At 69.1% G+C, this 57,671-nt stretch carries 40 protein-coding genes and 5 pseudogenes (1 of these 45 running past the window's edge); 16 read left to right on the top strand and 29 right to left on the bottom strand.

Features of this window, described 5'->3' with window-relative positions; translation table 11 throughout:
• From ACWCXC_RS13215 to ACWCXC_RS13190, 6 genes are all read left to right on the top strand, one after another.
• A protein-coding gene (locus ACWCXC_RS13215) for an Eco57I restriction-modification methylase domain-containing protein (RefSeq protein WP_450888683.1) crosses the window boundary here: on the top strand, positions 1-384 show its end. The gene continues 3,636 nt to the left of window position 1, outside the view; 384 of the gene's 4,020 nt are visible here — the last part of the coding sequence; the start codon falls outside the window, past its left edge; its stop codon occupies positions 382-384.
• Positions 385-482: 98 nt separating this feature from the next.
• Entirely contained in the window at positions 483-4,136 is a 3,654-nt protein-coding gene (gene drmA, locus ACWCXC_RS13210) for a DISARM system helicase DrmA (protein ID WP_450888681.1), read from the top strand.
• Entirely contained in the window at positions 4,133-6,160 is a 2,028-nt protein-coding gene (gene drmB / locus ACWCXC_RS13205) for a DrmB family protein (RefSeq protein ID WP_450888679.1), read from the top strand. The genes drmA and drmB overlap by 4 nt, the downstream gene beginning before the upstream one ends.
• Complete coding sequence (drmC, locus tag ACWCXC_RS13200) at positions 6,153-6,893, top strand: DISARM system phospholipase D-like protein DrmC (RefSeq protein ID WP_381244504.1); 741 nt, start codon at positions 6,153-6,155, stop codon at positions 6,891-6,893. The genes drmB and drmC overlap by 8 nt, the downstream gene beginning before the upstream one ends.
• Positions 6,894-7,004: 111 nt before the next feature.
• Positions 7,005-8,111 (top strand): helix-turn-helix domain-containing protein, encoded by a 1,107-nt coding sequence (locus ACWCXC_RS13195; RefSeq protein WP_358308028.1) that lies wholly within the window; start codon positions 7,005-7,007, stop codon positions 8,109-8,111.
• Positions 8,108-8,713, top strand: coding sequence for a hypothetical protein (locus ACWCXC_RS13190; RefSeq protein ID WP_358308031.1), 606 nt, complete (start codon positions 8,108-8,110; stop codon positions 8,711-8,713). Before ACWCXC_RS13195 ends, ACWCXC_RS13190 begins: the two co-directional genes overlap by 4 nt.
• A gap of 61 nt (positions 8,714-8,774) precedes the next feature.
• On the opposite strand, the gene ACWCXC_RS13185 is transcribed toward ACWCXC_RS13190, so the two are convergent.
• The 4 genes from ACWCXC_RS13185 to ACWCXC_RS13170 are packed head-to-tail and all read right to left on the bottom strand — an operon-like array spanning position 8,775 to position 16,687.
• Positions 8,775-9,839 (bottom strand): Wadjet anti-phage system protein JetD domain-containing protein, encoded by a 1,065-nt coding sequence (locus tag ACWCXC_RS13185; RefSeq protein WP_450888676.1) that lies wholly within the window; start codon positions 9,837-9,839, stop codon positions 8,775-8,777.
• On the bottom strand, positions 9,836-14,293 hold the full coding sequence (locus ACWCXC_RS13180; protein WP_381244509.1) for a coiled-coil domain-containing protein: 4,458 nt from the start codon (positions 14,291-14,293) through the stop codon (positions 9,836-9,838). The genes ACWCXC_RS13185 and ACWCXC_RS13180 overlap by 4 nt, the downstream gene beginning before the upstream one ends.
• Positions 14,294-14,321: 28 nt before the next feature.
• Complete coding sequence (locus tag ACWCXC_RS13175) at positions 14,322-15,137, bottom strand: hypothetical protein (protein ID WP_285430709.1); 816 nt, start codon at positions 15,135-15,137, stop codon at positions 14,322-14,324.
• The gene (locus ACWCXC_RS13170; protein ID WP_450888673.1) at positions 15,134-16,687 is read right to left on the bottom strand and encodes a hypothetical protein; all 1,554 of its coding nucleotides are present in this window, start codon (positions 16,685-16,687) and stop codon (positions 15,134-15,136) included. The genes ACWCXC_RS13175 and ACWCXC_RS13170 overlap by 4 nt, the downstream gene beginning before the upstream one ends.
• Before the next feature lie 593 nt (positions 16,688-17,280).
• Between ACWCXC_RS13170 and ACWCXC_RS13165 the strand changes: the two genes are divergently transcribed.
• On the top strand, positions 17,281-18,177 hold the full coding sequence (locus ACWCXC_RS13165; protein ID WP_381244513.1) for a DUF5655 domain-containing protein: 897 nt from the start codon (positions 17,281-17,283) through the stop codon (positions 18,175-18,177).
• A gap of 178 nt (positions 18,178-18,355) precedes the next feature.
• Here the strand turns inward: ACWCXC_RS13165 and ACWCXC_RS13160 are convergent, their stop codons facing one another.
• From ACWCXC_RS13160 to ACWCXC_RS13150, 3 genes and pseudogenes are all read right to left on the bottom strand, one after another.
• Positions 18,356-19,720 carry a DUF317 domain-containing protein gene (locus ACWCXC_RS13160; RefSeq protein ID WP_450888671.1) on the bottom strand — a complete coding sequence of 455 codons (1,365 nt, stop codon included), beginning with the start codon at positions 19,718-19,720 and terminating at the stop codon, positions 18,356-18,358.
• 65 nt (positions 19,721-19,785) lie between these two features.
• Entirely contained in the window at positions 19,786-20,901 is a 1,116-nt protein-coding gene (locus ACWCXC_RS13155; RefSeq protein ID WP_450888669.1) for a DnaB-like helicase N-terminal domain-containing protein, read from the bottom strand.
• Positions 20,901-21,686 (bottom strand): annotated as a pseudogene (locus ACWCXC_RS13150) (DNA cytosine methyltransferase); the annotation flags it as partial. The gene ACWCXC_RS13155 and the pseudogene ACWCXC_RS13150, both read right to left, overlap by 1 nt.
• Here ACWCXC_RS13150 and ACWCXC_RS13145 point away from each other — a divergent pair.
• From ACWCXC_RS13145 to ACWCXC_RS13135, 3 genes and pseudogenes are all read left to right on the top strand, one after another.
• Entirely contained in the window at positions 21,592-22,050 is a 459-nt protein-coding gene (locus tag ACWCXC_RS13145) for a DUF4839 domain-containing protein (protein WP_450888667.1), read from the top strand. The pseudogene ACWCXC_RS13150 and the gene ACWCXC_RS13145 sit on opposite strands and share 95 nt — an antisense overlap.
• Positions 22,043-22,706, top strand: a pseudogene (locus ACWCXC_RS13140) (ABC transporter ATP-binding protein); the annotation flags it as partial. The gene ACWCXC_RS13145 and the pseudogene ACWCXC_RS13140, both read left to right, overlap by 8 nt.
• Positions 22,687-23,009: pseudogene (locus tag ACWCXC_RS13135) on the top strand ((2Fe-2S) ferredoxin domain-containing protein); the annotation flags it as partial. The pseudogenes ACWCXC_RS13140 and ACWCXC_RS13135, both read left to right, overlap by 20 nt.
• A gap of 164 nt (positions 23,010-23,173) precedes the next feature.
• On the opposite strand, the gene ACWCXC_RS13130 reads toward ACWCXC_RS13135, so the two are convergent.
• From ACWCXC_RS13130 to ACWCXC_RS13110, 5 genes and pseudogenes are all read right to left on the bottom strand, one after another.
• Positions 23,174-24,625, bottom strand: a complete 1,452-nt coding sequence (locus ACWCXC_RS13130; RefSeq protein ID WP_450888665.1) for an argonaute/piwi family protein — start codon at positions 24,623-24,625, stop codon at positions 23,174-23,176.
• Positions 24,622-25,935: a DUF4365 domain-containing protein gene (locus tag ACWCXC_RS13125; RefSeq protein WP_381244679.1), complete on the bottom strand. Its 1,314-nt coding sequence runs from the start codon at positions 25,933-25,935 to the stop codon at positions 24,622-24,624. The genes ACWCXC_RS13130 and ACWCXC_RS13125 overlap by 4 nt, the downstream gene beginning before the upstream one ends.
• 269 nt (positions 25,936-26,204) lie before the next feature.
• A pseudogene (locus ACWCXC_RS13120) lies at positions 26,205-26,703 on the bottom strand (nucleotidyl transferase AbiEii/AbiGii toxin family protein); the annotation flags it as partial.
• 1,125 nt (positions 26,704-27,828) lie between these two features.
• The gene (locus tag ACWCXC_RS13115; RefSeq protein ID WP_380803263.1) at positions 27,829-27,999 is read right to left on the bottom strand and encodes a hypothetical protein; all 171 of its coding nucleotides are present in this window, start codon (positions 27,997-27,999) and stop codon (positions 27,829-27,831) included.
• Positions 28,000-28,033: 34 nt separating this feature from the next.
• Complete coding sequence (locus tag ACWCXC_RS13110) at positions 28,034-28,390, bottom strand: PRC-barrel domain-containing protein (protein ID WP_367447729.1); 357 nt, start codon at positions 28,388-28,390, stop codon at positions 28,034-28,036.
• A gap of 250 nt (positions 28,391-28,640) precedes the next feature.
• On the opposite strand from ACWCXC_RS13110, the gene ACWCXC_RS13105 reads away from it, so the two are divergent.
• Positions 28,641-29,474, top strand: coding sequence for a YhjD/YihY/BrkB family envelope integrity protein (locus ACWCXC_RS13105; protein ID WP_450888662.1), 834 nt, complete (start codon positions 28,641-28,643; stop codon positions 29,472-29,474).
• Positions 29,475-29,570: 96 nt separating this feature from the next.
• Here ACWCXC_RS13105 and ACWCXC_RS13100 read toward each other — a convergent pair whose 3' ends face one another.
• A complete protein-coding gene (locus tag ACWCXC_RS13100) occupies positions 29,571-29,831 on the bottom strand; it encodes a hypothetical protein (protein WP_384605153.1) in 261 nt (86 codons plus the stop codon).
• A 292-nt stretch (positions 29,832-30,123) separates the two neighbouring features.
• Here ACWCXC_RS13100 and ACWCXC_RS13095 point away from each other — a divergent pair, with 292 nt between their 5' ends.
• Together ACWCXC_RS13095 and ACWCXC_RS13090 are read left to right on the top strand one after the other, a co-directional pair.
• Complete coding sequence (locus ACWCXC_RS13095) at positions 30,124-30,708, top strand: DUF5994 family protein (RefSeq protein ID WP_450888659.1); 585 nt, start codon at positions 30,124-30,126, stop codon at positions 30,706-30,708.
• A gap of 61 nt (positions 30,709-30,769) precedes the next feature.
• A complete protein-coding gene (locus ACWCXC_RS13090) occupies positions 30,770-31,144 on the top strand; it encodes an STAS domain-containing protein (protein ID WP_450888657.1) in 375 nt (124 codons plus the stop codon).
• 132 nt (positions 31,145-31,276) lie between these two features.
• Here the strand turns inward: ACWCXC_RS13090 and ACWCXC_RS13085 are convergent, their stop codons facing one another.
• The 7 genes from ACWCXC_RS13085 to ACWCXC_RS13055 form a co-directional block, all read right to left on the bottom strand.
• Positions 31,277-32,317 (bottom strand): fatty acid desaturase family protein, encoded by a 1,041-nt coding sequence (locus ACWCXC_RS13085; RefSeq protein ID WP_450888655.1) that lies wholly within the window; start codon positions 32,315-32,317, stop codon positions 31,277-31,279.
• A gap of 690 nt (positions 32,318-33,007) precedes the next feature.
• Complete coding sequence (locus tag ACWCXC_RS13080) at positions 33,008-33,394, bottom strand: GMC oxidoreductase (RefSeq protein WP_386628551.1); 387 nt, start codon at positions 33,392-33,394, stop codon at positions 33,008-33,010.
• 325 nt (positions 33,395-33,719) lie between these two features.
• Complete coding sequence (locus ACWCXC_RS13075) at positions 33,720-38,702, bottom strand: hypothetical protein (protein WP_450888653.1); 4,983 nt, start codon at positions 38,700-38,702, stop codon at positions 33,720-33,722.
• A 33-nt stretch (positions 38,703-38,735) separates the two neighbouring features.
• Entirely contained in the window at positions 38,736-41,840 is a 3,105-nt protein-coding gene (locus ACWCXC_RS13070) for a caspase family protein (RefSeq protein ID WP_450888651.1), read from the bottom strand.
• Positions 41,837-42,703, bottom strand: a complete 867-nt coding sequence (locus ACWCXC_RS13065) for a hypothetical protein (RefSeq protein ID WP_450888649.1) — start codon at positions 42,701-42,703, stop codon at positions 41,837-41,839. Before ACWCXC_RS13065 ends, ACWCXC_RS13070 begins: the two co-directional genes overlap by 4 nt.
• A gap of 587 nt (positions 42,704-43,290) precedes the next feature.
• Positions 43,291-43,974 (bottom strand): nucleotidyl transferase AbiEii/AbiGii toxin family protein, encoded by a 684-nt coding sequence (locus ACWCXC_RS13060; protein WP_386628809.1) that lies wholly within the window; start codon positions 43,972-43,974, stop codon positions 43,291-43,293.
• Positions 43,975-43,979: 5 nt separating this feature from the next.
• Positions 43,980-44,372 (bottom strand): hypothetical protein, encoded by a 393-nt coding sequence (locus ACWCXC_RS13055; RefSeq protein WP_386628566.1) that lies wholly within the window; start codon positions 44,370-44,372, stop codon positions 43,980-43,982.
• Between the two features lie 884 nt (positions 44,373-45,256).
• On the opposite strand from ACWCXC_RS13055, the gene ACWCXC_RS13050 reads away from it, so the two are divergent.
• The gene (locus tag ACWCXC_RS13050; RefSeq protein WP_450888646.1) at positions 45,257-46,081 is read left to right on the top strand and encodes an MBL fold metallo-hydrolase; all 825 of its coding nucleotides are present in this window, start codon (positions 45,257-45,259) and stop codon (positions 46,079-46,081) included.
• Between the two features lie 160 nt (positions 46,082-46,241).
• On the opposite strand, the gene ACWCXC_RS13045 is transcribed toward ACWCXC_RS13050, so the two are convergent.
• Entirely contained in the window at positions 46,242-46,613 is a 372-nt protein-coding gene (locus ACWCXC_RS13045; RefSeq protein WP_450685624.1) for an ArsR/SmtB family transcription factor, read from the bottom strand.
• 95 nt (positions 46,614-46,708) lie between these two features.
• Between ACWCXC_RS13045 and ACWCXC_RS13040 the strand changes: the two genes are divergently transcribed.
• Entirely contained in the window at positions 46,709-48,484 is a 1,776-nt protein-coding gene (locus ACWCXC_RS13040; RefSeq protein WP_450888644.1) for an MFS transporter, read from the top strand.
• A 646-nt stretch (positions 48,485-49,130) separates the two neighbouring features.
• Here ACWCXC_RS13040 and ACWCXC_RS13035 read toward each other — a convergent pair.
• Together ACWCXC_RS13035 and ACWCXC_RS13030 are read right to left on the bottom strand one after the other, a co-directional pair.
• On the bottom strand, positions 49,131-50,177 hold the full coding sequence (locus ACWCXC_RS13035) for an LLM class flavin-dependent oxidoreductase (RefSeq protein ID WP_450888642.1): 1,047 nt from the start codon (positions 50,175-50,177) through the stop codon (positions 49,131-49,133).
• Positions 50,178-50,265: 88 nt separating this feature from the next.
• On the bottom strand, positions 50,266-51,723 hold the full coding sequence (locus ACWCXC_RS13030; protein ID WP_450888640.1) for an MFS transporter: 1,458 nt from the start codon (positions 51,721-51,723) through the stop codon (positions 50,266-50,268).
• A 135-nt stretch (positions 51,724-51,858) separates the two neighbouring features.
• On the opposite strand from ACWCXC_RS13030, the gene ACWCXC_RS13025 reads away from it, so the two are divergent.
• On the top strand, positions 51,859-52,350 hold the full coding sequence (locus ACWCXC_RS13025; RefSeq protein WP_450888638.1) for a MarR family winged helix-turn-helix transcriptional regulator: 492 nt from the start codon (positions 51,859-51,861) through the stop codon (positions 52,348-52,350).
• A 236-nt stretch (positions 52,351-52,586) separates the two neighbouring features.
• On the opposite strand, the gene ACWCXC_RS13020 is transcribed toward ACWCXC_RS13025, so the two are convergent.
• The 6 genes and pseudogenes from ACWCXC_RS13020 to ACWCXC_RS12995 all read right to left on the bottom strand — a co-directional run.
• Positions 52,587-52,829, bottom strand: coding sequence for a hypothetical protein (locus tag ACWCXC_RS13020; protein WP_450685629.1), 243 nt, complete (start codon positions 52,827-52,829; stop codon positions 52,587-52,589).
• Positions 52,830-53,081: 252 nt separating this feature from the next.
• Positions 53,082-53,822 (bottom strand): SDR family NAD(P)-dependent oxidoreductase, encoded by a 741-nt coding sequence (locus tag ACWCXC_RS13015; protein WP_450685630.1) that lies wholly within the window; start codon positions 53,820-53,822, stop codon positions 53,082-53,084.
• Complete coding sequence (locus ACWCXC_RS13010; protein WP_450888635.1) at positions 53,819-54,790, bottom strand: fumarylacetoacetate hydrolase family protein; 972 nt, start codon at positions 54,788-54,790, stop codon at positions 53,819-53,821. The genes ACWCXC_RS13015 and ACWCXC_RS13010 overlap by 4 nt, the downstream gene beginning before the upstream one ends.
• A gap of 76 nt (positions 54,791-54,866) precedes the next feature.
• Complete coding sequence (locus ACWCXC_RS13005; RefSeq protein WP_450685632.1) at positions 54,867-55,799, bottom strand: VOC family protein; 933 nt, start codon at positions 55,797-55,799, stop codon at positions 54,867-54,869.
• 7 nt (positions 55,800-55,806) lie between these two features.
• Positions 55,807-56,805: an amidohydrolase family protein gene (locus tag ACWCXC_RS13000; protein ID WP_450685633.1), complete on the bottom strand. Its 999-nt coding sequence runs from the start codon at positions 56,803-56,805 to the stop codon at positions 55,807-55,809.
• Positions 56,802-57,560, bottom strand: a pseudogene (locus tag ACWCXC_RS12995) (FAD-dependent monooxygenase); the annotation flags it as partial. The gene ACWCXC_RS13000 and the pseudogene ACWCXC_RS12995, both read right to left, overlap by 4 nt.
• Positions 57,561-57,671 lie beyond the last annotated feature (111 nt).

The following is a 57,671-nucleotide window of genomic DNA, read 5'->3' as shown; positions in this document are numbered from 1 at the left end:
AAGTCGATCGCGAGGCTGGCCGAGATCGGCCAAGTGCTCCACGCTGAGCGCCTTGAGATCATGCTGCGCCGCAATCTTGGTCTCACAAAGCTTTACAACTTGATCAACGACCCTCAGATTGGCGATGCTGCAGATCGTGATATTGCGCGGATTCGCCAGATCCATGTAGAGCTGGACCATGCAGTCATGGCCGCCTATGGCTGGGACGTGTCGCTCGATCACGGCTTCCACACCTACCGACAGGTGCAGCGCTGGACGGTGAGCCCTACGGCCCGTGTGGAGATCCTGGATTTGCTGCTGGAAGAGAATCACCGTCGCGCCGGCGCCCAAGGGGATGTTGTACTACCGGACGGCGATAGCGTCGAGGAAGAAGGCAACGAGTGACCAGTGGGTCCGCACCCCAGCCGCATCCGCAGCGTCCCTCTGTCCGCTCGGACCAGGGGTACAGTCTCGCCCTTGACCCGGACGAACGTTCGTGGACGGTGCGTGAGAATCTCGTCGACATCCTGGAGCGTGAACTCCTTGGTCCGGCAGGCGGTCCCGAGGAGATCCTCGATGGTGCTCCGGACTCCGCGTATCTGGTTGGCCGTATCGCCCCGGTCCGGCTGACCGCCGGCCAGGATGACCCCACCCAAGCAGATTCTGCGGAGGCCGCGACCGACGTCGGTGACGCCGTGGACGCGGCCGAGAGCCGGGGCGTGCCCCTGACCGCGGTGGACGAGAGCAGTGCCGGCTCGGAAGAGGACGACGTCGAGGACCAGCCGCAAAAGCGCGGGCTGATGATCCCGGCCTCGATGGGGTTGCGTTGTCAGATCCCCGACGACCTGGACGCGTTCACCGTGGTGACCGAGTTCGGCACGTACGAGCCGGTGAAGGAGAAACAGGGCGAGGGCGGGGAGCCGACCTCGCGCCTTCGCCGGTACCAGCGCACTCCGCATAGGTTCGAGACCACGGTCAAGGTCAGCGAGCTCATGCCGTCCCGTACGACGACGTTCGTGCTGAAGGACAAGGTCGTGCTGCGGGCGGACCGCCACGACGACGCCGAGCGTGGCTGCCGCCTCATCGAGATCGCGCTGTGCAACGATCAGGAGACGCCCCGCAAGATTCCCGTGGAGGCGTGGCTCTACCAGACTCGGCTCTGCGTCGAGACCGCTGAGGGCACGGCCGTGTTCCTGCCGGTCAACGATGTTCTGGAGGACACGCGCTACGAGCCGGACGACGAGGTGCGTCGTCTGCAGTTGCAGTACCGCAACCGGCTGGAGTTCGCCGTCGGGCGGACCTGCTCGGTGGACTGGGAGGCGGACAAGGACGCGCGCCGCGCCAGCAGGGTGTGGACGACGTGGCTGCCGACCAGCGAGACACCACAGATCGCCGCCGAGGAGATCGAGGCGGCGATGCTGGACATGCGTCAGCTGGAGGAGGCCACCCCGGAACAGCTGCGCGCGGGGCTGGAGCCGATCGTGTCCGCTTATGCGGCCTGGCTCGACGCCGAGGAACAGCGGGCCGAGGCGCTGCCGGAGCATCTTCGCCCCGAGGGCCGGGAAGCAGTCGGCGACGCACGCAAGGTACAGAGTCAGCTCGATGAGGGACTGAAGTTCCTGCTGGATGATGCCGAGGCGCTGCGGTGCTTCAGATTCATGAACCGAGTGATGGCCGACCAGCGTGTCCAGTCCCAGGTGGCGCAGCGGCGTGCGAACCAGAACGAGGACGACCGCGAAAGCATCGAGCAGGCGCGCGAAGCCATCCTGGAGGAAGGGCGGCAGGGGGAGCGGGGCAACCGCGCGCACTCGTGGCGTACCTTCCAGCTCGCCTTCGTCTTGATGCAGTTGCCGTTGCTGTCGGATCCTGCAGCCGAGAAGCGGTCCGGTGATCTTGCTAAAGCCCAGCTGCTGTTCTTTCCGACCGGCGGCGGCAAGACGGAGGCGTACTTGGGGCTGGCCGCCTACACCTTCGCTATCCGGCGCCGTCAGGGCGTCATCGACGCGTTCGACGGTCCGCTGGACGGCCGGTCGGGCGTGGCGGTGCTGATGCGCTACACGTTGCGGCTGCTGACCGCCCAGCAATTCCAGCGGGCCACGGCTCTGGTGTGTGCTGCGGAGCGGGCCCGGTTGAAGGACCCGGCGACGTGGGGCCAGGAGCCGTTCCGCATCGGGCTGTGGGTCGGTACCGATGTGAGCCCGAAGTGGTACGACGAGGCCGAAGGCCAGCTGGAGAAGGCCAACCAGGGCCGCGGCTACCGGCTGACCGTGCTACAGATCCAGCGCTGCCCCTGGTGCGGTACCCGCATCGAGGCGCGGGACGTGCGGGCGGACAAGGCGCATCGCCGCGTGTACGTCTACTGCGGCGACGAGATGGCCGAGTGCCCCTTCGCCGATGGCGGCGAGGTCGATGAAGGACTTCCGGTCCTGACCGTCGATGAAGAGATCTACCGGCTCGCCCCCGCCTTCGTGATCGCCACGGTGGATAAGTTCGCCCGGCTCGCACGCGAGGGCGAGGCAGCATCGCTGTTCGGGCACGTCTCGCGGCGCTGTGAACGGCACGGCTTCGTCCACCCCGACTATTCGCACTGCGCGATCAAGGACGGCAGCAAGCACCCGAAGAAGGACGGCCTGGAGGCCGCCGCGGTGCACCCTGCGACCCGGCTGCGACCGCCGGACCTGATCATCCAGGACGAGCTGCACCTGATCACCGGTTCTCTCGGCACCACGGTCGGACTGTTCGAGGTCGCCGTCGACGTGATGACGAGCTGGCGCACCCACGACGGACAGCCCGTGCGCCCCCTGGTGGTGGCCTCCACGGCCACCGCCCGCAATGCGGCCGACCAGGTGCGGGCTCTGTACGGGCGGTACGTGACCATCTTCCCGCCGCAGGTGCTGGACGCCGGCAACACCTTCTTCTCCAAGGAGATCGAGATCTCCGAGAAGGCTCCGGGACGCCGGTACGTCGGGATCAGCACCACGGGGGTGCGTCTGACCACGGCGGAGATCCGCGTGGCCGAGGTGCTCATGGCCGGCGGGCAGCTGCTTCTTGACCGTTCGGGCAAGGCGGCCGATCCGTATATGACGCTGGTCGGTTACTTCAGCGCGACGCGTGAGCTGGCCGGTATGGCCCGGTACATGGGGGATGACATTCAGACGGCGTTGGCCAAGCGTCGTCCTTGGTCCAGGCTGCCGAGCCGGACTGGCACCAACTTCGGGGCACTTCATGTGGCCGAGCTGACCTCGCGTGTGGCCAGCGCGGACATCACCTCCACTCTGGACCAGATGTCGGTCGCATTCGACCCCGGTTTCGACTCCACCGCGGGCAAGCGGAACCTGCGTACCCTGCGGGAGGCGAAGACGCGCGTGCCCGAGCGGGAAGTGAACCCGTACGACGTGGTGCTGGCCACGTCGATGCTCCAAGTCGGTGTAGACGTGACCCGGCTCGGGCTGATGTTGGTGGTCGGTCAGCCGAAGAACACCGCCGAATACATCCAGGCGTCCTCGCGCGTCGGCCGTGACGCCGACCGCCCTGGCCTGGTCGTGTCGTTGGGTAACTGGGCACGACCGCGCGACCTGGCCCACTTCGAGCAGTTCCGGCATTACCACGAGACGTTCTACGCACAGGTCGAGGCGTTGTCGGTGACGCCGTTCTCGGTCACTTCGCTGGAGCGTGGTCTGGACGGCGTCCTGGTCAGCGCGGCCCGGGTCCTGCAAGCCGTACGCGCCCAGGGCCTGTCCCCGGAAGACGGCGCCGACCGCATCGAGACCGAACGGCACTTCGCCACCGAACTCATCGAGGCGCTCGTGCGCCGCATCGAGCTGACCGGCAACGAGGACGCCGCCGAGCGGGCCCGGCACCGGCTGGAGAACCGACTCGACCAGTGGGGCAAGCGCCGCAAGCACCTGGTGGAACTGCGCAAGTCACTGGTCTACGAAAGGGTCACCGACGACAGTCGGCACGACGCCCTGATGATGAGCGCCGAGGACGCCAAGTCCGGTATCGACACTCGGGACGCGCCACCATTCATCGTGGCCAACTCGATGCGTGAGGTGCAGCCGGAAATCAACCTCCTGGTCAGCCCGATCAAGGAACGACTGGTGTACATCGAACCCATGACTGCGCCCCAGTGGGTGATGCCGGAGGAGAACTCGTGAGCGACCAGGAGCGCTTCGTCTACGACGCAGCCAGGGCCGTCGACCCGCTCGGTGACCTGGAAGAGGAGGCCGAGAAGCAGGCGAAGCACAACCGCGCCAAGGTCGGCTCGGCCCGCCCCTCCTCCCTGCTCTACACCTACGGCCCCGGCTCGATCATGGACCTGCCGCAGTTCACGATCATGCCCACTGGCCTGGACGACTGGGAGCGCATCTGGCGCCGCCGTGGTACACCTCCGTCCATCCACGCACCGCGGCTGAAGCAGGTGGTGCGGTTCATGCTCGGTTCCAACGATGTCGAACTGCGCCCTCACCCGTGGCAGCCGAAGAAACACAGCCGCTCCATGGAAGGCAACGACCTGGGGGTGCCGGCCCGCGTGTTCCCGCAGTGGCTGCGATGCACCGGCTGCGACCTGCTCGGCAAGCTCTCTCAGTTCGACTACAAGAACACCCACCCCTACCGCACCGATCTGGCCATCTTTGAGCACACCAAGTGTCCCGGGCGGGCCGGGAATCGCAGCCGCAAGGCGATGCGCCGCCCGGCGGTGCCCGCCCGGTACCTGCTGGCGTGCGTCGACGGGCACCTGGACGAATTCCCCTACGACCTCTGGGTGCACCACGGCCAGCCGTGCTCCAACGCCGAACTCCCCGTACTGAAGATGGTCGACCGCACCGCCGGCAAGGGTGCATCTGCGGTGATCCGCTGCGAATCGTGCCAGGTACAGCGACCGATGAACGAGGCGCAGGGCGAGGCCGGCAAGGCCAAGCTTCCGGACTGCCGGGGCCGCCATCCGCACCTGGACGCCTTCGACCACCGCGGCTGTGGCCAAAAGACCCGTCTGATGCTGGTCGGTGCCTCCAACCTGTGGTTCCCCGCCACCCAGTCGATCATCGTCATGCCCGACTCCCCGCAGGAGAAGGCACACGACCTCGCCGACCGGATCCGCACCACACTGGGCGACAAGCTCGACAAATACCGCGCCCACCTCGACATCCTCCGGGACCTGCTGGAGACCTCGCAGGTGGACGTCTCCGATCTGACCGACTCTCAACTGGCCGCGGCTGTTGAGACTGCCTGTGCTCCACAGGACACCCCGGAGGAACAGGCAGAGAAACGACAGAACTGGGATCCGGTCGACTTGCTGGTCCCCGAATGGCAGCATCTGCTGCTGCCCATGCTCGGCAAGCGCAACGAAGATCCCAAGAGTGGACTCACCCTGGCCACCCGCGAGCGCGGCCCTCTGCTCCGACCAGAGATCACCCGTGTCCTGGCCGTCGAAAAGCTTCGCAAGGTCAACGCCCTGGTCGGCTTCACCAGGATCGACGACATGGACCGTGTCGGCGACCTCTCGCGCCGTCTGGCGCCGCTGACCCGGACGGCCCGGCCGACATGGACCGGGGCGACCGAAGACCGCGGCGAGGGCATCTTCCTCCAGCTCGACGAAACCTCCGTCGCCGGCTGGGAAAAGCGCATCCTGGACACCGACGTGTGGCAGGCCCACCGAGAAGCGCACCAGCGGAACTTCGAGCGGCGCTTCTCCGAGACAGCCGGCCAAGTCGACCCCGACAGCCGCCTCAAGCCCCCGCGATACTGGCTCCTGCACACCTTTGCCCACGTCCTGATCCGTGAACTCGCCCTCACCTGCGGCTACTCGGCCGCCAGCCTGAGCGAACGCCTCTATGCCTGGCCCGAAGCCGAGAACCGGGAGCCTGCAGCCGGACTCCTGATCTGCACCACTGCCTCGGACAGCGACGGGACCCTCGGCGGACTCGTCCAGCTCAGCGAGCCCACCCGGTTCCAAAGCGTCGTCACGGGCGCTCTGCGCAAGGCACGACGTTGTTCCTCCGACCCGGTCTGCTCCATGCGCACCCCGCAGACCCCAGAGGACTTCCTCCACGGCGCCGCCTGCCACTGCTGCGTCATGGCTTCGGAAACCTCCTGCGAGCGTGCCAACCGGTTCCTCGACCGCCGCTTCCTGCTCGACCTGCCCGGCAGCAGCTTGGGCTATTTCTCATCCGATGAGTGACGCCCCGGCCGGCCTGCGCCTGGGCCAACTCCTCACCCGCAGTGAGGCCAAGGGTGTCGCCGACCGGCTTGCCGACGGCGACACCCTCACCTCCGCGCTCAAGGCCGTCGCCTTCGGCCACCGAGCAGAGGCCAGGAACCTACTGGAGAACGTAGCCGCAGGACCCGGGGCAGCAGCCCACCACATTGCCCTCCTGCGCGCGATCGAGGGCGCACGGATGCTGCCCGCCACGGTCACTCCGCTGTGGACCATGCCCGGCCATCTGGCCCAGAGCGGACCGCTCACGACATCCGTGCCCTACCTCGTCGACAACGCGCGTCACACGGTGACCTGCTCAACCTTCAATTTCCAGCGCTCCTCCGGCCTGTGGACGGCCCTGCACAAGGCCGCACAGCGCCCCGAAGTCGCCGTACGCGTCTACCTGGACGCCAAAGCCGCAGACGACAGCGTGGTGTTTCGGGCACCCACTACCAACGAGGTCGCCGCGCATCTGAGACCCGCTGCGGTATGGCGGACCAAGACCTTCGACGGCACCTACGTCCGAAATCACGCCAAGTTCCTCGCCATCGACCACCATCTTCTCCTCGTGACCAGCGCCAACTTCTCGTGGAGCGCGGAGAACAACAACGTCGAGTTCGGTGTCCTTATCGACAACCCGACCCTTACCGAGACCGTCGAACGCGAAATGAGCGAAGCCGAAGGCACCCTGTATGAGCAGGTCAAGGTCAGATAGCACTAGACCGTCGCACTCTTGAGGTGAGCCGTGGCCAGCGTCCGCGCGGACCTGGGACGTCGCGCACGCCGCGCCTTGTGAACTGCACAGACGGCGGACTACTGTCCACGGGTGTCCAGCATCTCCGATCGCGTGAGAAGCCTGATCGACCAGTCGGGCCTTAGCCTTCGCGACTTCGCCGACCAGGCCGACCTCGACGCCGAGCAACTCACCGAGTGCCTCAGCGGCACGAACCCCTTCTCATCCGTCGACCTCGCGGTCATTGCCGATGAATTCCACGTCTCGATGGACTGGCTGCTCACCGGGGTCGAGCAGCCACTGGCCGTAGCAGCGAGAACGACCACCGGAAAGGCAGCCGAAGCACTGGCAGTCGCCCGGGATTACGTTGCCCGGCGCGCCGACCTGGACAAGCTGGGCTATCCCCAGCCCTGGCGGCCCGTCTCCCCGACAGCGCGCTCCGGCAATGGCTACGCAGCTCAGGGAGAGGCGCTGGCGAGAGCAGCTCTGAAGGCGGTGCAGCGCCACGGACGGTCCGTACCCCAGGACAGCCTGCCAGAAATGATCGAGGCGGTCTTCGGTGCTGATGTGGCCGTCGAGTCGCTGGGCGACGGCTTTGACGGCCTCGCCGCGATGGGCCAGGGTGCCAAGCTCATCGTCCTGAGCACGACGTCAAACCCGGCGCGTCAGCGCTTCACCCTCGCCCACGAGCTCGGGCACCTCCTCGCCGACGACGACCAGGACGTCCACCTCGATCGCGACATTTTCGACCAGGCCCAGAAGAAGGATCCGAGCGAGCAGCGAGCCAACGCGTTTGCCTCCGTCTTCCTGCTGCCCGAGCAAAGCCTGCGCGATGCGGTCAGCGCAGCGAAGCTGACGCGGGAAACCTTTAGCGCGCTGTGCTGCGACTTCATGGTCAGCCCCGAGACCATGGCCTACAGACTGCTCAAATTGCGCGTGATCGACGCTGGCGCTTGCGACTACTACAAGCGCATGACCGTCCGCGAGGCCGCAGTCGTCGCCAGCCGCGCAGATGAACTCGACCGGCGAATCGCGACCTCAGAGAAGAAGAGGCTCCCTGGACTTCTGGCACGCGACACGCGCGCCGCCTATGAGGTCGGCAGGGCAACCCTGCGCCCGTACGCATCGCTGCTCGGCGTTGACGTCGACAAGCTCAGGGAGCAACTCGCGGCCGAACAGGACGACGGCGGTGCCGCATGAGCGACATTCTGTTCCCGGACAACACCGTCCTGTGCAACTTCGCCGTCATCGAGCGCCTCGACCTGCTTCGTGCGGTCTTGGACGGCCGCGGCAAGTGGACCGCGGCGGTGGCACGGGAGGCCCGCAAATCGGCCGAGAAGCTGCCTGCCCTTCACGAACTGAGGCAGCAAGGCTGGCTCGGCGAAGCCATCCGAGTAACCGCTTCGAACGACCGCGAGAGCGTCGGGCATCTCCGCACAGCCGTGTTCGGCGGCCAAGCCGACCGGAACCTTCAGCACCTCGGAGAGGCTGAGACTTGCCACATCATCCAGCACTGGCCCCAGTTCGCTGGCGCGTGGTGGATATCAGACGATAGGTCTGCCCTTGAGTATGCGATCAGGCAGGGCATCATGACGGCGGAGACGCTCGGCATCATGCAGCTGGCCGTGAAAGCGGGATTAGTCACGGCGGAGGACGGCTACGCCCTGATGCAGAAAATGCACCAGCTGGAACGCTATCCGCGGCTTCCTGGCTCTATTGCCGACCTCGCAGTCCTCCCATGGTCCCTTGTAGAGCTCCTGCCTGGACAGAGCGACGACGAAGCCACCGCACACGCCACGTAGCAACTCGTGACGTGGCGGTCATGCCGTCGGGCCTGAAGGCGCCCACGATCTCCCGACGAGCTCAAGGGCACCAGGTGGCGTCGCCGGACAACTGGTTACGGTTGGTGGCCTCCTGCGCAACACGTCGGCCTGACAGCAGGACCTCGTGGGTCCTCTGTCGCAGTTTGGGCGGCAGCCATGCCGTAAGCGTGTGAGCGCGCTCAGCGGAAACCATCTGACCCGGGGTGGAGGCGTGACTCAGGAGGAGGTCGTACAACGCGGAGGCGGGTTCGACTGGGGGCAGCCCGCACTGAGTGGCCGTTACTGAGGCGCGGGCGGGAATGGACAACCCCTCGGCGTCGAGGTCGCCGTAGTAGACGATCCGTTGGATTCCATGGATCTCTTTGACCGTTTCGACGGAGGCTTCGAAGGCTCTTCCGGAGCCGAAAGCCACGCCTCTGGTGCACCCGGGATTCGAGGTGAGCAGGTCTCGGAGTGTGGCGTAGGTGTCGCTGTTCTCGGCGACCAGGAGAGTGTCTCCGTCACCGAGCAATCGGTAGGCGAGGGGCGGTGGTTCGCGAAAGGTGCCGAGCTGTTCCAGGGTAAGGCGGCCGGGGGCGAACAGCGCACCGGAGAGGAGACCATCGAGACGCTTTTCGTCCCGGAAGATCTCGTAGGAGCGTTCGCGCAGGGGGATCGGTACGCGAACTTCGGGGCGATTGCTGGTGTCGCGGAACCATCGGTTGATGAGGGCCAGGTCCTCGTGATGGGCGGAGGTGAGGTATGCGGTGTGGGCCCAGTCGAGTTCTGGGCGGTAGGAGCGCCGTGTGCTGACAGCAGGAGGCTTGCGCGGGGTGACTGCGGGCAACCGGATCTGTTCGGGCAGGGCGGGACGGCCTGCGTCCCATTTGTGTCTCTGGCCGTGGGGGAGTCGCAGGGTGCCGGCGTCGGAGAGTTCTTCGAGCAGGGTGGCCAGTGCGGTGCGGGAGTCCTCACCGCGGGCGGTGCCGGGTAGGGCCGCGGTGAAGGCTTCCATCACGGTGGCGCGCGGCACGGTGGCCCTCTCGGCGCGAGCGTGCAGTGCGGCACTGAGGCGGACGGCGCCTGGTGAGAGGCGAGGAAGCTGCTCGGGGGTGGGCGCGGTCATCGGTTCGTATCCCCCTTGGTGTACAGGCGTGCGGAGCTGAGGTAGCCGTTCGCTTCGGGCTCGTGGGTTTCCGGGGCGGTCCGAGGCGTGGGGATGAGGGCGTTGCGGACGTGGTCGTCGAGGCGGATGCGGGAGAGGCCGGTGCGGGCTTCGGCGTCGTTGCGCAGCTGGATGGTGGCGGGGAATCGGGCTGTTACGGCTTCGTCGCTCAGGCCGGTGGTGTAGATGAGCTGGATGCCGAGGGCTGCCGCCATCTGCGTCTGGATGTCGACGAGGTAGGGGGCATTGGCGCGGCCGATGGGGTTGTCGAGGAGGAGCAGTCCGCCGTGGCGGGTGCGGCTGCGGGGGCCGGGGGAGGTGCGCAATGCGGCGAGAGCGCAGTAGAGCAGGATGGCGCCGGTCAGTTCCTGGCCACCGGAGAAGATCTTGCCCATCTTTTCGACTGGCACGCGTTCGATCCGTTGGGTGGCGTTGGGTTTCATGACCTCGGCGGTGAAGCGGGGAACGGCTGCGTGCAGGCAGCGCATGACCACCTCGGTGCCTTTGAGTTTGCGGGTGCGCGGGTTGGCGGCGAGGTTGTCGATGGTTTCGCGCATGTGGGCGGTGAGCACGGAGGGCTCGGGCTTCCTGTAGCGGATGGTGAGGAAGCGCTGCCCTGCCCAGGGCGTGGGACCGTCGGGGAAGAGGGAGAACCGGCTTGCCTGGTCCACTTGTTGGAGAAGTTCGGTGACGAAGCCGCTCAGCTGAGACACGAGGGCCTCACGCGCCTTGCTCATGCCTTCGAGCTGGGTCGTCAGGGCTGCGGCAGCGCGGTGCAACGCCGTAGTCCACTCTCGGGCGGCGGCGGGGATATGGCGCCGGTCAAGAGCCGAGATCTGGTTACGCAAGGGGATGTCGAGTTGCTCGAAGCGGACGTCGCCGGCCTGGTCCTTGAGCAAGGACACGCTGTCTTCGACGCGGCGCTCGGTGCTGGTGAGCGTGCGCCGGGCGTCTTCGTATCGGGCTGTGGCTTGCCGTACGGCGGGTTCGGCCCCATCAGCGGTGCCTTCGTAGGGGTCCGCCACGGGGTGAATGCCGAGCTGCTCGATCGTGGCATCCAAGCGGGCCAGGACACGACCGAAGGCGTCGAGTTCGCGAGTGTGCTGGCTCTGCTGCCTACGGGCCGCGTTGTACTCCTCACCGGCACCGCGTTCGGCCTGCTGCGCCTCCGCGTGGGCGTGCTCGGCACGCGCGGTGAGGTCGTAAGCCTCTTCGAGGGAGTGTGGGGTCCACTGCGCGACGTCTTGAGTGCTGATGGCTTGTGCCTCGGAGGCGAGCGTGTGGTGTCGTTCCTTGAGACGGCTCGCCTTGTCCCGAAGGCGCCGTAACTGGTCGTGGAGATCGTCGATCTGTTGGCCCAGATCGCGCTGTACGGCGTCGCGCTGGACGTCATCCGCCGCGGCGGGAGAACGGCTGTACTCCAGGGCGAAGGGCTTGACCCGGTCAGGGACCTGCGCCCACTCGTCCTGGCAGGCGCGCAAGGCATCTTCTGCTTCCTTGGCCCGCTGACGCTGGTCCTCTCCGATGTCTACACTCCGCAGGTCCTCGAGTGCCTGCTCATAGCGGTGCTGGAGGACGGTGAGCGCTTCGCCGGGCGCTCCCTTGGAGTACTGAGCCTGCTCGGCCTCGGGCGTAGCGGTGACCTTCTTCCGCGCCTGGGCATGGCTCTGGGCCTGCTGGACGGCGGCTTCCACCGCCTGGGTCATGCGTGCGATGTTGCCGTGTGCCGTCTCCTCCTTCTCGCCCAGCTCTTCGAGTTCGCGCTGACGCTGCTGAGCTGATTCCTCGAGCGCGGTGATCCGGTCGCGTGCCTGGCTGGCTTTCGCCTCGGCTTCTGCGAGGCGACGCATCGCGTGCGCGGCCTCGGTGGCCTCGCGGTGAGCCGTCTCTTGTTGTGCGTAGACCTCCTCGGCAGCGGTGACGGCGTCGTCATTCCGTTCGGCACTGGCGCGCGCTACCTCAAGGCTGGCCTGGGATGCCTGCGCTGCTGTCCGGAGCTCCTGGAGCTGTTCGAGCCGTGCCCCTACGCTTACGGAGCCGATCTCGTCCAGCCAGTACGTGATCTTGTTGCCCAGGTCGCGGGTGACGCTGATCCGTTCCTCGAGCTCACCCAGTGCCTGCGCGGAGGCTGCCAGGCGTGCCTCGACCTCGGCTCGTTCGAGTGTCGCGGCCTGTTCGTCATGCAGGGCCGGGGTCGGCTCGGGCACCATCCGGCCGCTCGTGTCGGGCACCGGCGTCAACATCCGCTCCCCGGTTCCTACCGCGACGGCCGCCGTGGGCAGGGGACGGGTGCGCTCCAGATGACGCTGCGCCTGATCCAGCGCTGCAGGGCCGCCGCCTACGATGATGCCGCCGACCAGGTCCGGGTGGTCGTTGATGAGGCGCTGGTGATCGTCCGCCGGGACGTTGTCGCGCAGCCACTGCCAGCCGGAGACGGCGTCGATACCCTGGGCGCAGAGGTCGGCACACAGGGAGCGGACCTCCTTGGTGGCGGGCAGGAGGCCGTCGCTGGTATCCAGGGCAACGAGGAGTTCTTCATCTGCGCTGTGCTGGAGCTGTGTTTGCCTGAGCGCACCGTCCAGAGCGGTGATCTTCCGGCCGATCAAGTTGTGCAGGGCAGCGTAGTGGTCGGCGAGCCAGGTCAGGGCATCGCTGTCCTGCAGGTCTTCGAGGCCGAGTTCAAGCAGTTCCGCAGTCACGGGGTGGCGGCGCACGGAGTCGGCGCGGACGCGGACCCGGTCGGTCTCCGCTTCGGCCGCTTCTGCTGCGCGGCGGTCTTCGAGAGCCCGTTCCTGCAGCGCCGGCAGTTGCTGATATGCCTGCGTCCGGCGGCTGCGGGCCTCATCCTGTGCCTTCTTGGCCTCTACACAGAGCTGACCGTGGTGATCAGCTTCGTCGCCCATCCGGGAGGCGGCGTCGGCAGCACTTTCGCCGGGCTGTACCTGTCCCTCTTCCCGTGCGGTGTGCAGCTGCTCTTCGAAGTCCTGCACTTGACGGCGCAACTGGCGCTGCTCTCCCTCAGCCGTACCGGCATCCCTATGGAGCGAGTTGCTTCGCTCGCGCCACTGCTGGATCTTGCTGCGAGACTGGGAGATCTCCTTCTCCAGATTGCCGGCCTCGGCGCGTGCCTGCGTTTCCGCCGCCGCGTAGCCCGCCCGCAGCGCTGCCGCGGCGGTATCACACACCTGCACATAGGGGGCGGCGGTTTCCTCGGCCTCGGAGAGGGACCGCTGCATGCGGCCGTGGCGCTCCTGGGCAGCCGCGTGACGCACAGCGACCGGGACACTGCGCCAGCCAGCAAGGTGGTCTTCCAACCGTTGCGTCGTCGCGGCGACTCGCTTCTGTTCCTCGACTGATTCGCCCAGCTCGATACCGCAGGTAGCCCAACGCACATGCGCCACACGTGCAATGGCGACGTCCAGTTCCTGCTTGGCCGCTTCATGTGCCCGGTATGCGGTATTGACCGTGCCTGTGGTGGCCTGTGCCGCGGCGGCGAGGATCTGATGCCGACGCATCAGCCCTGCGGCCAGGGCGGTGAGGTCGCCCTTGGCCTGGCCAGCCTCGCGCTGCTGGTCGGTGTGCTCCTGGTGCCGCTCGGCCACCCGGGCGCAGATCTCCTCCATGGCCAGCGCGAACTCTCGCTCCTTGACCAGTTTCTCCCGCTGGTCGTGGGCGCCGGCGTACGTCTCGAAGGCACTACCGAGGCTGGCGTACTTGTCGTCGTCGTTGGCCTTCTCCAGAAGCCACTGGACGAACGCTCCCGCACTTGAAGTCGTGAACGCCTCGGCTGCCCCGCTCTCGGTGGCGTTCATCTTGCGCTGGACATCGAAGAGGCCAGGTTCAAGACCCAGACCGGCCTGGTGTTTCTCCCACTTCTCCTGCCCGTCCACGATCTGCAGTTCCAACGCCTCCACCATGGCCTGCAGTTCGCACAGCTCGGTGTAGTAGCGGTCGAACGGCAACCAGTGACCGTCGCGGTGGAAAGGTAGATCGTCCGCGGATAAGGCGGCACCCGGGTGGAAGCTGTAGAAGCGGCGCCTGAGCTTGCCATCGCCCTCGGGCGCGAGGATCTGTGCGGTGACCAAGAGCCTGCCAGTTCGGGCATCAGCCCACTCCAGGACGATGTGGGAGGGCTGAGCCGGAGAAACGACGAAGCTCCGCAGCTCCTCAGGGTCATGGTGACGCAACGGGATCGTGGTGCACGTGATGCCGGTCAGCAGCACACCCTTGCCGCCGCCGTTCTGAAGCATGACCAGACTGGCCGGCGAGGGCCGCTGCGTGACGTGTCCGGGCGTCGGCATCAGGGATGCTGTCTCAACCAGGGGGCCCACGCCAGAGAAGTCCAGGTTCACGTCTTCGTAGCGGGCATCGCGCGGCCCGAAGTTGCGCAGCAGGATGCGGTTCAACTCGTACATGGAGAGGGGTCCTTACATCGCGATGGCGTCAGGTGGCTGGGGCGGAGTCCGGGAGCATGCCGTGGTCCATAGCGTCGGGCTGCTTCGGATCCTTGGATGGGAGCGGCGCATCGTGCTGCGGCAAGGCCGCCACGCCTAGGGCGGCCAGCTCCTGGAGCATCTCCCGGGCTGCCTGGTCACGGATGTGCAGCCTGTACAGGACGTTGGTGGCGTACGTGCCGCCCTCTTCCTCACTGGTCGCGCGGACGAACCCGCGCTGCTCGAGATGGTTGAACGCCTTCTTCACCAGCGCGTAAGTCGCCGACCGCGGAGTCCTGTCCTTGTCCGTACGACCGGTGGGGTTGCGACGCAGGTAGGCCCGCCACAATCCCTCCAGCCCGGGGCTGCCGGCCGGCGGGTCGGTGTCCACGTCGGCGGCTGCAGCGCGGCGCTCAAGGACGGTCGCATAGGCCCTAACGTCTCCGTCGACCTTCTGTACCGAGACCCGGCCGACGTGCTCGTCGTCGTCCAAGTTCTCCGGACGAGGGAAGGCCCGCGATGCGATGGCCAGGTGGGCGAGCAGGTACAGCGGCCGGTTCTCCGCATTCGGTACGAGGTCGGTGACCGAGACGGCAAAGTCCGTCTCGTTCGTGGTCGCCAGGACCAGCCCCGCCTGCGGGTGTACCTCCTGAACCGTGAGGTCGAAGCCCTGCGCGACCTTCCGTACCAGCTGTGCGAATTCCGGTTCCGTATCGAACCGCCGCACGAGGCGGGCGTAGTCTCCAGAGCGCCCTGGGGACTTGCCGCGTGTCATAGCCAGAGCCACCATCCGGGCGGCTGCGGCAACATCGTCGTACTGCGTCATGCACTCGGCTCCAGATCGTCGCTCGTGGTGAGGGGTGCAAACTCTGACGAATGGGGCGGTTGTATGTCCGGGGTCGCATCAACGTTGTCGGAGACCGGTTCACCCGTGGCCGGCAACAACAGGAAGTCGCTGCCACCGAAAACCGTGTCGTCCAACTCAGTCCCGTCATCCACGACAACGACCGCTTCCTCACCGCGCGCCAGCTCGGCGACCGGAACATGCCGAAACCGATGCGCGGTCTCCATAGCCAGCAGATGGTCAGTGTCGTCACCAGGCCCTCTGCCCTCGCCCCACTGGCGGGCGCGCTCGAGCAACCGAGACAGTCGCACGCCCTCCCCGGGGACAGCTGAAAGCAGCCTGTCCACCCATGCATGCTGCGCGTCGTCGAACTTCGGTGGATCGAACGTGTCTTCGCAGTCCTCCGGTGCGCCCACCGCCACCAGCTCAACCTCGGCCTGTTCCGGCATCCGTGTGAGGGCCTCGAAGTAGTCCGGCAGGTACATCACTCGCGGACGTACCGGACCCAGCACCCCGCGTACGAACGCCTCCAGGGGCCGCTCGCTGTCGTCGATACTCAGCTCAAGCGCCGGCTCCAGGAGCTGGCTGCGCAGATGCACCCGTGCATGGATCACGGGAGGTACGAAGATCTGCCGGTCCTGCTGGCGCCGGAACTCCGGAACCACCCTGAGCAGCATGTCGATGAGCATCAAGTGCCGCTGCAGGCAGTCCTCGATCAGCGCATCCAGTGCCTCCAGCCGCTGCCGCTTGTCTTCCTCCTCCGTAACCGCGAGCAGTTGCGCCACCTGCGCCTTCAGCTGAGTCTCCGCCTGAGACCTCTCCTCAACGTGCTCCTGCGCCTCCTTCAGCGGGCCCTCAAGATCCGCCTCCCAGTCGATGGCCCGTACGTTGCGTTTCATCTCCTCCATGCGGTCGAGTAGCTCCTTCGCGTACCGGATGCTCTGCACGTGGGCAGTGCGGGCGGCCTGCCACGCCTCACCGATCCGCGCGCGCTTGAGCAGCGCGGCCAGCTTGGCCTCCGCCGCGATCTGCTCGGACGCGATGTCCACATCGACCGCATGGACGAGCACCGTGATGGCCGCATCAGTAACTGTCAGCGCAGCCTGCCCGGCTTCGTCCGGCACGTCTTTGAGGATCTGAAACGGAAACTCCCTGACGACGAAGCCGTCGCTTGTCACGCTGCCAATCTCGTGCCGAAAGCACCGGTCGTGTCTCTCGGTGTTGATCATCCGCTCCACCAGCCAGCGCGCGACCTCCCGATACTCGGTACCCGCCCGTCCGGGAACCTGGAGCGCCGCAGACTCAGCCACGTGTTCTACGACGGCCTCCTGCCGAACTGCCGTCCGCGCCCCTATCCGCAGCGTCACGAAGTCGATGGCCGCCAAAGCGAGTTCGGCCAGCCGGTACCCCTCCCAGCCCCGCTCCCGCTTCGCCGAACTCTCGTCAAGCGCCAATAGTGGCCGAACCACGGCCAGCGCCCTCATCCGCGACGTGATGCTCTCGTACGCCGCCGATGACTCGCCAAAGAACACAGAGAGCCCCCCAACATCATCCGCTCGACCGGCAATTCACGCTAGGACACGGCACTGACAATGCTTCGAGGTCGAACGCGCAAGCGATTATTTTCGGCTACCCTGCCACTAGCTGCAGGCGCGGGAAATCTACGTCGAACTTCCATTCTGTAATGCTGCCGCTTGTTGCCGTCGCTGGTTTGAACGAGTCATTCGCCATTGGTTCGATGTCTGCGGCGTGTTGAATGGAATATTCGACTCAAGGAGGGCAGTCAGGCGGCGAGGGGGGAAAGGATTTCTCGGTAATGGTTTGCTGCGGAGCGGGTGCAGTAGTCACTCGGTGGAGCTACTTGAGACAGGGCAGGCGCTTAGAAGGCACGTGCTCTATCCGCTGAACTACGGGGGCTGACCTGCGTAAACGCAGCTTCCGGGAGCTGTCCCCCAGGTCGCGGGGGACACATGGGGGAATCGCGGATTCCCGGTGACCGGGGGGCGCGAGCTCCCTGGTCGAGCAGTACGTAGGGTCTCACACTATCTTCACGCCCCCGAAGGCTCTCGCGGAAACAATCCCGCACCCCGTCGGCGTTGGTGATCACCGAGCCGAGGAGGGGAAGGTGTCGGGCCTGAAGCTGTTCCGCACGGACACGACGAACAGCGGCATGACGGAGGTCATGCCGCGTCTTGCTGAGATCGAGGCCGATGTGCAGGCTCTCGTCGAGGCGCACATGGAGACGCTGCTGGGCGTCCGGTTCCTGGCGAGCGAGTACAGCACGGGGCCCGCCCACGGGGGCCGGATCGACTCGCTCGGGCTGGACGAGAACGGATCGCCGGTCATCATCGAGTACAAGCGCGGCACGGACGCCGGCGTCATCAACCAGGGCCTGTTCTACCTGGCCTGGCTGATGGACCACCGGGCGGAGTTCGAGCACCTGGTCCGCGACCGGCTCGGGGTGACGGCCGCGTCCCAGGTCCTGTGGAGCGGACCACGCCTGATCTGCATCGCCGGCGACTTCACCCGCTACGACGTGCATGCCGTGCGCGAGCACCGGAGGTCGATCGACCTGGTTCGCTACCGACTCTTCGGCAGGGACCTGCTCGGGCTTGAGGCCGTGGCCTCCGTGAGCGGCGGCGTGCAGGTGGCCCGCCGGGCACGGCGCCAGGCGGTTGCCCAGTCGGCGGCTGATGTCCAGGGCGCGGCGATGCGCGAGTTGGCGGGTGCGGTCGACGAGGTCCTGCTTGGGCTCGGGGATGGTGTGAACCGGGTGGAGCGCAAGACCTACCGGGCGTATCAGCGGCTGCGCAACTTTGCCTGCCTGTGCCCGCCGCAGCGAAGCAAGCTGCTGGTCTATCTGAAGGTCGATCCGAAGAACGTCGATCTTGTTCCGGGCTTCACTCGGGACGTGTCCGGTCTCGGTCACCACGGCACGGGTGATCTGGAGGTCCAGCTCCGTACGCTGAGGGACGTGGAGCGGGCGCAGGACTTGTTCCGGGCGAGCTACGCGGCGGCGTGATCGCCCGGCGCTCCCGGCCTCGTGACGGGCTGCGCTACGTGTTGTGTCTGCGGTCGTGGGAGGAGCCTCTCGACGTGCGGGCAGGGCGTGGCGGTGGAATATCTATGGTGCGCGGGATCGCCGGTTTGGCCAACCGGCGATCCCGCGCTCGGTTGCCCCGCTCGTGCGGGGCCGATGATCAGCGTGAACGGCTGGCGGGTCGGCCGGCCGTGACCGCCGGAGCCGCCGGTGCACTGGCTGCGAGGCGGGTCCTGTGCTCGCGGCCCGGCTGGGGCTGACGCGTGCCGGTCTCGTGGGCGAGAGATTCGGAGAGGTCGGCCAGTAGCGAACTCGGGGTGTGCGGGGACGCGGTGATGGCCCACGTGGGCCGGTCCGGGTCGGGGCCGGCCCAGATGGTCCAGGTGGCTGGGTTCTGGGGGGCCTGCGCGGTCAGTGGGTCAAACCGGACGCCTGCCTGCCCGTCGGGGGACGTCCACCGGATCCCGTGCCCTGTCAGGGTGTGCTTCCACCCGGCCTCAGTGAGCGGCTGCGTGGCTGTGGTGACCGTCCTCTCGCCCACTGGGACGCCGATGACCGTGTCCCAGCCGTCGCCGTCGGCGAGGTGGTTCAGTAGATTCTGCAGTACTGGGGCGGGGGTGGCGCTGGTCGCGGTGAGGTGCCACATGCGGTCGGAGACAGGCGTTTCGTAGGCGGCTACGATCCAGGCGGTCTCGCGGGCCTGGGTTTCGTGGACGCGTTCGATGCGCAGGGTCTGCGATTCGTGGATGGCGTGGGTCGTTTCATCGGACCAGGTGCGCCACTTTTCGAACTCGCCGTGCGTGTCGAGGAAGGTGCCGAGGAGCGCGTCGTGGTCACCGGCATCGGCCAGGTAGATGGGGACCGCCTCCGGCTCCGGGCGGGACGGTTCGAGCTTGGCTGTGGTGACGTCGAAGACGGAACGCGCTGCGGTGGCGGCGCGTTCGGCGTCGGTCAGGGGCGCTGGGCCGGGGCGCATTTCGGCCGCGTGGGCGTTCTCGAAGGCCACCAGTGCTTCCGCGGGTGAGTCGAAGGTGTCGGCGATCTGACGCAGATGGTCCTCGCCGTGGAGGTAGACGGACTTGCCGCCCTGGTGGAGGTATGTGCCGACCGCGACGGTGGTGTGGCCGTCGTGGGCGTGGGCGTGGATCAGGAGGTGGCCGTTGCGGATGTCGTCGTGGATCTTCTGCGCCTGGTCGGAGACCTCGCGGATCTCGTTGCGGGTGCACCAGGGCATTGGGTAGTTCGGCCAGGTCCATTCCTCGTCGATGGCCTCCTGGAGGCGCGGGGTGATCTCGACGGTGATGCCTTCGGCGGTCAGGTGCTGGGCGGCGTCGGCGGCCCAGTAGGGCTCCTCGTGATCGATGCGGGCCAGGACCAGGACGCCTGTGGCGGCGGCACTCCAGCCGGCAGCCTCCAGAGCCGTGGAGGCGGCGTGGGCCTGGGTGCCGGTCAGGTGGGCTTGCACGGCGCTCGGGTGAGCGGGGTGGGTGTCGAGGCGGACATGGGCGTCGATGGAGGCAGTCACGTGGGGGTCTCATCCGTTCTGCCGGTGGCCGGACCCGCGGGCCCGGCCACCGGCGTAATCGGGAGTTATCGGGTTGCTCGTGTGGGCCGGGCGGCGTGTGCGGCCGTGGTGGTCGGCGGGCCGGCGCGGGTGGCAGGCGCCGCTCGCCGCTGCTGCGGCGGAGTGGCTCCGGCGGCGTGCTGCCAGCGGGTGCGGACGGCGGCGATGTCAGCGAGAGCGCGGCGGGCCCCGGCGACGAGCTGGAAGGGGGTGTTCGCCGAGTCGCCGGCGTACGCCTCGACGCGCCGTCCGGTGTGTTCGGCCGTTGCCAGCAGGGAGCGCCGCAGGGCGCGTTCGGCCCAGTGCTCGACGGATCCGGCGGGTTCGGCCAGCATGCGCAGGACCTCGCCTGGTTCACGGCCGTAGTCGAGCAGGCCGCGCTGCTGGGCTTCCCACAGGACGGTGACGGGGTCGATGGGCTCGTCGCGGCTGGCGAGGGTGGTCAGGCACTGCCACAGGCCGGCGTGCAGGGGCAGGGTGAGGTCGTCGGGGAGCAGCCACCGGACGGCGTCGATGTCGTCCGGGCGGGCGGTAGCGGTCGCGAGCAGGAGCTGCTCCTCCTCGACCGCCTCGGTGTCGTCGGCGGCGGTGGGAGGAGGTGCCGGGGTGCGGGGAAGGACACCGGAGCGCGGGGGGAAGCGGTTCGCGATGTCGTCCACGACCGCGGCAAGTGCATCCGCCTCGGCGAGCGTTGTCTGGACGGGGTGCGGGAGGGAGGCGTCGTGGACGGTGTGGACGAGGCGTTCGGCGGCCGTCAGCAGGCGACGGCGGGCGTGCTCGGCCGCGACCATCCGGGCGTACGCGGGGGCGTGGCGGGGCCAGGGGCAGACCTGAACGAGGGCGTGCAGGTAGGAGGCGGTCAGTCCGCGCGCCTCCTCCGTGGCGGTGGCGAGTACGCGGTCGAGCCACGTGGTGTTCTTCGCGTGCTCGGCGGGGTCGGGCCGCGGCAGGGTACTGATCGCGGCATACAGGGCGGCGTGCGCGGCGGTGGAGAACGAGTCGGCGGCGATGCCGTTCACGTCGTCCAGGCGGTGCGGGTCGAGGAGGAGAGCCCCCAGGAGGGCCTGCTCGACGTGGAATACCGGCTGGGGCGGTGTGATGGTGTCGAGGTTGTCTTCGTCGGGTTCGGGGGTGTGGGGCATCAGGCGGCGAGGGTGAAGTCGTCGGGGTCGAGGGTGACGCCGAGGTGCGGGGCGAGGAGGTGGCCGGCGAGCAGCGGGGGAACGGCGTTGCCGATCTGGGAGAACTGCTGGCCCTTGTTGCCGGCCCAGGGGTAGTCGGCGGGAAAGGTCTGCAGGAGGCCCGCCTCGCGGGCGGTGATCCGGATCGGCTCGGGAACGGCCGGCGCATCGGTGTCCGTGGCCGAGGGTGTGGCGGGTTCGGCGACCCAGGTGCACTCGTTGGCGCGGTGCCCGAAGAACAGCGTGCCAGCCGGCTCCTGGATGGACCGGACGGTGGCGTTGGCCTGGTTGTTGCTGCGCAGGGACCAGGACCAGCGGTGCGCCTCGGCGGTGAACGTGGGCGCCGGAGCGTCGGCCGCACGATTCTCGCGCGTGCCGTGCCGGGCCGCCCACCCCGCGCCTTCCCGGCGGGACTGCAGAACCACCCCGTCCGGCCGCGGCATCCAGGTGCCGCGCTCCCGCGCGTCGGACAGCGTCTTGCGAGAGCCCGACGGGAACGGCTCGGGGCCGCCGCCGGGCCCACCTCCTGCACAGACGGTGGGGACGGGCCGGTCGGTCGCGCCCCATCCCAGGGCTTCGGCCATGCTGACCCAGCGGGCACGGCCCGGACCGAACAGCGATTCCGGCTCGGCGAGCTGGGCGTGCGTAGGCGTGGGCGGCTGCGCCGTGCGGACGCGGGAGGCCAGGAGGATTGCCCGCTTCCTGGTCTGCGGGACGCCGAAGTCGGCGGCGTTGAGGATCCCGTACAGCCCCGAGTTCGCGACGTTGTTGAAGGCGGATCCGTGTGGCGGAGCGAACGTGAACTTCGCCACCAAGCACGCGGGGCAAACGGTCGCCTTCGACGGGTCAATCAGGCACATGGCGGCCCACGCGGATGACCGGACCCGCTACGACTTCCTTCTCGGCCCGGGCGACAAGGGGCCGCAGACGACGGACGGCCCGAACTTCAAGTATGAGGACGTCAACACCGGCAATCTGCACCTGACCGGCAAGCAGGTCCCTGCCACTGTTGCCGTTGGCGACAAGTTCCGCTTCGTCGCCGAGGTGATCGAGTTCAACACGGTCCAGTGTGTCTTCCGCCTCGCCCCGGTCTCGACGGAGACCCGGTAGCCTCGCTCCCACCGCCGGAGTCGTGACCCTGGACAGACGTCCGCTCGCCGAGGTCGGACGCCGGGCCACCGCCCGCCGCATCGGACCGTCGAACAACACGCCGACACCCAGATCGAACTGACCGTCCGGGATGTCGTCGCCCTCGGACGCATTCCGCACCGGTGCACCTGAACGCCCGCTACGGCTGGCGACGCGGAAGCCGTCACTGAGGCCCTCGCGCGCACCGACCGGGTCGACCAGTTATGGCACACCCTGTCCGGTGGCGAACGCCAGTGCACCCAGATAGCCGGCGCCCTCGCCCAGCAACCCCGAGAGCTCCTCCTGGACGAACCCACCAACCACTTCGACATTCAGCACCAGCTTGACCTGCTGGACCTCGTTGCGAGCCTGTCGGCCACCAACGTGATCGCCCTGCACGACCTCAACCTCGCCGTGACGTACTGCGACCACCTGCTGGTCCTGCGCGACGGCCAGGCTGTTGCGAAAGGTACCCGACCGAGGTCCTAACGCCCGCCCTCATCGAGCAGGTCTACCGGGTTCGTGCTGAGGTCACCCACGACCCCGGCCACCGCGCGATCCGCTTCCTGCGTCCCGCAGCCCGCGAGGGATCACTCCGCAAGAGGAACACGACGAGCGATGCCCCGACGGCAACCTGAAGAACGACGTTCCGCGCACGCCCCGGCGGCACCGGCACCCTTCCGCATCGTTGTCTGCCGGGACTGCTGCTGGGGAACCTCCAGCGTGCCCGAAGCCGATCACGACTGGCAGATCGCGTGCCTGGCCAACGCCCCCGTTCGCGTCTCGGACTGCCTCGACATGTGCGAATAAGCCAACGTGATCGTCGTCCAGCCTCCGCCGCCGCACACGCCGCTGGCGCCCGCCCTGTTTGGCTCGGCCTCGGCAACGACCTCGACGCCACCGAGGACATCGCTGCCTGGGTCCAGGATGTCGGCCCCGGGTAGCGCCCCTGCCCCGACATCCTCGACCTATACGTCTTTACGCCGCCCCGGAGGGCGCGTTGAGCGTGGAAGCCGGACCGGTACCGACCTACAGAAGCCTGGCCTGGCGTGCCGCGCCGCGAAAGCGCTGTTGAGGATGCTCGGGCTGTTGAGGGCGCCCTTGCCTACATGTAGTAGGCGTAACGGGTGGCGATGCGGGCATTGGGCGGGACGTGCTTGAGGATCGAACCGACTCGGTAAGCGGTGCGCAAGGTGAGGGGGTCACGTTCGTCGAGTTGGGCGTTGTTCCAGTTCATCTTAGTCAGGGCGAGGATGTCCATGCCGGCGGTCAGTAGATCCGTGCCGTGTGTTGCGGGCCGGATCAGCAGTGGCTGGGGGACGTACAGGCCGGGGTAGGTCCGGAAGTACGGCACTGAGCCGCGGGTGTACAGGAGCAGGGAACGAGCGTCCAGTTGGACGCTGGTGCCGCGCAACGGGGGGAGTTGGCCGGTGCGGTACAGGTGTGGGGCGCCGCGCCGCTGAATCCACAGCAGGTCGACATGGTCGATCTCACGCAGGTCGGCGGCTTCGTGGAATCCGTCGACCTCACTGGCGGTGAAGTTCGAGGTCTTGTGAACGACGATGCGTGCGGGCTGGTGGCCGTGGGTGGTGCGGTACTCGGCTAGGGCGTCCAGCAGCAACTGCCGGGCGTCTGAGAGCGTCAGGTGGGGCTGGCGGTCGGTCTTGGAGATCTGCGCGGTTCCGCCGCGGACGACGACGCCGTCGCCGCGTTCGTTGAACACCTGGGCGACGGCCGTGTGCAGCTCGTTTCCACTCGCGCTGCGGTAGAAGCTGACCCCGACGTAGCAGGTGGCCAGGTCGGAGCTGTGCCGCTGCATGCGCCAGGGGGTCCCACCGGCCTTGTAGTACAGGGCGGTATGCAGGTTCCAGGCCCGTGTTGCCTCGTCCTGCAGCGGGCGGACGGTTTGACCGTTGGTCTTGGCCGGGATCCCGGTCCAAGTCTCCTTGCGCATCAGTTGCAAGGGGGCCGGCAGCGTTAGCGCGGCGGCCTTGAGCAGGTCGTGGAAATCACCTCCGGCCCCTTGCTCGCCCTGTTCCTCCTGGCGGTCGGTCACGACCTCCTCCGAGGGAAGATGGTCTTCTCTGTCCCGCAGTTCTTCAGGGCGAGCGCAGATGATGACCCGGCAGCGCCCGGTCTCGGCCAGCGACCGGGCGGCGTCGGCGTAGAGCTCGACCGCATCGGCGGTGGCGGAGGCAATGTCGACGCGGGCAAGGCGGCGCAGCTGGCGTTCGGGGATCTCGCGGACGAGGGCGTCGTCGAAGACGAGCTGGGCACCGAACGGGGAGTCGCCGCTGAAACCGGGGAACGGTTGGTGAAGATTCTCCTGCCCGGGCTTCGTCTCCTTCGCTTCGATTGGGTCCTGGCAGCGCTGCAGCCAACTCCGGATGCCGTCGACCGCATGGGCGGGGCCGACCAAGGCGATGGGGATCTGACGGGGTCCGGTAGGGGAGTCGGCGTCGGCCGGTCCGAACACGCTGATGCCGTAGCGGGGATCGATGTGACGGTTTCCGGCGCGGAACTCCAGTTCCGGCTCATGAAGCACTGGTGCTTTCATTGCGGCAGCTCCCACAGTCCCTCGGCCAGCCCGTTCACGCTCGGCTTCGGCGCTGGTTCTTGCGGAATCCAGACGCTTTCGTCGATGGCGGCATCGCAGTCGAGCTGTAGGAGCTGGCCGAATCGGATGCGCTCATCCCGGCTCCTGAACAGGGTGTCATCGCCTTGCAGATAGTCGGCCCAGGCGCGTACGAGCTGGTAGACGGCATTGTTGCGTTCCAGCCGCTTGATCTTCTGGACGTACTCGGCGTCGAACAGGGAGTCGCGGTGACCGTCGATGGTGAAGTGGTAAGTGGGGTTGATCTCCAAGAACCACTGCTCACTCCAGCGGCGGAAGTACAGGCTGGCAGCGTAGTGACGGCAGAAGCTGATCTTGGTCTGGTCGTCCTTGCCGAAATACGGGGTGAAGAAGGTGCGTCCGCGGCTGCCTCGGTAGCGGCCTTTGATCTTCCGGCGGGACCGGTCGGGCGGGGCCTGCATATAGACGACCTTCTTGGTGGGATGCCAGACCAACTCGGGATGGTGGGCGGAGCGCAGCGTGAAGTTCAACAGGGACACGAAGCGCCGCTGCAGGTCGGGGTCCTCGGTGGTCGCCCATTCCTCACTGAGGACGGAGGTGACCGGCCCGTCGCAGAGCACGGCCAGCGGGCCCTCGTCCAGTCGGCACAGCGAGAAGATCCGTCCGGCAGCCAGGACGAAGCCGCTCTCGAACTGGTTGCCGTTCGATCGCATCCGCTCCCAGGCATCGCCGCGGTCACGACAGGGCGTGGACGCCTCGTAGATGAGTGGGGCGAAGCCCTCAACCTTGAGGAGGTTCGAGACCAGCTGTTCGCTTCCTTCGAGCCGCGGCAACGGCTCCCCCACGGGTACGCCCAGGGCCGACAGCCGGCTGAAGGCGTCGGGGTCGAAGCGGTCTGCGGCCTTGTCGAACTGAACGACCCGCCGGGCTTTGCGTTCAGGGTCGGCGAACCAGGTGTCGACGCGCTTCCACCATGCTTGTTGGATACGCAGGTCGACGCAGATGAGCACGACTGGTCGCCTCAGCCGAAGCCAGTAGGCGATGTGGTCGGCCTTGCACGTGAACTTGAATCCCGTCGCCGTCTCGCCCCGAAATCCGACTTCTGTGCCTTTCACTTGAGCCAGGACGGCGACACCGGTGACTTCCCGGTCGACATCCACGAACTCGATCTGCCCGTCGACGGCGAAGTCACGTTTGGTGTCGTTCCACACATGGCCGGCATCGGAGACGGCCTTGTCGACGAATGCTTCACCCCGGTACCCAGCCCGCTGCTGGACACTGCGCTTCGGCATCCGATCAGTGCTCCGAGAAACGCACACATGTGTGCTCCGCAGCCCTGCTGAATCTGGGCGGCCGACGGCGCGCTTTGTTGTCCCACCCCATGCAGTGATCCTCCGTCGTTCGCGCGTGGTCCGAGTCAACTCAGGATAAGAGGGACCACTGACAATGACCTGTGCACGTCCTTCGGGAAGAGTGAACCCGGAGGCTGGGTACCTGAAAGTTTCGGGGTCCACACGGCAGCGGGGCCTGCTGAATGATCAACCTTTGTTTGACTTGGGGCGAAGCGGCCGCGGGCGCGGCGACGGCCGAACTCCTCGAGTTCGGCCGTGGTCAAGAGGCGGCACGCAGCGAACACGTCGATCAGATCACGCGGCACTCCGCAGTCGGCGAGAGCGCGGATCTTCGTCCCGATCACGTCCTCCTCCGCGAGGACAAGCCTGTACGGGTTCTGGGGGACGGCCGCCAGAAGATCTCCTTGAGAATGCCGACCTCACGTCCTGCCCGGTGGCTGGGCCGGTTACGGTTAAACGGGGGGGGCCAGCGGGGCGGTCTCGAGCGCCTGCACCTTCCAGTCCCGGCTTCCAGACCCCTACGGAGGGGCTGCGATGGCGGCCGCGGGCGCCGGGTTGTCGGTGGCGACATCGAGGTCCTGGCGGGGGCGGTTTACAAGGTGGTGCGCCCGCACGGTGTATCCGCCAGTGAGGACCAGGGGTGTACGGGGAGCCGAGCGCAGTCACATCCGCCAGCAGCCACGTGTGGAGCCCCGGCATGTCCGTCACGTGGCTGCCCGAGTGCGGGAGGCGAGCTCGGGGAAAGTGTCCTCCCAGACAGTGCGCACGGTGCGACCGACGAGTGTGCATAGCATCGGCCACAGCTGGAGGAGCAGGTCCTGGTTGAGATAGAGGGGCAGATCATCGTGCAGGCCCTCGTGTAGGGCGGTGCGCTGCAGGCCCATGCGCTGGCGTGGCTTGCTGAGGTCGTGCGAAGTCATCCCGGACCAAGCCATGTGCGGCGGCAGCGCCACGCCCCCTGAGTGGGTCCCTGCAGCTCGGCCAGCGACTCCGGTAGGCGCCGCCGCAACTTCTCCCGGTACAACGCGAGATCCTCGGCGTTCGCTCCCGAGAGGGCCCTCGGCGCGGGTGCGGGGCGCTGTGGGCTGGAAGGCATGACTCCATTGTCGTGGCCGGCCAAGTGGTGCGGATCATGATGTGCGAGCCGGTGTCCGCAGTGAACGCAGTCGAGCTCACGCAGGGGGAGCTGGTCGTGCCAGCCAGTTCCGCCCCCAGGAGAGATGGCTAGGTCGTCATGACGCTCGTTTGACGCTCTGGGCGTCCGTACGCAGGACAGCGAGCCGAGAAAGAGGCTTTGACCTGGCCTTTTCCGAGACTCGCTCAGGCCGACATCTTTCCGATGACGTCGCACGTGGAGTGCGTGGCGATTCTTGAGCCTGCCCAGAAGGGGCTCTGACCTGCGGTTTTATCGGGTTCTTCAGGTGTGCTCGACGGTGCTCGACCTGTTTCCCGAAGTGCATGGTGTGGAGACTTGCCGTATGTCCGGGACCGCTTCCGACCTGCAGTTTCGACCAGCGGCCAAGAGGGCGCCGGGTCTGGAACGTGATATTCGCATGGACGGCAGGTGGCCCCTCGTGACGCTCATCCGACGCTCGTTCTGATGTCATGTCAGGACCTGTCGCCGGGTGGTCCGAGGCCGAAGGGTGGGGGAGGCGTAGCGCGGGGGCGGCCTTCGTCGGTAGGGCGACGTCAAGGAAGACGTGCTGGGCCGCACCGGGGGGGGCGACATCGCGCGTACCGTCATGGCGGATGGTGAGATGGAAGCCTGCCCGGAGCTGTTGAACCGGGCCGGTGGGCATTGGGCCCCCTCCCGGCCCGGCAGCCTCAGGACGTTCAGCGCAGGCGCTGGTGCCGGCCGGAGCCTCGCATGTGCATGCCCAGGTACACCAGGGCCGCGACCAGCACCACGATGCCGATGACGAGCAGGTAGAACAATCCTTCTGCGGCCACGCCGATGATGCCCAGCACGATGGCCGCGATGACGAGGAGGAGGAAGAGCCTCATGAGGTAATGCACCTCTTCGATTCGGCGGGGTCGGTCAGCGTCGGGCGAGTTGCCGCTCACCGTTCGCACCGGGCTGATAGGGCAGGCCGTAGTGCGCGAACACCGCCGCCTCGTCCTCGACGGGCAGCACGTCGTCGGTCCCGATCGCCGGGCACTTCTTCACCAGCGCCCGTTCGTAGTCGACCTTCACGTAGCCCGGTCCCACGACCGCGCCGTGCAAGGGGACGAAGACCAAATGGCGGCGGGTGGGCAGTCCGACCTGAACGGTGCCCATGGCCGGCTCGTCGGTGCTGGTGTCCACGTAGACAGCCTCCAGCGTGCCGATCTTGTGGCCACCCGCGTCGACGACGTCGTGGGCGCGCCACTCGCGGATGTCCGCACTGTGGATCATCCTTCGGCTTCCCTTCGCGCGGCGGTGTACCCGAAACGGGCACTTCGCCGAGTGCCCGTACCAGCCGTGGTGACACTTCCCGTCGCAGGATGGCGCAGACCGGTGCTGTGGACCGGGACGGCCGGGGCGCCGGAAGCCCGACGCGTGGCCCGACTCCCGGACCGGCGGGCTCGTCCATCCGGCAGCCTGTCGGGGAACCTCATGTCGCGCCCTGCCCCGTTGAAGGCATCGCCCGTGATAATCGACAGACATGCCTGAAAAGTCCCCCGAGGCCGCGGACCGTTCGTTTCGGTTCGGGCGGCTGCGCCGCGCCGTCAGCCGTTCGCCGGTCGGGCGCGGATGGCGACGGGGCGCGCAGATGGAGCTGGGGTCGCGTTCGCTGGGCTTTTCGGCGCTGGGGTTGCTCACGCTGGTGCCTTTGCTGATCATCGTCTCCTCTGCCGATCCCGAGCACGGCCGGGGGTTCGCGCAGTGGCTGGGCGAAGGGCTGGGCGTGTCGACGGCCGCCAGGGAGCAGGTCGAGAGGTTGTTCGCTCGGCCCGGCCAGGCGCTGCGGAGCACGACCGTGTTCGGTATCGCCGCCCTCGCCCTGTTCGGCCTGGCTTTCGGGGCAGCGGTGCAGACCGGCTACGAGAAGGTCTGGGACCTGCCGCCGGCTCGCTGGTGGGCCAGGTGGCGGCACGTGGTCTGGCTCAGCGTCCTCACCGTCTTCCTCTTCGCCTCCGCCACGACCACACTACGGCCGGAACCGCTGGCAGGCGGGGCTGTCGCATCGCTGAGCGCTGTCCCGTTTCTCTGGTGGTCCCAGCACCTGCTGCTCGGCGTGCGCATCCGCTGGCGCGCCCTGCTGCCGGGTGCTGTGGCCACCGTGATCGGGCTGCTCGGTCTGAGGATCTTCTCCGCCCTCGTCTTCTCGCCGCTGATCGCATCCAACGCCGTCGCCTACGGACCCGTCGGAACCCTCCTGGTCGTCGAGTCCTGGCTGCTCGGCGTGGGAGTCGTGATCTTCGGTGGCGCGCTGGTCGGCCGATTGTTCTACGAGGAGATCCCCCGCGTGACACGCACATGGAAACGACGCGGGTGAGGAGGGGGCATCAGACGCTCATCCCGCCCGGGGCAGACGATCCGACCTGAGTCGGGTCGAGGCCGTACGCCGTCCCGACACGGGGTGGGCGGACGATCAGTCGCACCCGGGCTCCGGACCGGTGTGTCCGGTCGACCGGCTGGACTCCAGCCACGAACGGGCGGGCTCGGCCGCGCGGGTGGTGTCCACGGTGAGTTCGAGACGGGTGCCGCCCTCGCCGTTCGCCGGATAACTGCGCTGTTCGGTGGCGGCGAAGCAACGACGGAGAACTTCCGCCACCCGCCGTGCGTCCTCGGGCGACGCGGCGACGACGTGAACCTCGGCATACCCGGCCGAGGGCGCTTCCTGGGACTCCATGGTGACCTCACTGCGCGGCTGGATGCGATCGGACCAGAGCGCCGATCACTCTAGTCGCACACATCACCCGCTTCGGACCTCGACGCCTCTCCTCGGGCCGGGTGGTCCGAGGAACACCGTGCGGGGAAGGTCCCGGAGGGCCGGGGGCGAGTGCTGCCGCCCGTTCGGGTGTTTCGGGGAGTACGGTAGGGAGCACCGAGAATCCTTGGGGCACCGGCATCCGTACCTGTGTCGTTTTCGGCGATCGAATACGCCGGGCCGGCTACGACCGGTCCGGGGCAGGGTCCGCGTCATGAATGTGACCATCTCCCGCCCGACGACATCCGAAGGCCGGCCGGCCCTCTCTCGTCCGCGCCTTGCTCTCGCACCGGCCGGCTCCGTGCCGGCACTGCTGGACGGCGCCTGGTGGCCGCGCTCGTCCGACCTCCACGCCGAACTGCCCGCACTGGCGGCCGTGCTCGATCCGCTGTGGGGGCGGATCACCCGGATCACGGTGAACCCCGCCCGGTGGCCGGTTGTACCGCGCAAGGTCACCGTCGCCGGGCACGTGGTGAAGGTGGGCTGGTTCCGGGCCGAGCAGGACCCGTACGAGCTGCTGCTGCTCTCGTACCGCGTGGGCCGCTGGAACCTGCTGGTCGTTCCTCCGGGGACGGATCCGGTTCGGGCCGCGTGGCTGATGGCCGCTGCGAGCGACCCGCGGCGCAGCGATTCCGCGAGCCGGCTGACGGCGGACGCCCCGCGGCCGGTGACCGAGGACGACCGGACCGCACAGGCGGCCTGGGAGTCCGAAGGCGGACGCGAAGCCTCGGACCCGGCTGCTCGCGCACCGGGCCGGACGGTCGCCGCTGTGCAGGCGGACCAGTCGGAGAGGCCGTGACGGCGGCAGCCGGTTCTGTCTGTCGCACGGCGTCTTCGAACGATTCTCGGAACGAGGAGCCATGTCCCCTCCACTGCCGGACGTCCCCCGCCGGGACCGCGGCCCGCGCGCTCTGATCGCCCTGTCCGGGGAGATCGACCTGACCACGATCCCGCTGGTGCGCAGCGTGCTGGTCGAGGGTCTCGGCGACCACACCCGCACCGTCGACATCGACCTCTCCGCAGTCACCTTCTGTGACGTCAGCGGGTTCAACCTCCTCCTGGAGATGGCGCAGCTCACCGGACGTTCGGGAGCACTTATGCGCCTGCACCGGCCTCCGCGGTCCTTGGCGCGTATCACCGAGATCACCGGCTCCGGTTTCCTGCTCCACTTCGTCCGCCCTGGCCCGAGACCGCCCCACGACGTTCCGGCCACCGCGGAGGGCTCTGTGGGCTGACCGCTCGATGGCGGGCAGGAGCCATGAGGTCGGGGGAGTGCTCCGTTGATGCCCCTGACCTGCGCAGGAGAGGGCTTCGGCGGACCGGTACTGCGCCCGCGACCGGCGTCGGCCGCGGGCGCCCGGGAGTTTCTAGGCGGGGACGCGGTAGTGCCGGAGGGGCGCTCCCGCCCGATGGAGGCTGGTGAGTGCCTGTCGGTAGGAGGCGATCAGTCCGGTCTCCAGGTAGTCCACGCCCAGTTCCTCGCAGTAGCGCCGGACGAGGGGCCGTGCCTTGCGCAGGTTGGGGCTGGGCATGCTGGGGAAGAGGTGGTGTTCGATCTGGTGGTTCAGGCCGCCCAGGGCGATGTCGGTGAACCAGCCGCCGTTCACGTTGCGTGAGGTGAGCACCTGGCGGCGGAGGAAGTCCGGGCGGTCGTCGCCTTTCAGGATCGGCATGCCCTTGTGGTTGGGGGCGAAGAGGGAGCCGAGGTAGAGGCCGAACAAGCCCTGGTGGACGGCGAGGAAGGCGATCGCCATGCCGGGCGGCAGGACCCAGAACAGGGCGGTCAGGTACGCCACGCAGTGCGCGGCCAGCAGAACGCCGTCGAGGGCCTGGTGCTTGAGCGAGCAGTTGGCGACCGCCCTACCGCTCGACACGTGCAGGTTGAAGCCCTCCAGCGTGAGGAGCGGGAAGAACAGGAACGCCTGCCACCGACCGACGAGACGGGGGAGTCCGGTGGCGGCGCGGGCCTGGTCCTGGGACCAGACCAGCAGGTCGGGGGCGACGTCGGGGTCGAGGTCCTCGTTGTTGGGGTTGGCGTGGTGACGGGTGTGCTTGTCCTGCCACCAGCCGTACCCCATCCCGATGCCCGCTCCGGCGATCCGTCCGGACACCTCACTGGCCCTGCGCCGGCGGAACACCTGACGGTGGGCCACGTCATGGGCGACCAGGGCCACCTGCCCGAAGACGACAGCCAGGAAGACTGCGACCGCCAACGTCCACCATGAGCGGCCGACGAGTGCGAAGGCGATCCATCCGGTGGCGTAGAGCCCGGCCACCGCGGTGATCCGGAGTGTGTAGTAGCCGGGGCGGCGTCCGAGCAGTCCGGCATCCGCGATTTTCCTCGACAGCCGGGCGAAGTCGCTGCCGGAACTCTCGGAACGCGGAGCGCGGACGGTGACACTTGTCATGATTGGGTAAACTCTCTGCTAGCTGCGCAGGCGGCTCCGGGTCGCTGCTCAGTGAGTTCTGGTGGCGGTCGCGGACGCCGGCCGGAGAGGTACCGTCCGCAGCGTCGGCCTGTCGTGACGCTGCCCCTCGGACCGGCCGGGTTCCCAGCCGGGCAGGTCTTACCCGGTCGGGGGCCGTCTTTCCGCGACCTTCCCCGTGCATACAGGTGATGGAGCGTCGGGTGCCGGGTTCAGCTGCCCACCTTCGGCGTCGGATCGGAAGCCGTCCGGCGTTGGAGGGGGTCTGCTCACTCCGGGCGATGTCGTCTTCGAACCCCGTGACGCTCGTTTGACGCTCTGAGCGCCTCGGCGTAGCGGCGATGAGCCGTGAAGCCACCTATGACCTGCTGTTTTTCGGGCCTTGTCCGGACCGACACCTTTCCGATGACGTCGCATGTGGAGTGCGTGGCGATTCTGGAGCCTGCCTCCAAGAGCCTCTGACCTGCTGGTTCTCTGGTTCCTCGCATTCCGGGAGGGCGGAGCCGACCTGTTTTCCAGGTGACATGACGTGGAACCTTCCGCGAGTCCGGAGAGCAGGCTTTGCCTGCGGCTTTGTCGAGCGGTGAGTGGGTGGCGGGTGTCCTCCGCTGATTGTGCCGGGACGAGGGAATGCCGCCCTGACGCTCGTTTGACGCTGTTTCCGACGGAGTGTCAGGTACGCATTCCCGTGACAGTTCCGGCGCTGTGGGAACCACTCTGGCCGACCGGCGTGCTGTGCTCCGCCGCCGAGTCCGGGTGGTCGAAGAGTGCGCGGGCACCTCGGACGGCGAGGGCGACGGATGTCAGCGTGGGGTTGCGAGCGGTGGCGGTGGGGATGACGTTGTTGCCAGCGACCCACAGTACGAGGGTGTTCCAGACGCGGCTGTGGTTGTCGCAGACGCCTGTGCCGTCGTCGGCGGGACCCAGTTGAGGTAGCGGCCCAGCGCGAGCGGGCGGATGCCGGAGGCGTACAGCAGACGTACGGGTCCCAGGTGGCGCCCAGGCGCGGGTGCGGTCCGTTGCAGCGTGAACCGCCAGGTCATCAACGGGATACTGCATCGGGTGGTCCCGCCGCCGGCCACACCGCCCGTCACTCACCGGCAGGAGCGGTTCCTCGCCGCCACCTCCAGAATGGTGTCTGCGCCGGATACGGCGCCTGATCGGGATCGCCACCTGGACCGGCGGTGGCGGCACACGGCACGAGGCCGACTACCTTGTCGAAGTCGGTGGCGACCTGGACCACCCTGTCCTGGAATGGTCCAAGCACACCGCCTACGACTGTTCGGACCCGAGGACCTCCCTCGCCCTAAGGAGGACCGAACCCCTGGCGATTATCTCGTCCACGACCTGATCGCGAAGGCTCTACAAGATCGAACGTCGGGCTCTAGTACCCGAGCCCGACGTTTGGGTTCGGATGAGGCTCGGGTGGCTGTGGGCAGAGCTGCTTCACCGCGGACCGTAGTTCCTCCCCGCAGAGATGCTGGGACAGCCCGGTCTCGCTGATCATCTTTCGCAGTGCTCCGGCGATCTTCGGAGTTGCGAGGTGGTCGCGCAGGATCGGGGAACGTGCCGCTTCGCGGCACAGCAGCGTGAGGAGTTCGGGGCTCGCCTCGGTGGCCGCGTGCCAGTGGGTGGGGAGTGGACCGTCGGCAGGAAGGAGGCCGGTCCGCGCGGCGGCGATCAGGGCCATACAGGTCTCCTGGGGATGCCAGTGCTGTGTGCTGCCGGACCCTGCGTAGGAGTCCACGGCCTCCACGACCGTCGTGGTGGACCACTCTGTGCGCGGCAACCACGCCGCCGCCCAGGCAACGGCGGCCGGATGGGCCACGGTGTTGGGCGGCAGCGCAGGGACCACATCCGGGAGAAAACGAAGGCCGGAGCACTCGTGCAGTGCCTGGGCCGCCCACCCGATGCTGTTCCAGTGCGTTTCGGCGTCCACCGCCAGGTGCCGATCTGCCACCTGCTTGACGAGCCGTGCCACCGCTGGGGCCAGAGAGTCAGTGGATCTGTTCGTGAGCCGGGCCACCTTCAGCAGTTTGCTCGCCTGGTGGAGCCCCAACGCATTCGCCAGGAGGTCGGCGGACAAGCCGTCCACGTAACTGAGGATGTCGTCGAACCCATCACTCCGGCCGGTCAGCCACAGCGCCTGCAGCAGGCCGGGGACTTGCTGCAGATCCGGCCGGAGACCCAGCCGGAGCCGGTTGAGCAACCGATCGATGTTGACGCTGGTGGCCAGTTGCTCACCCCACTGCGGCTCCCACATGTGGGCGAGCGTCAGCATCTCGGTGACGGCCCGGGGACTGGCGAGGAGGTGCATCGTGGCCTCCCACCGAGTGGTGAGCAGGGTGTACATCCACTCGGTCTCCTCGGTGCGGTTGGTCACCCCGAGTCGGGCCAGGGCGCGCCCCACCATTCCCTGGGTTACCGGGTCCTGGTCGAACTTGAAGACATCGATGAGTGTCCACCAGCGCCTGCGCTCGTTCCGCAGCGCGGCGAGTTCGGCCTTGCCGAGTCCTGGCTTGCAGCGCTCCACCTCACTCAGCAACTCGGCTGTGAGCGGGGGGTGCACCACGCTGCGGAGAAGAAGTTCTCGCAGATGGGAGAGGTCCTGCCCGCCATGTGGGCGGCTCAGGAAGTCCACGGTCATGGCCGCTTCGGCCGGGTCCAGCTTGCGTAGCTGGCCGAGCGCCGTGACGAAGGCGCCGATACTGCGGCCGACCCGCAGACGCTCGGCCCAGTTCCAGCGGGGGTTCTGCCGTTTGAAGTGGCCGAGCACCAGAGCGGTCGCCGCGACTTCGCCACCGGCCCGCAGGGTGTCGGCCATGACTTGCAGTTTCTGTGCGGTGTTGCTCGCGGTGTTCAGGAGCGGACTGCGCACGGCCTTGTCCAATTTGAGCTGCTTGGCGAAGTCCGCGCCGATGTCGGGTACCAGCGCGCGCCCCAGCCGATGGGTGTGCACCATGCTCTCTGGGTCGAGCGCGACTTGGGACATTCGGTCGCGCAGCACCTTCCGGTCCAGTCGTTCCGCCAGCTTCTGGAGGAACTGCTGGCCGAAGTAGTCATCCTGGATCAGGAGCATGGCCAGCCGCGGACCCCAAGGGCGGGCTGTGCCGCGCTGTGCGTGGATGCTGGACACGACGAGGTCGAGCGCCGCATCCTCGATCGCCTGCCGATAGTCCGCGCCCGACTCCCACAAGCCGTGCAGCAGGTGGTACACGATGGCGGGCCGGCGTTCTCGCCTCATGACGTTCTCGACGAAATCCTGACCGATCTCGCAGGCCAGGCGGTAACCGAACCGTTCCTTGGTGTCGCAGTAGAGGTCATCGACGCGGCTGACGCTGCTGAGGAGCATGCCCGCGCCGCGCACGTCCTCGAAGCTGCGAACCGACTTGGCCAGCTCGCGGGCCAAGCCGGCGTCAGCCACCAGGGCGCCGTCCCGGTTCTCCTGGTAGAGCAGTGTCCGGAGAGTGCCGCCATGGATGTTCCGCACGGTCGAGATGAGGATGGCCGCCTCCGCGGGCGGTGCCGCCTTCACCACGGGAACCAGTGTGCGGCCGAACTTCAGATGGTTGAGGAGACGGTTGCTGAACCCACGGTTGCTCTGCGACAGGTCGTGCAGGGCCTGACTTATCTGGATGGCGTCCGAGTACGCCAGAGCCGCTTGGAGTTGCGTCTTGTACTGCTCGATGAGCTCGGCCCAGTCCTGAGCACCGTCGAAGTGCAACCGCAGCGACAGCCAGGACAGGATGGCGGCGAGGGACCTGTCCCGGGTGGGACGTGCCTCCAGGAGGAACTGCGCCGGTTTGAACAGCGGGCGCAGTGCCGACGCGGGTTGGTCGTCCCGCGCCTGACGTGACTTGGCGAAGATCAGGTCGTCCATGCGCCGTACGGCGATGAGGTCCCGGTGACGAGCGGGATCGGCACCTTGGACGAGGTCATCGGCGCGCTGTTCGAGCCACTCGCAGACCGTCCCGGCCGGTGTGGTGCCCTCGCCGGCCAGCTTCAGCAGGGCATTGACGAGGTGGTACCGCTGCGTGAGGGTGGAGGACCGGGCGAGGACCGTGTCCAGGCCGCCCTCCGGCTCCCCTACCCAGGTAACGAGGTTCGGCAACACGTTCGGGGGCAGCCGGAACTCGTCGTCCCACATCGCGGTGAGCGCGAGTGTCACATCACGCACCGTCAGATCTGCTACGGAGCGAACTCGTTCGAGGACTGCCGGGAGTGCGGCGGCGGTCCAGTCGGCATCGCTGTTGCGTCGGCAGAGCCGCAGCAGAGTGAGGGCCTTGGGCGGGTGCGCGGTCGCCGTCCAGTCGGTGATCGCACGGCGTACCGAGGCCAGTTCCAGTAGCCGCGCGAGCTGTTCCGGCGCGTAGGCGGCGCACTTGCGCAGCAGGGCGTCGAGTCGCTGGTGGTTGTCCTCCCGGAGGAGGACCAGGACGTATGGTTCGAGATGGGTGGGAAGGGCGTCCAGTCCCTCGGGGCTCGCACAGGCGATCACCGCCTCGGCCCGGACGGTGCTGGGGATCCTCATCAGAGCCTCGTGGACGACCACGGCGAGGGCCGCGCGGGTTTCCTCGGGAATGGCCGCCACATGGGCGGACGGGACCCCTTCGTCGAGCCATGACACCGCGGCGAGCCGGTATACCGCGGCCCGGGCGTCGGCGTCGAGGCCGTCGCAGGCGGACTGCGCCCGCGCCCGCACCAGTTCGACTCCCAGGCCCCGCTCCGGCAGCGCCGCCGCAGGAGCGGACTTGCCGGCCGGTTTTTCCCGCAGCAGGTCGCCCAGCAGACGCAGGTCCCCCTGGCACGCCTCGACCGCCAGGCCGACGGCCGCCGTGTCGTCGGCCCGGACCCGGTACTCCCTGGGCGCCCGGCGGATCATCTGGTGGGCCAGGTCGGGCACCTCCTCCGGTGCCACCACGGTGACATAGGAGGTCACGCCATGGTTGTCCCAGCGGTTGGCCGCTCCGTCGACGAAATGGGTCAGCGCGAGGACACCCGTCTTGAGCTCGCTGAGGGACTCCAGCGCCTCGCCGACGTTGCCGTCCTCCAGGGCGTGCAGGTCCTCCAGGACGACCAGCACCTTCCGGCGGGTGCTGTCGGCGCCGGTGGTGGTGAGTGCGGCGCGGACCACCGCAAGCAGCTCGCCGTCCGAGGGCAGTTGGCGGCGGTCGGGCGACAGCACCACGGTCTGCCAGCCGGCGCTCTCCAGCTTGTGCACCAGTTGCTGGGCGCACACCGTCTTCCCGGAGTTACGGATCCCGGACTGGATCACCCGGGACAGCGGCTTCCCGTGGAACCTCTTGAACAGGAAGGAGGCCCGCTCGAACTCCACCAGGCGCCGGTCCGTCGGCCCGGACCACCCCGGTGCGGAGCCGGCCGAGCCGGTCGAGTGAAGGATGCGCCACTCCTGCTCCGCGAGCGTCTCCGTTGCCCAGCGCCGCACCGTTGCCTGCCACTGCTCTCCCCACAGCAGGTGGACCGCTCCGAGCAGGGTCGGCTCCGGGTCGGTCGTGACGGTGCCCGCCCGGCGCAGCCGCCAGCCGTCAGCGTCCCGCCACAGGACGCCGAGGCCGGCCTCGGCGGCGGCCGCCATCGCCTGCTCGGGCGCGGTGGGCGGCAGCCAGTCACCGTCCTGCGAGGTTCTCGCCAGGGCCAGCACACCCAGCTTGCCGAGGCCCGGCAGACCGCCCTCGGCGGCGATCCAGGACAGCGCGACGGCGGGCGCGCATGACTCGGGGTCGATCGCGGAGGGGACGAGCAGATCCCGTGTTTCGACCCGTGGACGGATGTCGGCGGACATCCGGTTCCCCACGCTCGACACCAGGCGCCGGGCGGCGTGCAGCCCCCGCTCGATCGCGGCCGGGTCGGGGAGCGGTGACCAGGACCGGACGTCATCGCCGGGATCGAACACGATGTCCGCGCCGGCGATGACGTACCAGTCGTCCACCGGCGCCAGCAACAGGGGCACCCTGCCCACTGGCGCCGCCCTGGGCGGCTCGTCACCGGCCGACAGCAGCTCCGCCCGGGTCACCAGCCGGTCGAGCTCGGACAGGAGACCGGTGTCCAGCTCGCTCAACACGTTCCCCAGGTGGGTGGCCCCCGCCTCCGCGTACTCGTAGAGCAGCGCGCCGGGCCCGATCGGCTTCTGCTCGCCCGAGAAGTCGAAGGGACGCCGGGGGAGCGGGATCTGATGGTCGAGGACCGTCTTGCCGAGGGTGATGACATTGCGCAGCCGGGACTCGACGCGTATCGGATCGACCGATGTGCGCAACAGATCCGTGGCCAGCGCATGAAGCGTCATGCGTAGTTCGTAGGGCAGCGCCGCCCTGCGGGCGGAGGATGACATCAGGTCCTCATGACTCACGCTTGACTCCTCGGCTCCCTGCGCGGGTGTTGCTCACGGTGCGATGCGAACCAGGCCCTCGGCGGTTCCCACGACGATCTCCCCGTTCCGGTGAACGTCCACCGCGTTGACATCGAGTCCGATGTCAAAGTGGCGGGACGGACCGGAACCGGTGGGCGACGACAGCCGGATGTCACCGTGCACGCCCGCGCTGACCAGGACTTGTATGTCGCCGACGGTGCACAGCCTCAGTTCTCTGACGCCGCTCGTGTGCTCGGTGACCAGCCGGCGGCTGCGGCCGTTCCAGGCCGTCCACACCACGGAGCCGTCCCCGGCTCCGGTGTAGATGCCCTCGATGTCGGAAGCGATCTTCATCAGGCCACGGCTCTGCGGCGGCTTGAAGGTGTGCAGCAGTGTGCCGTCACCCTGCCACACGACCACGTCCGACGCCGTACGCGCCGCGACCCTGACCCCGTGCGCCGTCTCGGCCGCGGTAACCCCGCCGAGCCGCAGCCCCGGCTTCTCGACGAGAGCCCCTGTTTCGCCCCGGCTTCGCCACTGCCACCCGTCACTGCCCGCGATCAGCAGGTCCGGTCCGACCTTGAGGCAGGCGATCACGGGGCAGTCGAGATCCAGCGGTTTGATCTGCTGCCCCCGGCCGTCCAGGAGCGCGACCCACGCCTGGCCCGTGATCTCCCCCGCGAGCAGTGCGGCCAGCCCGCCATGGTCAATGACGGACGAGGCGGTGACCCGCGCATGGACCTCCCGTCGGCTGGACACGCCCCTGGGGGTGAACGACGTCCAGGAGGTGTCGTCGGCCTCTCCCGGCCGATGGAAGATCCAGCTGCCGCTCAGGGCCAGTTCACCGCCGTCGGGAAGGCAGTGAACCGCTTTGACGCTGCGGTCTCCCAGGGCCTTCCGGAGGGAAGGGGGGCGGCAGTCGACCGCCTCGGCCCGCCAGCCCACCGCGTACTCGCGGGCACGCCGGGCCAGTTCGTCCAGCCCCCGCGCCTGGGCGTGCAGCGCCAGCCGGGCCAGGGTGTGCCCGTCGGGCAGCCGCCAGCGTGTCCCCATCAGCTCCCAGCACAGGGCGCGTACGTTGGCCGCCCGGTCGTCGGCGGTCTCCTGGATGAGGCCGAGTGCCCGGTAAAGCTTCTCGCCGTTCATCGCCAGCAGGAACTCGGGATCGTCCAGGAACTCGTCCAGCACACCGGCGAGCCGCGCATGGTGCGGAAGGTGGTCACGGGTGTACCGGTCGGCGCTCGACCAGTCACGCTGTCCGGAGGGCAGCACGGGGAGCTGCTCGGTCATGGCCGCGACGAACAGCAAGTGATAGGCGCGCGCATCGGCCGACTCAGCCAGGTAATCGGCTGTCGGTGGGTGCTTGAGCCTCCACCCGTGGCTGTTCATTCCGTCCTCCGGGGCATCAAGGTAGTCCCTCGCCTCTCTGCACACGCTGGTGAGGTCCATGGCGTCCACGCCGGGCCTGCCGGCCGCGCGGACCACCGCCGCCCATAGCCGTCCGTCGGCCGGGAGACCGTCGCCCTGCGCCAGGGCGACCGGGAGGAGCATGTCCCGCGCCCACTGGGGGTCCTCGTCGTCCAACGTGCGACTGAGCCGTACGAGTCCGTCCAGGAACAGATCGGCGTTGGACCGCTCGGCCTGCACCCGGGCGGTCGCGGGGTCCTGATTACTCATGGCGACCGCGAAGAGGTAGGCACGGAGCCACGACCGCCCGGCCGCCGCCGCCGTGGCCTGGGCGATGTCATGGACCGAACGGGTGTCCGTGACCGACCAGGTGGTTCCCTTACGGTTCCTCAGCACCTGCTCGACGAGCCCGGCCACGTCGGCGGTGCGGAAGTACTCCTCCGTGTCGAGGTCGACGAGGCGCCCCTCGAACCCGTCCGGAACCTGACTGCTGGCCACGACCACCCGGGTCCGCGGCTGGGTGGCCAGCGGAGCCAGCAGCATGCTGTAGAGGAGTTCCGGCTCCGTGCTGGCTTCCAGGGAGTCGAAGACGAGGCACAGCCCTCGCCCGCCGAGGGCCTCCACGACAGCCGCGCAGTCGCCCTCGCCGGTTCCGTAGCGCTCGGCCAGCTTCCACACCACGGTGTCCACATTCTGATCGCGGACGTCCATCAGCAGGTCGACGCATCCCTCGGGCGCCGGAGCGGGCGCCCGGGCCCCGGCCGGCAGCGGCAGTCCCTGGGAGGAGGCGTGGATCCAGTCGAGGAGCACGGACTTCCCCGAGCCCGGCTGCCCGGTGATCACGAGGGGCGCTGCGGGCCCGTCGGCGGGCGAGGCGTCGTCCAGGTGGGCGACCACGTCCAGCACGGCCTCGGCACGCCCGTAGAAGGCCCATCCGCTGTCGGGGTTCGCCTCGGGGGGCTGCCGCCTGGGCTGCAGATAGCGGGGGTTGGGAAAGGCCCGGAGCTGCTCACGGGGCGGCACCCAGCTGGGCAACTGGGGGTCACGAGGGTTCTCCGACCCCTTTGCCATGCGGACCTTCAGCTCGCTGAAGAGGCCTTGAGTATCGAGGTATTCGCGCCCCCTGTCGGTGCGAGTGTTGCGCAGGGCCGCCGCGAAGGAGTCGGCGAAGTGCATCTGCTGGGCATCGGTGATCCGGTCCGTGGAGCTGATCATGGTGAGTGCAGGCATGTCTGCGCCCTTGTCCCACTGCTCCTTCGCGGCTCGCTCCAACTGGGCGATGGCCAGCCCGGACTGGCACGCGTCGATCAGGATGACCACTTCGCGGGGCCGTGGCTTCTTGCCAGGGATGATCGACGACATGAGCCGGTCCACTCCCAGCATGGTCGACCGCTTGGCCTTCTCGCTGTTGTGAGCGGCGAGGAGGATGTCTCCGTCGCCGTAGTCGTATCCGTGCCCGGAATAGTAGAAGAGCAGGACATCGGGAGGCGTGCCCTCGACGCCGTCCAGCGCCTCCTCGAAGCTGGTCGCGAGTTCGTCGCAGGTGGGGTCGATCCGGGACCCGCGGTGAATGGTGTACCCGGCCTCAGCCAGTACGGCCCGCATCATCCGCAGCTCGTCCCGGACCCGGGGCAGCGGCGCGAACCCGTCGGCGAACGTGCCGGTGCCGGAGACCAGCGCCGTCCGGACGATGCCCGTCGACCGGTCGGCGGTGTACGGCGCCGACGTCACCGGTCGCTGGCGAGCAGCGCGCTCGCGACGGCTTCGGCGACCTCTCCCGTGGTGAGGTAACGGAGCACGGAGTGGCTGCCGAAGACGTACTTGCCCGGATGGTGCCATGGCAGATTGACGACCGGCTGGTCGTCAACATCGCCGAAGAGGGGCGCCAATTGCTTCACCAGTGCGATGGGGTCGTCCTTGGCCGCCACGTTGACCCAGCGGGTCACGGGAGGACAACCGTCGCCCGCCGCAGGCGGCGCCGGCCGCAGCCGGTCCCGGATCGCCTGGATGCCGAGCGGGGAGCCGAGGCTGACGAAGGTGTGCACGTTCCACTCCGGGTGCGCGCGCAGTGCCTCATAGGCGACGACGGAGCCCAGGGAGTGGCCGATGACGACCTTGGTGTCCGGGGTGACGACACGCTCGAAGCGCTGCTGCGCGCAGGCGCGTACGGTGTCGTCCGGGTCCAGGTAGCGGCGTACCTGCTTGACCATCCAGATCACGGCCCGGCCCGCCGGCCTCCCGAGCCGCTCGGTGCGCTCCAGTCGGCGCAGTGCCATCTGCCCCAGTCCCTTGCCGCCTGGCAGCGGAGCCTCGGTGCCGTTGGCGAACGCTTCCAGCAGCTCCAGTTCGAGCGGGTCGCGCACGTCACCGATCCGCAGTGGTGGGATGTCGTCCAGCTCGTCCTCCACGCCGCCCTTGCTGTCCCGACTGCGGAAGCAGCTGCCGTAGTACACGGCGGCGACATCCTCCGCGTCCGGCACCGGACGCGCGGCGTCCGTCATGCCGATCCCGAGTGCGTCGTACCACTCGGTCAGCATCGTCTCGCTGTGCTTGTATTGGTAACCGATGCCGTGGCAGACCACTATGCGCGGCACTGTGCTCCCCCCGCTGCCCGAGTGCGACGTAAGCTGCGCGGAACCCTGGCGCCCGAAATCGGAACCCAGAAGCCGCCAGCTCCTCCATCATGCCCGATGTCTTGATGGTAGATAACCGCTACTTGTGAACGACTTGACGTAACATCAGGTGCCGCACTTGTACGACGTGCTCTCTATCCACCGAACCTCGTACGTCGAGCCGGGAGACTGCGGCTTGTCGGTTCCCATCCCGCCCACCGTGGCCCCAGGCGAAGTCGAGCAGGCGCGGCTGATGGCGTGGGTCACATGGCGGTCGTCCGAGGGGGCGCCATTACGCCGCCGAAGCGCCCGTCGGCAGCGCGCTCGCCGCACGGCCGAGCGATCATTTCGGGTACGTTCGGACCAGCCCAGCCCAGCCCCGCGCCGGATCGACGGCTTATGAACAGCACGTAGGGGGCTAGTGTCATACGCCGGAGATCTGTCGGCAGTATCGGGCGAGGGATTCGAAGATCTCCTCGGCGGTCTTAGTCCAGGTGAACGGCTTGGGGTCCGCGTTCCAGATCTTGACCCAGGCGCGGATATCGGCTTCGAGGGTTCGCAGATGCGGTTCAGTCCGGATTCGAGCCGTCGATGTCCGGATCATCGGACACTTCGAGGAGTCGGGTCGCGAGGCTGTCGGCCCACTCCACGGCCCAGGCACGGAGAGCGGTGATGGTGGCCTTGTTCAGGCCGTAGGCTGCGAATGCTTCGTCGTCGGTCCACTCGGCGCCCGTGAGGTTTGACTGCAGATCCTCGCGCTCGAAGCGGCCACGGGCGTGGCGGCGGCCGAACTCCTCAAGCTCGACATTGGTCCAGCGGCGGGAGGCTGCGAACACGTCGATCAGGTCGCGGGGTGCTCCGCGGTCGGCGAGGGCGCGGACCTTCGTCCCGATCACGTCCTCCTCCGCGAGGACGGGCCCGTACGGGCTCTGGGCGACCGGCCGCCAGAAGATCTCCTTGAGGATGTCGACCTCGCATTCCTGCCCGGTCGCAGGGTTGGACACGGTGAAGCGGGCGGACAGCGGGGCGGTCTCCAGCGCATGCACCTGCCACCCCCGCGCTTCGAGACCGCTACGGAGCGTGGCCGCGATGTCGGCCATGGGCGCCGGGTTCTCGGTGGCGACATCGAGGTCCTGGCTGGGGCGGTTCACGAGGCGGTGCGCCCGCACGGCATATCCGCCGGTGAGTACCAAGGGATACGGGGAACCGAGCGCGATCACATCCGCCAGGAGCCGCGTGTGCAGCTCCGGCATGTCCGTCACGCGGCTGCCCGGGTGCGGGAGGCGAGCTGAGGGAAGGCGTCTTCCCACACAGTGCGCACGGTGCGACCGACGAGTGTGCGCAGCACTGGCCACATCTGGAGGAGTAGATCCTGGTTGAGGTAGCGGGGCAGATCGTCGTGCAGACCCTCGTGCAGGACGGTGCGGTACAGGCCCATGCGTTGGCGAGGCTTGCTCATGTCGTACGACGTCATCCCGGACCAGGCCATGTGCAGCGGTAGCTCCACGACCCCCTGGGTTGGGCCGTGCAACTCTTTCAGCGACTCCGGCAGACGCCGCCGGAACTTCTCCCGGTACAGCGCGAGGTCCTCGGCGTCCGCGGGCGAGAAGCCCCTCGGTGCGGATGCAGGGTGCTGTGGGCTGGAGGGCATGAGTCCATTATGGCGGCTGGAGAGGTGGTGCGGGTCTTGATGCGGGGGGCCGACGTCCGGAGCGAGTGGGGGCGGATCCCTCGGGGTGATCTGGTTGCCGCAGTCTGTTCCGCCCTGAGCACGACGGACTGTCGGTCGTGACGCTCGTTTGACGCTCTGAGCGCCCGCCCGCTGCGCGGCGATCTGCGAAAGTGGCTCTGACCTGGCCTTTTCTGCGACTCACTCAGGCCGACATCTTTCCGATGACGCATCATGTGGAGTGCGTGGCGATTCTGGAGCCGGTGAAGTAAGGGCCTTTATCTGGGGTTTCGTGAGAGCCCTTTACGGGCGGAGTGGGCCGGAACGCTCCCTCGGCCGAGCGCCCTCGACCAAGTCCCGCGCCTTCGCCCTCCGACAAGCGAACCCGCCCGAGGATCCGACTCACGCCCCCCAGCGACAACGAGGTCGCGGGGTGGCGGCGCGATCATCAATGACGCGAAGCGGTACGGCAGGGCGCCGGAAGGCCGCCGTATCGAGCGGGTTGCCCACGGTGGGCTCGGTCTGGGGTTTCCTCGCAGAGGGGGCCGCACCCCAACTGGCGCAGTCAGCGACCGGCAGCGAACGGTCTGGTTCCCGTGCCCGCGCGGCCGGTGCGCTCTCATCCGGCTGTGGCCGCACTCGGGGACGACGACCAGCCCCTTGTGGTGCCGTACGCGTTGCGCCGCAGGTCGCAGCTGTTGTTCCAAGGGCCGGCGGCTGAAGCCGGCCAGGAAGGTCCGGTCCCCGTTCTATGGACGTGAGCGTGCGGTGGAAGACGCGAAGCACAGAGCTGCGCGCCCCGCCCGGTTGTGTTGATGTGCGCCCTCCCCTCTGGCAGGGTGCCGATATCGAACGGGGAGGGAGCCATGCTCCAGCAGGTCGTCGAGGGCGTGCTGATCCACCGGAGTGAGTTGCTCGAGAGCAACTCCGTTGTCGTCCAGGGCAGGGACGGCGTGCTCGTCGTGGACGCCGGGATTACCGGTGCCGAAATGGTCTGCCTCGCGAACGACCTTCGACAGCGGCACCTGCCCGTGGTGGCGGGGTTCTCGACGCATCCTGATTGGGATCACGTGCTCTGGCACGCCGAACTCGGTGAAGCGCCTCGTTACGGCACAGCCCGCTGCGCGGACTTCATGCGGGATGTGTTGTCGCACGCGGACTGGAAGGCCGGCGTAGCCGAGGGGCTGCCGCCGGAGATCGCCGAGGACACACCGCTCGACCTCTACGGCCTGATCACCGGTCTGCCGGCTGGAACCGCGCAGCTTCCCTGGGACGGCCCCACAGTGCGGATCATCGAGCACGCGGCGCATGCCCGGGGCCATGCCGCCCTATTGATCGAAAAACGCCGTGTTCTCATCGCCGGAGACATGCTCTCCGACGTCTTCGTTCCCATGCTCGACGACACCGTTGACCCGATCGAGGACTACCTCGTCGGGCTGGGGCTGCTCGCGGGTGTGGTGGACGATGTCGATGTCCTCGTCCCCGGACATGGGTCCCTCGCCAGAGGCGAGGAGGTACGCGCCAGGATCACACTGGATCGCACGTACGTGGAGGACCTGCGTGACGTCCGGGTGTGCAGAGATCCACGGGTCGTCTCGCCCAAACCCGGCTGGGAGTGGGCAAGCGCCATCCATGAAGGGCAGGCCCGAAAGCTCGCCCGACGGGACGGGCGTGGCGGGACGCCTGGCTGACAAAAGCGCCTGTCCAACCGCACCTTGCGGTTCCTGGCCGGAGAGCTGACGGCCAGGTCCCGGGGCATCGGGGCGCGGCGGCCCACGCTGCCCCCGGAGCCGTCCCGCCCCGGTGCTTGCCAGCCGGGCGGGCGCCGGGAGGTGGCCGCGCCGACGACGTTCAGTCCGCCGGGGGCGCCCAGTCGAGCACGAGGTTCAGGAGGCCGGGGAAGCGGGCTTCCAGGTCCTCCATGCGGACGCGGCTGCGGCGTTCGAGTCCGTACTGGCGCTGCGTGATGACACCGGCCTCGCGCAGCGCCTTGAAGTGGTGGGTGAGCGTGGACTTCGGCCGGTCGAACCCGAACCAGCCGCACGTCTGGTCGAAGTCCTCCGACGACAGCAGCAGCCGCTGGACGACGGTCAGGCGCAGCGGATCGGCCAGGACGCCCATGACGCGCTCCAGGCGGATGTCGTCGGCCGCGGGCTCGGGGAGCCGCTCGGGAAGACCTTGCGGTTCCTGTCGGCGGACGTAGGTCGGCGCGAGTGTGTGCATAGGCCCAGGCTACCTGGTGTACGAGTTTCTTCGTACTGATGCTAAGTTCGACTTCAGTCGTACAGCTACGAGAAATCTCGAACTAGGGCGGTGCCGTGAAGAGGACAGTCGAGCAACGTGATCTCGGGTGGTCGATGGCGACGGCGTTGACCGTCGTGGCAGTGTTCGTGCTGTCCAACGCCCCCACGCCGCTGTACGTCCAGTGGCAGCGGACTTGGGGGTTCTCCTCCGGCATGCTCACGATCGTCTTCGCCTGCTACATGGTCGGGCTGGTGGGGGCGCTGGTCGTCGCCGGGAGGGCCGCCGACCGGTACGGGCGCCGCGTGGTCCTGGTGCCCGCGATGCTGGCCGCCATCGCGTCGGCCCTGCTGTTCCTGCTCGCCCAGGGCGTTCTGTGGCTCCTGGCGGCCCGGCTGCTGGCCGGCGTCGCGGTCGGCGGCGCGGTGACGGCGGGGATGGCCGCCGTGGTCGACGTCGCCCCGAGCAGCCGCAAACGGGCCGGAGGGCTGATCGCCTCCGCCTCGATGGTGCTCGGCGCGGGGATCGGCCCCCTGCTCTCGGGCATCACCGCGCGAGCCACCACCACCCCGCAGTCGTGGACCTTCGCCCTCGTCACGGCCCTCGCCGTCGCCGCTCTGGCGGTCAGCACCCGCGTGCCGCTCACCCGGCCCGCCCGCGGCGTGCCGTTGCCCGGCCCGTCCGTACGGTGGCCGCGCCCGCCCCGGGACCGCAGGCGCGAACTCCTGTGGGGCGCGGCCGCGTTCGGGCCGGGCATCACCGCCACCTCGTTCGTGCTCTCCCTGGGCCCCTCGGTGCTCGCCGGCCCCCTGAAGACCCCCGATCCGCTGGTCGCGGGCACGATCGCCTGTGCGATGTTCCTCCTCGCCACCGGGATCCAGTTCGCGGCGGGCGGCCTTCGCACCCGCACCCATCTCGCACTGAGTTCCGTGACCGCGGCGGCCTCGATGGCGGCGCTGGCGGTGGCGGTCACGCTGGCCCCGTGGTGGCCCGTCTTCCTCGCCGCCGCACTGCTCGCCGGGGCCGCACAGGGACTCGGCCAACTCGCCGGGCTCACGCTCATCGCCACACGCATCCCCTCCGAGCGCCGCGCCGAATCCAACGCCGTGCTCAGCATCGCCGGCTACATCCCCGCCGGAGCGCTGCCGGTGGCCACCGGCTACCTCGCCGACTCCGTCGGACTCGGCACGGCCGTCCTCGCGTTCGCCGCCACCCTCGGGGCCTTCGCTGCCTTCGCCCTCCCCGCCGTGGGCAGCAGCACCCGCCGCCACCTCACCGAAGACTCGCCCCTACGGAATGACGACCGGACCATGAAGCCCTCCACACTCGTGATCGCCGCCCACCCCGACCTGGAGCACTCGCGCGTCAACGCCGCCTGGCTCCGCGCCCTCGACGGCAAGGAACGCCTCACCGTCCGCGTACTGGCGGCCGCCCGCGGACCGCACGGCTTCCACGCCCCGACCGAACAGGCGGAGCTCGCCCGGCACGACCGGATCGTCCTCCAGTTCCCCTTCCGCTGGTACGGCGCCCCGCCGCTGCTCGCCGAATGGCTAGAAACCGCGCTGGAGCGCGGCTGGGCCTACGGCCCCGGCGGACACGCCCTCGAAGGCAAGGAACTCACGCTCGCGGTGTCCACCTGGTCGCGGGCCCACGACTACGAACCCGACGGCCGCTACGGACGAACCATGAGCGAACTCACCTCCCCGTACGCCGCCACGGCGGCGAGAGTCGGCATGCGCTTCCGCCCAGGATTCTTCGTCCACGGCGTCGGAGACCTCAGCGATTCCGCACTGGAGAACACCGCGAGCGCGTACGCCGCCTGGGCCGCGGAAGGAGCGGAGGGGCGGGAGTGACACGGCCTCGTCGAAGCGCGCCGTGCTGTCGCCTTCCACCACCCACTCGTATCCGTGGGCGGTCGTCGAACCTGCGATGAGAATCATCAGCAGCCCAACGGCGCAGCTTGGTCCGGATCTCCAGTACCTGGCATTCGGCCTTCATCAAGGCGCATTCCGGCTCGTCGGTCTTCACCGGCGACAGCTTCCTGGCATGCCAGTCTCCTTCCTGCTGACTTGCCGGCTCCCTCCCCCCCATGCGACCGGCTTTCCCGGCCGTATGCCTTCCGGCCGGTGTGGTCGTTGTGCCGGACCGGGCGGGCCCCGTACCGCCGATCGGTGCTCCGGTGTGCATGTCCTGCCGACGGACGTTGGCTCCGGTGTGTCACCGCGGTGCCAGGAGTTCTGCCGCGAACTCGGTCACTGGATCGTCGGCCGCGCGTCCTGCGGGGCGAGAGTGCCGGCCGGGACGTTCCGCACGAGCGTGCCGAGCGTGCGTGGATCGGCACGGAACCGGTCGTGCGCGGCAACGAGATTCCGGGCACGCTGCGGCTCGTGGCGCGGATGGCACCGCTCCGGGGCGACGGGCGGGCTGGTGGGGCGCGTCGACTCGATCCACAACCGTTTCGTGGATCGCCACGCTTGCGGAGGCGGGGCGGGCGTATGGTCAGCCGGCCCCCGGCGGGGGCGGCTCGGGGCCGGTGCGGGGCGACGGCGCAGCGGAGATACCTGTGCCTGGGGTGCCGGCACCGGCCCGACCCACCTGCGCGTCCGCAGCGGCGGTGCTGTCGTGGCCCTGTGCCGCGTCCGGGGCGGGCGCCGGGCCGAGCGTGTCCGTCGCGCGCCCGCGATGCGCGGTCACCCGTTCCCGCGTTGCCGGTGCCACCTCCGCCGCGAACGCCTGGAGCAGGTAAGGCTGCTGGGCGGGGAGCAGGAAGGCGCTGGTGCCGTGTTCCAGGGTGAGCGCGGCGAGTTGCTCGGGCCAGGCGCTGAGTGGCCCCCGGGGGAAGCCGGCCGGTCCCGGTGAGAGGTTGTACAGTCGGCGGACCTCGGTGGGATCGCGGCCGGCGACGAGGGCCGCGTCGTCGACGGCCCGGTGCCCCGCGGCCAGGCGGCGCGGCGGTACGTGCGGGACGCTGGGCAGCCAGCCGTCCGCCGTCGTACCGGTCAGGCGCAGCATGCGCGGGCCGAGCGCGCCGATCCAGATTCCGATGGGGTGCGCGGGCGCGGGGCCCGCGACGGCGCCGTCGAGCCCGTAGTGCTCGCCGGGGACATGCGGCCGCCGGCCCTCGCTCCACAGCGCCCGTATGACGTCGATGGCCTCGCGGGTCGCCCGCACCGCCTCACCGGGGCTGCGGCGCGGACCGCCGTCGGCGGCGATGGCGTCCCAGTACGCCCCGGCCCCCAGTCCCAGCTCGACCCGGCCGCCGCTGAGCAGGTCCAGGCCGGCGGCAGTGCGGGCCAGCGCGACGGGCGGGCGCAGCGGGAGGTTCGCCACGTTCGGGAAGACCCGCACGCGCGTGGTGGACGCGGCGATCACCGCCAGGGTCATCCACGCGTCGAGCAGCTCCGGCCGGTAGGGGTGGTCCGGCACGCTCACCAGATCCAGCCCTGCCCGGTCGGCGACCCGGGCCAGCGCCACCGCGTCGGCGGCGTGCCCGGCACTCGGCACCAGGACGGCGCCGAAGAGGAGATCGTGTCCGTAGTCGGGCATAAGGGGGTGCGCTCCTTGTCGTCGGCGCGATGGCGGGGGCAGGAGGCCGGTGACGTCCGGCACGAGGGGGCTTCGGCATGGCGGTCCCTCAGGTCGCCGACCGCGACCGCTCCGTGCTCGGCAGCCCGGGCACCGGTGTGCCGGTCCTGCTCCAGAGCCTGCCAGGCCCCGCCAGCGCGGCCGCTGCGGCGAGTCCCAGGGCGATCGCGGACATGACGAACGCGGTGGTGTAGCCGGACTCCACCGGCATCCCGGTGCCGGGGACCGTTCTGGCGGCGACGATCGACGCGGCGATCTGCGCGCCGAGGGAGCCGCCGATCGTCCGCATGATCGTGTTGATGCCGGTCGCCTCGCCCGTCCGGCTGCGGTCGACCGCGCTGACGACGAGGTTCGCCAGGGCGGCGAAGGCGAAGCCGACACCGATGCCGAGGACCCCGGAACCGACGTACACGGCCGCTTCGGTCTCGTGCGCGGACGCGTAGACCACGAAGCCGGCGACGCCGATCAGGCAGGCCAGGACGAGGGGCAGCTTCCATCCGGTGACCGCCCCGATGCGCCCGGCGAGAGGACTGGCGATCAGCATCGTCGCCGCCATCGGGGCCATGAACAGCCCGGCCTCGGTCACGGACGCGCCGAAGCCGTACCCGGCCTCGGGCGGGGTCCGGGCGAGCAGCGGGATCAGCGTGAACGCTCCGTACATGCCGAACCCGACGACGAACGCGGTGAGATGACTGGTGAGCACGGCGCGACGGCGCAGCAGTTCGAGGTCGATGAGGGGCTCACCGACCTTGCTCTCGGCGTAGGCGAACACCGCGAGCAGCACGACGGCGGTGACGAACAGGCCGATGATCCGGCCGGACGTCCACCCCCACGACGTGCCCTCGCTGATCGCGAGCAGCAGCGCTACGACCCCCGCGCTGAGCAGCACCGCACCGATCCAGTCGACGCGCCCGGGGCTGGTGGCCGCGGACTCCCGGACGAACGCGGAGACGGCGGCGATGCCGAGCACGACGACGACCAGTCCGAGCCAGAAGATCCCTCGCCAGTCGAGGGCATTGATGATCGGGCCGGGCACCACGAGCCCGACACCGAAGCCGATGCCGAACGTGGACGAGATCAGGCCGATTGCCACCGGCACCCGCTCGCGCGGGAACTGGTCGCGCGCGATCCCGAACGCCAGGGGAAAGGCAGCCGATCCGACCCCCTGCACCGCGCGCGCCGCGATCAGCAGGGCGAGCGAGTCGGCCAGGGCGGCGAGCAGGGTGCCCACGGCGAAGACGGTGAGGCTGGCGATCAGCACCCGGCGCTTGCCGAACATGTCACCGGCCCTTCCCAGCAGGGCCGTTGCCACGGACGCGGTGAGCAGGAAGGAGCTGAGCACCCAGGAGACGGCCGTCGTAGAGGCGTCGAACTCCCGCTGGAGGTCGGGCAGCGCCGGCACGACCATCGTCTGCATCAGGGAGAAGGACAGGACGGCCAGGAGCAGGGCGGCGAACGGAGCGGCGGTGCCGCGCCCTTCGCCGGGGGACGGGGTGTGGTCGGTCATCGGGCGGTCCTTTGGGGACGGGCGCCGCGGTCCGCAGTATCGGAGCACGCAAAGGGCGCCGAACTAGTATCGCGATGCGATAGTTCCATAGCGTCATCATTACGTCCAGTCACTGGATTGCCGTATCATGAGCGCATGAGCGAAACCCCTGGACCCGCTGCGCACGCCACTGGTGACGGCGGTGCGCGGCGCCCGCCGAGCCTGCTGGCGCTGCCGTCGTATCTCGCCGGTCACATGGCGCGAATCGGCCACGACGCGCTCGTCGAGGCGGTGGGGCGGCACGGGTTGCGCCTGCCGCACTTCGCGACCCTGACCGCGCTCTCGGACTTCGGTCCGCTGCCGCAGCACGTGCTGGCCGACCGCCTCGGCTTCCAGCGCAGCCACCTGGGCGGCTACTTGGACGCGATCGAGGAGCGCGGGCTGGTGCGGCGCACCCGGGACCGGTCCGACCGGCGCCGCCAGCTGGTCGAACTGACCGCCGAGGGAGGTCAGTTGCAGCGCCGGCTGTGGCAGGTGGCCCAGGAGTCCCAGGACTCCTTCCTCGGCTGTCTCAGCCCCGAGGAGCGGGACACGCTGACCGCGCTGCTGCGCAGACTGCTGGACGCCGACGACCGGGCGCGTCCCTGAGATCGGCAACAGCGCTCCGCCGTGCGGGGCTCCGGTCACCGGTACGGCCCCGTGGCCGCCGCCGAGGGCCCAGACAGCCCCGCGACGCAAGGGCGCCGACGCTCGTGGCCTCCTGACCGGCGGCTTCAACGGGCGGCGCTCGTCCCGGCAACGCCGTCAGGGCATCGGCGGGGACGGAGGGCGCGTCACCCCCGGGACGTTCCTGTGCGTGTGTGCGCCGCGGGGACCCGCCCGTCTCAGGACGGGTGCTGCACAGGGGTGGCCGGGGCAGGCCGGGAACCGGCGAACGTGGTGTGCGACGTGCTGTCCACGAAGACCTCGACCTTTCCGCGGGTCAGCCATCCCGTGCGAGCGCAGGTGGTCAGGCTGTACCTCCCGGCCACCAGGACCCGCTGCGCCGTGGTCGCGGCCCGCGTCTTCGGTGCCGCACCGGCGACCGCCACGGCGGAGGAGCGGCATTCATCCAGATCGATCGACATAGCTGCCTATCCGAGCACACAGGCGATTCGCCGCCGGCGCCCCGGGCCCGTCCGCGTGTCGCTGCCGCCGGACCGCGGCCGGTCTCCTCCGCCCCGGCGCGTCCGGCTCGGCCGCGTCGCCGGGGAGCCGGACGCCCCTTCCGCGCGGCCGGGGCCGGAAGAGCAACGACTGCGCCCGTCCCGGGGCGGTCATGGACCGGATCGGCGTTGCCCGGCCGGGTCCGGGCGCCCCCGGGCGCTGACCGGCCCTCTTCAGCCCACAGCGTCGGAGACGGACTTGACGCCGCCGTGCGCGGTCATGCCGCCGTCCACCGGGATCTCCGCGCCGCTGATGAACGACGCGTCGTCGCAGAGCAGGAACACGACGAGCGGCGCCACCTCGCCCACCGTTCCGGTGCGGCCGAGCGGTGTCTCGCGGACGTTGGCCTCGCGGAAGGCGGGGGCCGCGGAGGCCGTCATCTCGGTCTCGATGTAGCCGGGGTGGACGGTGTTGACCCGGATGCCGCGCGGGCCGAGCTCCAGGGCGGCGGTCTTCGACAGGCCCCGCAGCGCCCATTTGCTGGTGGTGTACGCGACCGGGTAGTGCGCCGTGAGGGCCGCCGAGGAACCGACGTTGACGATCGAGGAACCCGGTGGCATGAGCGGTGCCAGGTGCTGGATGCCCAGCAGCGGGCCGGTGACGTTGACCGCGTGGACGCGGGCCATGTCCTCGGGGCGCACCTCCCCGACGCGGGCCCGCCAGGTGACGCCGGCGTTGTTGACCAGGCCGTGCACCTGCCCGTACGACTCCCGCAGCTCGGCGGCGAGTTCGGCCCACTGCCGCTCGCTGGTGACGTCGAGGCGGCGGCAGCCGGGGGCCTCGGTCACGTCGGTGGCGATGACGCGGGCGCCCTCGTGGCGCAGGGCCTCCGCCTCCGCGGCGCCCTGTCCGCGGGCCGCCCCGGTCACGACGACGACCTTGCCGGCCAGCCTCGTGGGGTGCGGGCCGGTCACGGCCGCTCCCGGGGGCGGCGCCGGCCGGAGGGCAGGGGGACGGGTTCGGCGCCGGGGACGACGGTGCTGGTGAGGGTGCCGATGCCCTCGACGGTGAGGGCGACGGTGTCGCCGGGCTTGAGCGGCGGCGGGGTCCGCTCGCCCCGTCGCCCCCACAGCTCGGCGAGGCAGCCGCCGTTGCCGCAGGTGCCCGAGCCCAGCACGTCACCGGGGACGACCCGGGTCCCGCGCGACGCGTAGGCGGTCATCTCCTCGAAGGTCCAGCTCATGTTGGACAGCAGGTCCTTCCCCACCGTCTCGCCGTTGACCTCGGCGGTCAGCGCCAGCCGCAGGAAGCCGTCGGCGTCCCGGAACGGCTCCAGTTCGTCGGCGGTGACGAGGCACGGGCCGAGGGTGGTGGCCGTGTCCTTGCCCTTGCAGGGGCCGAGGCCGACCGTCATCTCCGCGCCCTGGAGGTCGCGGGCGGACCAGTCGTTGAAGACGGTGTAGCCGACGATGTGGTCGCGGGCCTGACCGGGGGTGAGGTCCCGGCCCTCCCGGCCGATCACGGCGCCCACTTCCAGCTCGAAGTCGAGCACGGCCGAACCGGGCGGCACGGGCACGTCCTCCCCGGGGCCGTAGACCGCGTGCGGATTGGTGAAGTAGAACGTCGGCGCCGCGTACCACTGCTCCGGGACGCCGCCGGTGCCCTCCACGGCCCGGCGCACGCCCTCGACGTGCTCCTCGAAGGTGACGAAGTCGCGTACGGAGGACGGCCGCAGGGGCGCGAGCGGGCGCACCTCGCGGACGTCGGGTCCCGCCGGTCCGGCGAGCGCCGCCTCGCCCGCGGCCAGGAGACCGGGCAGACCGGAGGTCTCCTCCAGCAACGCGGTCAGACAGGACACGCCCGGCAGCGGGAAGAGCGCGCCGCCTTCCGTCACGACGGCCACATGGCGGCGGTCCCGGTGTTCGTAGGAGGTGAAACGCATGGCAGGGCTCCAGAGGGGCGGCACGGGGCGGGGTGCGCGGCGCGCGGGCGCGCACCCCGCCGGGGAACGGGAGGGGTCAGCAGGGCGGGGCGACGAACACGCCCCGGTCCGGGTCGTTGAAGGACTCCTTGGCGACGAGTTCGTTCATCGCGTTCGCCGTCCCCCACTGGTCGGTGACCTCCGGCCGGGAGAAGTCGTAGACGTGGGGGTGCCAGGTGTCCTCGTCCAGGCACTCCAGCTCGGTGGTGTATTCGACGGTGTTGCCGTGCGGGTCGAGGAAGTACGTGAACGTGTTGTCGCCGGCCATGTGCCGGCCCGGCCCCCAGATCTTGCGGAAGCCGGCGCGCATCACCCGGCCCGAGCCGCGCATGTACTCGTCGAGGCCGCGCATCTCGAAGGAGACGTGGTGCAGGGAGGTGTGCGGGCCCTGGGCGATGGCCATCGAGTGGTGCTGGTTACTGATCCGCATGAAGTGCATGACCTCGCCCATGTGCGGGGAGCTGAGCGTGTCGGAGAGAGCGAAGCCGAGATGGCGCTCGTACCACTCCCGGGTGCGGTTCAGGTCGGGGGAGTTGAGGACCACGTGGGAGAGCTTGACCGGGATGGACTCCTTCTCCTCGATCCTGCGGTGCTGCCTGACCTCGACGTCGGCGGAGACCTCGATGGTGCGTCCGTCGACGTCGAAGAAGCGGAAGCCGTAGCCGCCGCCGGGGGTGTCGACCGTGCCCGGCCGGGAGATCAGCCGCACGCCGCCCGCGAGCAGCCGCTCGGCGAGCGTGTCGACGTCGGCCGGGTTCGCGGCGCCGTAGGAGACGAGGTCGAGGCGCTTCTCGTCGGCCTCGCGGAGCCGTACGACGTACTGCTCGGGGGAGCCCTCGGCGGCCAGGAAGGAGATGCCGGAATCCTCGGCGACCGTGGTCAGGCCCCAGACGCCGGAGTAGAAGTCGAGTTGCTTCCGGTAGTCGGGCACGGCCAGGTCGACGTGCCTCAGGTGGGTGAGCAGACGCATGACGGAATCAGTCCTTCCGGATCAGGGCGGCGGCGTTGCCGCCTCGTACGGCGTGGAAGTCGGCATCGGCGAGCCGGGCGGCCCGCAGGGCGCCGACGGGGTCCTCGGTGCCCATGTCGAAGGGGTAGTCCGAGCCGAGCAGCACCCGGTCGGCCCCGGCGGCGCGCACCAGTTCGCGCAGGACGTGCGGGTCGTGCACGAGGGAGTCGAAGTACAGCCGCCGCAGATAGCTGCTCGGCAGACGGTCGCAGCCCGCGCCCGCGTCGGGCCGGGCGGACCAGGCGTGGTCGCTGCGGCCGATGTGGGTGGGCAGATAGCCGCCACCGTGCGCGGCGATCACCTTCAGCCCCGGATGCCGGTCCAGCACGCCGGAGAAGATCAGATGGGAGAGGGCGACGGCGTTCTCCGTGGGCTGGCCGACGGTGTTGGACAGGTACCACTGGTCCAGCCGCTCGTCGAGGGTGCACCCGAAGGGGTGCAGGAAGAGGAGGGCACCCGTCTCCTCGGCCCGGCTCCACAGCGCCTCGTAGGCCGGGTCGGACAGTTCGCGGCCGGGGGCGTGGCTGGAGATCTCGACGCCGAGCAGGCCCTGGGCGAGGGCGTGGTCGAGCGCCTCGACGGCGAGGCGGGGGTGCTGGAGCGGGACGAGACCCAGCCCGCGCAACCGGTCGGGTGCGGCGGCGCAGTGCGCGGCCGTCGCCTCGTTGGCCGTCCGGTATACCTTCTCGGCGGTCGGCTCGTCGGCCCAGTAGTGGTAGTGCGAGGGGGAGGGGCTGACGAGTTGGACGTCCACGCCCTGGGCGTCCATCGCCGCCAGACGCGCGCCGACGTCCGTCAGCAGGGGGACGCGCTCGCGGACCATCGGCCCGTTGACCGCGAGGGCGGCCGCGCCGTTGCGCCGGGCGTCCAGCGCCCGCGCCTCGGCGAGGCCCGGCCGCCCCTCCACCAGCGCCTCGACGCCGGGCAGGAGGACGTGGGCGTGCACGTCCACGGTCGGCGCGGTCACGGCAGCTCCCGGAGCATGGTCATGGTGCGGGCCATCAGACCGGGCACATCGGCGTCGCGCACCCCGTCGAGCTGCCACTGCCCGATCCGCACGGACGCCTCGACCACCGGGCGGACCCGGGCGATACGCCGCTCGTAGTACGCCTGGAACAGCGCGTCGTCCCAGGTGTCGGACGCGGTGAGCATCCGGGCGAGCACCCACGCGTCCTCCAGGGACAGCGCGGCGCCCTGGGCCAGGGTCGGCGGACAGCAGTGCGCGGCGTCGCCGGCCAGGACGACCCGGCCCCGGTGCCAGGAGCCCTCGACCAGCAGCCGGTCGAACCACGTGTAGTTGACCTTCGCCGGATCGGTGAGGTGCGCGGTGATCTCCGGCCAGAATCCGCCGTAGTGCCGGGTGAGCCGGCGCATCTCGTCCGCGTACGACCCGGCGGGGATGGAGGCGCGGTCGCGGTTGGCCTCGACGGCGTACGCGTACAGGGTCGTCGCGCTGGTCGGGCAGTAGCCGGCGATGTAGGCGGGACCGCCGTACGCGAGGTCGGTGCGGGTCACGCCCTCGGGGCGCGGGGCCTCGACGCGCCAGATGGCCATGCCGGTCGGCTCGGGCTTGTCCGTGATGCCGATCGCCGCCCGGGTCGCGGAGCCGAGCCCGTCGGCGCCGATCACCAAGTCGTACCGGCGCTCGGTGCCGTCACCGAATCGGACGGACACACCGTCGGCGTCCTGGCCCAGGATCTCGGCGGTGGTGCCGAGCCGGACGTGGGGGGGGGGGGGGGGGCCCCCCCCCCGGCCCCCCCCCCGCCCCCCCCCCCCCCCCCCCCCCCCGCCCCCCCCCCCCCCCCCCCCCCCCCCCCCGCCCGCAAGCACACA

This window comes from Streptomyces sp. NPDC001515 (assembly GCF_053597115.1).
This window is presented reverse-complemented; position numbering and strand designations above follow the sequence as displayed.

Coding starts and splice junctions, on each gene's coding strand:
- ACWCXC_RS13045 (WP_450685624.1), bottom strand. CDS start 46,613: ATGCACACACTCGCGCCGACCTACGTCCGCCGACAGGAACCGCAAGGT.
- ACWCXC_RS13180 (WP_381244509.1), bottom strand. CDS start 14,293: ATGTACGAGTTGAACCGCATCCTGCTGCGCAACTTCGGGCCGCGCGAT.
- ACWCXC_RS13100 (WP_384605153.1), bottom strand. CDS start 29,831: ATGGAGTCCCAGGAAGCGCCCTCGGCCGGGTATGCCGAGGTTCACGTC.
- ACWCXC_RS13155 (WP_450888669.1), bottom strand. CDS start 20,901: ATGCCCCACACCCCCGAACCCGACGAAGACAACCTCGACACCATCACA.
- ACWCXC_RS13005 (WP_450685632.1), bottom strand. CDS start 55,799: ATGCGTCTGCTCACCCACCTGAGGCACGTCGACCTGGCCGTGCCCGAC.
- ACWCXC_RS13095 (WP_450888659.1), top strand. CDS start 30,124: ATGAATGTGACCATCTCCCGCCCGACGACATCCGAAGGCCGGCCGGCC.
- ACWCXC_RS13080 (WP_386628551.1), bottom strand. CDS start 33,394: ATGCAGTATCCCGTTGATGACCTGGCGGTTCACGCTGCAACGGACCGC.
- ACWCXC_RS13190 (WP_358308031.1), top strand. CDS start 8,108: ATGAGCGACATTCTGTTCCCGGACAACACCGTCCTGTGCAACTTCGCC.
- ACWCXC_RS13125 (WP_381244679.1), bottom strand. CDS start 25,935: ATGCCGAAGCGCAGTGTCCAGCAGCGGGCTGGGTACCGGGGTGAAGCA.
- ACWCXC_RS13175 (WP_285430709.1), bottom strand. CDS start 15,137: ATGACGCAGTACGACGATGTTGCCGCAGCCGCCCGGATGGTGGCTCTG.
- ACWCXC_RS13090 (WP_450888657.1), top strand. CDS start 30,770: ATGTCCCCTCCACTGCCGGACGTCCCCCGCCGGGACCGCGGCCCGCGC.
- ACWCXC_RS13055 (WP_386628566.1), bottom strand. CDS start 44,372: ATGCCCTCCAGCCCACAGCACCCTGCATCCGCACCGAGGGGCTTCTCG.
- ACWCXC_RS13110 (WP_367447729.1), bottom strand. CDS start 28,390: ATGATCCACAGTGCGGACATCCGCGAGTGGCGCGCCCACGACGTCGTC.
- ACWCXC_RS13105 (WP_450888662.1), top strand. CDS start 28,641: ATGCCTGAAAAGTCCCCCGAGGCCGCGGACCGTTCGTTTCGGTTCGGG.
- ACWCXC_RS13060 (WP_386628809.1), bottom strand. CDS start 43,974: ATGCCGGAGCTGCACACGCGGCTCCTGGCGGATGTGATCGCGCTCGGT.
- drmC (WP_381244504.1), top strand. CDS start 6,153: ATGAGTGACGCCCCGGCCGGCCTGCGCCTGGGCCAACTCCTCACCCGC.
- ACWCXC_RS13010 (WP_450888635.1), bottom strand. CDS start 54,790: ATGCGTTTCACCTCCTACGAACACCGGGACCGCCGCCATGTGGCCGTC.
- ACWCXC_RS13020 (WP_450685629.1), bottom strand. CDS start 52,829: ATGTCGATCGATCTGGATGAATGCCGCTCCTCCGCCGTGGCGGTCGCC.
- ACWCXC_RS13115 (WP_380803263.1), bottom strand. CDS start 27,999: ATGAGGCTCTTCCTCCTCCTCGTCATCGCGGCCATCGTGCTGGGCATC.
- ACWCXC_RS13035 (WP_450888642.1), bottom strand. CDS start 50,177: ATGCCCGACTACGGACACGATCTCCTCTTCGGCGCCGTCCTGGTGCCG.
- ACWCXC_RS13185 (WP_450888676.1), bottom strand. CDS start 9,839: ATGACCGCGCCCACCCCCGAGCAGCTTCCTCGCCTCTCACCAGGCGCC.
- ACWCXC_RS13130 (WP_450888665.1), bottom strand. CDS start 24,625: ATGAAAGCACCAGTGCTTCATGAGCCGGAACTGGAGTTCCGCGCCGGA.
- ACWCXC_RS13025 (WP_450888638.1), top strand. CDS start 51,859: ATGAGCGAAACCCCTGGACCCGCTGCGCACGCCACTGGTGACGGCGGT.
- ACWCXC_RS13050 (WP_450888646.1), top strand. CDS start 45,257: ATGCTCCAGCAGGTCGTCGAGGGCGTGCTGATCCACCGGAGTGAGTTG.
- ACWCXC_RS13085 (WP_450888655.1), bottom strand. CDS start 32,317: ATGACAAGTGTCACCGTCCGCGCTCCGCGTTCCGAGAGTTCCGGCAGC.
- ACWCXC_RS13030 (WP_450888640.1), bottom strand. CDS start 51,723: ATGACCGACCACACCCCGTCCCCCGGCGAAGGGCGCGGCACCGCCGCT.